This is a genomic window from Arenimonas sp., from assembly GCF_036275555.1.
GTDB lineage: Bacteria > Pseudomonadota > Gammaproteobacteria > Xanthomonadales > Xanthomonadaceae > Arenimonas.
The window spans coordinates 57672-103082 of the sequence record NZ_DASUDO010000047.1 but is presented as its reverse complement, the minus strand read 5'-3'; the positions used below and the strand labels follow the sequence as shown (position 1 = coordinate 103082).

Genomic DNA, 45411 nt, shown 5'->3' with positions numbered 1-45411 from the left:
CGGCGGCGCCGGCCCGGGCGGTGGATCCCCGGGCCTGGGCGCGGGTGGCCGCGGCCTTGGCGGCCAGGCCGGGAGCGGCGAAGACACCTTCCAGCAGATGCGCCACCTGCTCGCCGGGCGGCGCCAGCTGCTCGGCAAGCTGGTGGGCGGCCAGCCTTCGGGCAGCGCCGGCGGCGTGCCGGTCAGCACCGACCAGGTGCAGGACGTGCTGGGCCAGCTGCAGCAGAAGGCCGCGCCCACGATGATGGTCAACGGCAAGCCGATGCCGCGCACCGTCACCCACCTCAAGCAGGACCTGCTGGCGCAGCTGCGCCAGCACACCCCGGGCAACCAGCCGCCGGCGCTGGCCGAGGAGGATGGCGACGCCATCGACCTGGTCGGCATGCTGTTCGACCACATCATGAAGGACGTGCGCCCGAACAGCGCCGCGTCCACCCTGCTGGCCAAGCTGCAGGTGCCGCTGCTGCGCGTGGCGCTGCAGGACAAGGCCTTCTTCACCCGCCAGCAGCACCCGGCGCGGCAGATGCTCAACACCATCGCCGAGACCGGCGCCTACTGGCTGGGCGAGGACGATGCCGACCAGCAGCTGGTGGGCAAGATGCAGTCGGTGGTCGACCGCACCGTGCGCGAGTTCGACGGCGACCTGGGCCTGTTCAACAACCTGCTCGAGGACCTCAGCGGCCACCTGCAGACGGTGACGCGCAAGGCAGAAGTGGCCGAGAAGCGCCACGTCGAGGCGGCCCGCGGCAAGGAGAAGCTGGCGCTCGCGCGCGAGCGCGCCGCCACCGTGGTCGAGGGCATGCTGAAGAAGCAGAACCTCCCGCGCTTCACCCACACCCTGCTCAGCCAGGCCTGGACCGACGTGATGGCGCTGACCTCGCTGCGGCACGGCGAGGACTCCGAGCAATGGAAGCAGCACCTGGACACCGCCGAACGCCTGATCGGCGTCGCCAAGGCGGCGCCGGGCGCCGCGCCCATCAGCAGCGAAGACGCCACCACGCTGCGCGGCGACATCCAGTCCTCGCTGACGCAGGTGGGCTACCACGCCGAGGAAGCGCTGGCGATCGCCCAGCGCCTGGTCGATCCGCAGGCCAATGCCGACGACGATTCCGCCGCCAGCCGCACCGAGCTGACCATGCGCCTGAAGGCCCGCGCGCGCCTGGGCGAGGAGCTGCAGCAGGCCAAGAAGACCAAGAAGGCCACGCTCACGCCCGAGGAGCAGAAGCGCCTCGAGCAGATCCGCCAGCTGCCCTTCGGCACCTGGTTCGAGTTCTCGCTCAACCAGCAGGGCGAGAAGGTCCGCCGGCGCCTGTCCTGGTTCTCCACCGTCACCGGCCACGTGCTGTTCGTGAACCACCGCGGCCAGAAGGTCGGCGAGAACACGCTTGAAGGCCTGGCCAAGGCCATGGTCCAGGGCCAGGTGAAGGTGGTCGAGGAAGAGAAAGGCACCCTGATCGACCGCGCCTGGAGCACGGTGATGAACGCGCTGCGTTCCTTCGCCGGCCAGTCGCCTGCCGAGGCGCCCGCCAAATGAACGAATACCGCCGCGCCAAACGCCGCAAGGTCGGCAACATCGACGTCCTCGACACCATGACCGGGATGCTGATCGGCAAGCTCAGCAATCTGTCCGAGACCGGCATGCTGCTCATCCTGGGCGAGCCGATCGCCAGCGACGCGCTGTTCCAGCTGCGCTTCACCCTGGACGATCCTTCCGGCAAGTCGCGCCAGGTCGAAGTGGGCGCGCACGAGCTGTGGTCCGACGAGGCCGCCGCGCCGGGCCAGGTCTGGACCGGCTTCCGCTTCATCGACGTCGCCCCGGAGGACGTGGCCTTCATCCGGGAGTGGGTGGATGCGCCGGGCAGCCAGTACGTCTGAACCGCCGCGCCGCCTCGCGCTGGCGGCGCTGGCCGCCATCGCACTCGCCGCGGGCTGCACCCGCGAGGAGCCCGTCCGCATGGAGCGGCTCTACGTGTTCGGCACCCTGGCCGACGTCGAGATCCGCGGCGCCGAGCCGGCGCAGTCCAGCGCCGCGCTGGCCGAGGTCTCCACGCTCCTGACCCAGCGCCAGGCGGAGTGGCATGCCTGGGAGCCTTCCGACCTCACCCGCATCAACGCGGCGCTGGCGGCCGGCGAATCCGCCGTCGCGCCCGCCTCGGTGGTCGAACTGATCGCGCGCTCGCGGCCGCTGGCGCAGGCCAGCGAGGGCCTGTTCGATCCGGCCGTCGGTGGCCTCGTGGCCGCCTGGGGCTTCCACACCTCGACCTTCCCCGTGCTGACGGCGCCGCCGGGCGAAGCCTGGCTGCAGCAGTGGCGCGAGGCGCGCCCGCGGCTGGACCAGGTGCGCGTGGACGGCGACGTCGTCTCCAGCAGCAACCCGGCCGTGCAGCTGGATTTCGGGGCGATCGCCGAAGGGCTGGCCTCGGAAACCATCCTCGAGGTGCTGGCGCGCCACGGCGTTCGCCACGCCCTCGTCAGCCTGGGCGGCGACATCGTCGCGCTGGGCGACGGCAACGGCCGCCCCTGGCGCGTGGGGCTGCAGGACCCGTTCGGCGGCGCGCTCGGCAGCGTCCAGCTGGACGACCACGAAGCGCTGTTCAGCACCGGCAACTACAACAAGTTCCGCGAATCGCCGACCGGCGCGCGCTGGGGCCACGTCCTCGATCCGCGCACCGGCCGGCCCGCGCGCGGCGCGGCCGCGGTGATGGTGCTGCACCGCGACCCGGTGCGGGCCGACGCCGGCGCCACCGCGCTGTTCGTGGCCGGGCCGTCGGGATTCGAGCGCACCACGCGGCGGCTCGGGCTGGGCTGCGTGCTGATGGTCACCGAGGAAAACGAAATGCTGGTCACCACGGCCATGGCCGCGCGGGTCGAGCTGCTGCGCAACCCGGTGTCGCTGGGGCCGCCGCTGGACCTCGGGCCGGCCTGCGACGTCGGCGCGCCGGCCGTCGCGGACTAGCCCCTCACTCGCGGAAGCACAGCGCCGCCTCGGGCTTGTGGATCGCGAAGCCCTGGGCGTAGTCCACGCTCAGGCCGCGCAGCAGGTCGCGTGCGCGGTCGTCGGCCACCCACTCCGCCACCACCTGCAGGCCCAGCTGGTGGCCGATGTCGGTCACCGCGCGCACGATCGAGTAGCTCACCGGGTCGGTCTCGATGTTGCGGATGAAGCTGCCGTCGATCTTGATGAAGTCCACCGGCAGGTTCTTCAGGTAGCCGAACGAGGCCATGCCCGAGCCGAAGTCATCGAGCGAGAACCGGCAGCCGGCGGCGCGCAGCTTCTGCATGAACTCCACCGCGCGCGCCATCGAGCTGACCGCCGCGGTCTCGGTGATCTCGAAGCAGATGCGCTGCGGCGGGACGCCGTAGTCCTCCAGCCGCTGCAGCACGAAGTCGGCGAAGCTGTCGTCCTCGAAGGTCGGGCCCGAGAGGTTGATCGCGCACAGCTTCACGGGCTTGCCCGAGGGGTGGATGCGGTGGAAGTTCGCCAGCGTGGTGTCCACCACCCAGCGGTCGAGCTGCGGCATCAGGCCGAAGCGCTCGGCGGCCGGGATGAACGCGCCCGGCGGCACCATCGCGCCGCTCTCGTCGCGCAGGCGCACCAGCATCTCCACGTGCACGCCCTCGGCCTGCTCGCCGTACCACAGCGGCGCCAGCTCCTGGAAATGCAGCAGGAAGCGGCCGTCGGCCAGCGCCTGCCGGATCCGGCCGGCCCACTCCATCTCGCTGCGGCGCTGGGTGGTTTCGAGGTCGTCCTCGGAGAACAGGTGCACGCGGTTGCGGCCGCGCTCCTTGGCCATGTAGCAGGCGGTGTCGGCGTGCGCCAGCAGCGTGCGCTGGCTCAGGCCCGGGCCGCGCATCATCACCACGCCGATGCTGGCGCTGATGGTGTAGTTGCGCTGCTCCCAGCCGAACACGTAGCCGTCGATCTCGAGCCGGATCTTCTCGGCCAGCGCCGCGGCGCGGGCTTCGTCGGTGTGCACGAGCAGGAAGGCGAACTCGTCGCCGCCCAGGCGCGCCACGATCGCATCGCGCGGCAGCAGGCCGGCGAACAGCGCCGCCAGCTGCGCCAGCAGCTGGTCGCCGGCGTAATGGCCGGAGGTGTCGTTGACCAGCTTGAACTGGTCCAGGTCCATGTACAGCAGCGCCGCCGGCGGCGCGCCCGCGTCGAGCGCGGCGATGGCGGCGTCGAGCTGGCGCTCGAACTCGCGGCGATTGTGCAGGCCGGTGAGCGAATCGTGCGTGGCCTGGTAGCTCAGCTCCTCGCTCAGCACCCGCAGCTCGGTGATGTCGTTGGCCACCGCCAGCAGGTGCGGCTGTTCGCCCAGCATGATCCGCGACACCGACAGCGTGGCCCAGAACGGCTCCTGCCCCGGCACGCGCAGCTTCACCGTCTCGTTGAAGATGGCGCCGGGATCGACGCCCATCGCCACCAGCTGCTCGCGCATGGCCGGGTCTTCCACCAGCTCGGCCAGCGCCGGGCTCAGGAACTCGTCGCTGATGCCGAAGCGGTCGCGGCAGGCCTGGTTGGCGTACACCACCTGGCCGTCGCTCACGCGCGCCAGCAGCACCAGCGCGGGCAGCAGTTCATTCAGCGCGCGGAAGCGCTCCTCGCTCTCGCGGTACTGCGACGACATGTCGCGCGCCAGCGCCAGCGCCCTCGCCCGGGTGCCGGCGATCGACCAGGCCAGCGTGGCCATGAGCAGGCTGGCCAGGCAGCCGATGCCGAAGGTGAGCAGCGGCAGCCAGCCGGCTTCGTCGTCGAGCAATTCGGCGTCGGCCACCATCCGCCAGGTGCGGCCGGCGTACGCGAGGTCGCGTACGAAGGTGGCCATCTCGACGCCGTCGCGCGGTTCAAGCTCCAGCGGATTGGTATAGAGCCGCCGCGGCGCCGCCTCGCCATCGCTGATGTCGTATACCTCCAGGTCGAAGCGATCGAGCGCCTCGCGCGGCAGCGCGTCCTCGATCAGCCGGTTCACCCGGAACGAGGCCGCCAGCGAGCCCATCTCGCGCGCGCGCCGCTCGGCCAGGTCGCGTGGCTGCGGGCCGGGGCTGAACACGGGCAGCCGGATGGTCAGCCCGTCGTCGCTGCCGGGCATGTTGGCGCGCTGGATCAGGCGGAAGGCCGCCGACATCACCGGCTGGTCGGCATCGCGGGAGAACTGGGCCGCGGCAAGGTTGGCCGGCTGGGTGGCGATGTCGAGCCCCAGCAGCATGCGGTTGCCCTGCATTGGCGCGACCAGCACGGTGGGGTAGTGCACCTGGCCGTCCGGAGCGGCGTCCGGTGACGACCGGTCGGCCTTCCTCGCGTAGGCGATGGCCTGCAGGCTGGGGAACTGTTCGCGCGGGCGCAGGTTCGAGTACATCGCCTCGAATTCGTCGATCGTCACCTCGTCCGAGGCCAGGAACAGGGCCTGCACCGACCGCACGAGCAGGCCGCAGGTCTGCAGCTGGCTGTCCACGGCGTCGAAGCTGCGCTCGGCGAGGCGCTCCAGGCGGACCTGCTCGGAGCGGGCCAGGGCGTCCCGGTGCAGGCTGGCCGCCAGCAGGCTCAGGGCCAGGCCGAACAGCAGCGCGCCGAGGCTCCACAGCCAGGCGGGCTGGCCCAGGAAGCCGCCGTCTTTGCGCCTATTTTCCAAACCCTTCTCCTGCCCCTGCACTGGATGCGGCAAAATCGGGGCCTCGCCCACGAAGGACCGGCCATGACTTCCCAGGACACCGCCACTCTATATCCCGCGCACCTGTCCGCGATCAAGGCGCGGGTGGACCCGCTGCTGGAGAAGCATGGCTTCGATCACCTCCTGGTGGCGTCGGGCGTGGAGAAGCACGAATTCCTGGACGACCGCCCCTACCCCTTCAAGCCCAACGCCCAGTTCAAGGCCTGGCTGCCGCTGACCCGGCACCCGCACTGCTGGATCGCCTACACGCCGGGCCAGCGCCCGGTGCTCGCCTACTACCAGCCCGACGACTACTGGCACGTGCCGCCCAGCCCGCCGCAGGGCGCCTGGGTCGAACACTTCGACATCCGGGTGATCACCGACCCGGCCGAGGCCGTGAAGCACCTGCCCACGACCGGCAAGGCCGCCATCCTGGGCGAGGCCGACGCCGCCCTGCCCGGCTTCGCGCCCAACAACCCCGAGGGCCTGCTGGCCGCCCTGCACTACCACCGCGCCTACAAGACGCCCTACGAACTGGCGGTGATGCGCCTGGCCCAGCGCCGCGCCGTGCCCGGCCACCTGGCCGCGCGCGCCGCGTTCAAGGCCGGCCTGTCGGAAGCGGGCATCCACGCCGCTTACCTCGCCGCCACGGGCCACACCGACCTGGACCTGCCCTACAGCAACATCGTCTGCCTCAACGAGCACGGCGCGGTGCTGCACTACCAGTACAAGGAGACGCGCGCGCCGTCCCGGCATCGCTCCCTGCTGATCGATGCCGGCGCCGAGGTGGATGGCTACGCCTCCGACATCACCCGCACCTGGGGCAATGGCGACGCCGATTTCGAGGCGCTGATCGCCGCGGTGGAAGACGAGCAGCAGGCCCTGTGCGCCCGCGTCCGCGCCGGTGTCGACTACCGCGACCTGCACCTGGAGTGCCACCTTCGGCTGGGCAACGTGCTGCGCACGCTGGACCTGGTGGACATGGACCCGGCGCAGATGCTCGAGACCGGCCTCACTTCCACCTTCTTCCCGCACGGCCTGGGCCACCCGATCGGCCTGCAGGTACACGACGTCGCCGGCTTCACCGACGAAGCCGGCCAGCTGATCCCGCGCCCCGCCGGCCATCCCTACCTGCGCATGACCCGCACGCTCGAACCGGGCATGGTCGTCACGATCGAACCCGGCATCTATTTCATCCCGACGCTGCTGGCCAGGCTCAAGGCCACGCCGCAGGGCAAAGCAGTCGATTGGCGCAAGGTCGAGCACCTGTCTGCTTTTGGCGGTGTGCGCATCGAGGACGAGGTCCATTGCACAGAAGGCTCCCCTGAGAACCTCAGCCGCGACGCGTTCGCGGCGACGTGATGCCGGCATGCCTACGGGAGAAAGGTTGAGTTGGCTTGGTCAGGCCTAGGGCCTGGCCTGCGTCACCTCGCGGCACCGCTCCAGGTTTGCGTTGGGCAGGCGGGTGTCGACGCAAAGCCTGCCAATATTTCGTTCAATCAGCTGTGCGTCCGCTACTGATTCAGCATCCGCCGCGCTCATCGTCGCCGACTCGTATTTCCAACGAAGTGAGTCGAGTGCCGCAGCGGAAACCACCGCGTCACCATCAACCGCGCGCGCGAACAGGGCCTCAACTGCCTCGCGCCCGGTTGACTCGCGCATTGCTCTTGCCGCGGCTTCCCGCTGGAATGGGAAACGGGAAACAGATAGTTCCATCAAGTAACGGCGAGCCTCTCCCTCCCGCTCAGGGACATGAACCTGGACAAGCTCCGCCAGTCGCACCGATAACGCCAGTCGATTCCGCGACGCCGTAGACGCGTCGAGATTCGCTCCTGGCTCGATGAGGAGCCATTGATCACGCAGAAACCGCCAATCCCCGACCTCACTCGCGACGTTCAGACGATTTGTCGCATCGCCAAACGACATCTCCAGTACAGACGTCTCGCCCAGATCGTGCGGTGCATCGGACTGCGTATGGCCGCGCCCAGATGCGGAGTCCTGACCAGGCGCCTCTTGATCGCCGCAGCCAGAAACTGCCAGTACCGCCGCTGCCAGAACAACGCACCCCCTGCCAGCCAAGCCCATACGCTCTCCCGTCGAACTGAGTCTCCAAGCGCGCTGCCACCTCGGGCTGAATAGCCTGGCGATTCAGACGCAGCATCCGACCTCTTTCAAATGCGATCCAGGGAAGAATCGCGCAAAAGGTGCAACTTCGCCAACAGGCGCGGCACGCGTGTCGGTCGGTCATGCGCCAGTACCTCGCCAACACCCCGCAATCGCGCCCAAAGCCCTGATTTGCTAAGATTTGCGCACCTTCTGGCCCCCCTCGCCCGGCCCCTGCGCCGGGCGCAACTTGTTGAGCGACATGGAAAAGAGCTTCGAGCCCCAGACCTTCGAGACCAAGTGGTATGCCCACTGGGAAGCCAGCGGCTGCTTCAAGCCCTCGGGGAAAGGGCCGGCCTACACCATCATGCTGCCGCCGCCGAACGTCACCGGCACCCTGCACATGGGCCACGCGTTCCAGCACACGCTGATGGATGCGCTGGTGCGCTACCACCGCATGAAGGGCTTCGACACGCTCTGGCAGGTCGGCACCGACCACGCCGGCATCGCCACCGAGATGGTGGTCTCGCGCAACCTCGCGCTAGAGGGCAAGGGCGAGACCCGCGACTCGCTCGGCCGCGACAAGTTCATTGAGAGGGTCTGGGCCTGGAAGCAGGAATCGGGCGACACCATCACCCGGCAGATGCGCCGCATGGGCGCCTCGGGCGACTGGAGCCGCGAGACCTTCACCATGGACGCCGGCCCGAGCCAGGCCGTGGTCGAAACCTTCGTGCGCCTGTTCGAGGAAGGACTGATCTACCGAGGCCAGCGCCTGGTGAACTGGGACCCGGTGCTGAAGACCGCGATCTCCGACCTCGAGGTCGTGAGCGAGGAAGAGGACGGCAAGCTGTGGTCGATCCGCTACCCGCTGGCCGGTGGCGCCACCTACGAGCACGTCGAGCACGACGCCGACGGCAATGAAACGCTGCGCGAGACCCGCGACTACCTCGTCGTCGCCACGACGCGGCCGGAAACCATGCTGGGCGACACCGCCGCGATGGTGCATCCGGACGACGCGCGCTACGCCGCGCTGGTCGGCAAGGCCGTGGCGCTGCCGCTGTCGGACCGCGAGATCCCGATCATCGCCGACGACTACGTCGACCGCGCCTTCGGCACCGGCGTGGTCAAGGTCACGCCCGCGCACGACTTCAACGACTACGCCGTCGGCCAGCGCCATTCGCTGCCGCTGATCAACATCCTCACGCCCGAAGCCGCCATCAACGGCAACGCGCCGGAGAAGTACCGCGGCCTGGACCGCTACGCCGCCCGCAAGGCCGTACTGGCCGACCTCGAGGCGCTCGGCCTGCTGGTCGAGGAAAAGAAGCACAAGCTGCAGGTGCCGCGCGGCGACCGCACCGGCCAGGTGATCGAGCCCTACCTCACCGATCAGTGGTTCGTGCGGATGGAGACGCTCGGCGCCAAGGGCCTGGAGCTGGTCGAAAGCGGCAAGGTGCGCTTCGTGCCCGAGAACTGGATCAACACCTACCGGCACTGGATGGGCAACATCCAGGACTGGTGCATCAGCCGCCAGCTCTGGTGGGGCCACCGCATCCCGGCGTGGTACGACGCCGCCGGCAAGGCCTACGTGGGTCGCGACGAGGCGGAAGTGCGAGCGAAGCACGGCCTCGGCGCCGACGTGGCGCTGACCCGCGACAACGACGTGCTGGAGACCTGGTTCTCCTCGGCGCTGTGGTCGCACAGCACGCTGGGCTGGCCCGACCCGCAGGCCATGGCCGAGCGCGGCTTCGACCAGCGCCTGCCGACTTCGGTGCTGGTCACTGGCTTCGACATCATCTTCTTCTGGGTCGCCCGGATGATAATGATGACCGACCACTTCACCGGCGAAGTGCCGTTCAAGGACGTGTACATCACCGGCCTGGTGCGCGACCGCGACGGCCAGAAGATGTCGAAGTCGAAGGGCAACGTGCTGGACCCGATCGACATCATCGACGGCATCAGCGCCGATGCGCTGGTGGCCAAGCGCACCACCGGGCTGATGAAGCCGACGGACGCGCCCAAGATCGAGAAGGCCACGCGCAAGGAATTCCCGGACGGCATCGCGCCCTTCGGCGCCGACGCGTTGCGCTTCACCTTCGCTTCGCTGGCCACCCACGGCCGCGACATCAAGTTCGACCTGCAGCGCTGCGAGGGCTACAAGAACTTCTGCAACAAGCTCTGGAACGCCGCCCGCTTCGGCCTCCTGAACTGCGAAGGTTTCTCCGTGGGAGGGACTTCAGTCCCGACGCCTTCCACCGACGCTGAACGCTGGATCCTCGACCGCCTCCAGCACACCCTGCGCGAAGTCGAGAAGGGCTACGCCGACTACCGCTTCGACCTCGCCTCGCAGGCGCTGTACGAGTTCGCATGGAACGAGTTCTGCGACTGGTACCTGGAGCTGTCCAAGCCCGCACTGATGGGTGAGGACAAAGCGGCCGCCGACAGCACTCGCCACACGCTGCTCTACGTGCTGGAACAGCTGCTGCGCGCGCTGCACCCGATCATCCCCTTCGTCACCGAGGAGATCTGGCACTCGGTCGCCCCCAAGCTCGGCATCACCGGCGACAGCATCAGCACCCAGCCCTACCCGGTCGCCGACGCTACGCTGGAAAACGCCGCCGCAGCCGCCGACATCGAGTGGCTCAAGGACGCCGTGACCCAGCTGCGCTCGATCCGCAGCCAGATGGGCATCGCGCCGGCGAAGGCGGTGCCGCTGCTGCTGCAGGACGGCGACGCGCGCGACCGCGAGCGCCTCGCGCGTCACGCCGCCGCGCTCAAGTTCCTGGCCAAGCTCGAGTCCATCACCTGGCTCGAAGGCGAGGCCCCGGCCGCGGCCGCCGCGCTGGTCGGTTCGCTGAAGCTCCTGATCCCGCTCGAGGGCCTGATCGACCTCGGCGCCGAAACCGCGCGCCTGGACAAGGAACTCAAGCGCATCGCCGGCGAAATCGCCAAGTGCCAGGGCAAGCTGTCCAGCGACACCTTCGTGCAGAACGCCCCGGCGGCCGTGGTGGAGCAGGAGCGCGCGCGCCTGGCGGACTGGACGGCGCAGCAAGCCGCCTTGCAGCAACAGCGCTCAAAACTGGGCTGACCACAGCAAATGAAGCAGGTTCATTTGCTGCTGTTCCGGTGAGTGGCCGTTACGGCTTGCGTTCGACCGGGGTCCGGGGAACAGAAACTAGTGAAGAGGAAATAGGAGCTGGTGAGAGCCGTCCTCACGAGGTGCTGGCCCACTAGTTCCTATTCACTAGTTCCTGAATGACGAGGCAAATGAACCTGGTTCATTTGCTAGCTCTCTGGCGGTAGCAGCTCCATGGCCATCACGATCGCGTCCTCGCGGCCTTTCTCCGCGGGGTAGTAGTTCGGGCGCTGGCCGATCTCGTTGAAGCCCTCGTCGCGATAGAGCTGGATGGCCCGCGGGTTCGAGGGGCGCACCTCGAGGAAGACCTGGTTGGCCTTGTGCCAGCGCGCCAAGTCGACCAGCCGCCGCAGCAGGCGGCGGCCGTGGCCGCGGCCCTGGTATTCGGGCGCGATGCAGATGTTGAGGATGTGCGCCTCGCCCGCCGCCGCGCTCAGCACGCCGTAGCCCAGCAGGGTCGTGCCGGCCTCGAGCACCCAGCACTGGTGGCCGGCCCGCAGGCAGTCGCGGAAGATGCCCGGGGTCCACGGGAAGACGTAGGCGCGGTTCTCGATCGCCGATACCGCGTCGATGTCGGCCTGGCGCATAGGCCGGACCTGGCTTCCCGGGGCGGGCCGCGCGTTCATGGCTCAGCGGCCGCGGCGCAGGGCCCGGAGCGCCGGCCACAGCGCCCGTTTGGCCCGGGCATCGGCGCGCAGCTGTTCGGCTGGCGGCAGCAGCGCCGAGGGATCGCGCCCGCCCGCCGCCCGCACCAGCGACTCCCAAAGCCGCTCGGGAAACCCCGCGGGCCGCGCCACCACCACCGGCGGCGGCACGGAGGCCGGCGCCTGGCGATAGAGCGTGTAGCCCATCGCCGCCAGCATCGCCTGCTGGTCGGGACGCCAGCTCATGCGGCGGGCTTGCGCCGCAGCTTGGTCCACAGCCACCAGGCCGGACCCGAGAGCACGTACACCAGCGCGATCGCGAACAGGCCCTTGGCCTGGGCGATGAACAGCACCGCGATCGTCACCACCACCAGCGCCATCACGAAGAACGGCACCCGGCCCCCCTTCGGGAAGCCCTTGAAGCTGAAGTACTTGATGCGGCTGACCATCAGCAGGCCGGCCGCCACCGTGACCGCGAACGCCAGCCAGCGCAGGCCCTGCCCGCCGTAGCCGAAGGTGTTCATCGCCCACACGAAGGACACCATCAGGCCCGCCGCCGCCGGGCTGGCCAAACCAATGAACCAGCGCTTGTCGGTCGAGCCGACCTGGGTGTTGAAACGTGCCAGGCGCAGCGCCGCGCAGGCCGCGTAAAGGAAAGCGGCGGCCCAGCCGACCTTGGCCAGCACCGGCCCGTCGGCGCGGAAGCCCACCAGCGCCCAGTGGTACATCACCAGCGAGGGCGCCATGCCGAAGCTCACCAGGTCGGCCAGCGAGTCGTACTGCACGCCGAATTCGCTGGTGGTGCCGGTCATGCGCGCCACCCGGCCGTCGAGGCCATCGAACAGGCCGGCGACGAACACCGCGATGCACGCATTCTCGAAATTGCCGCTGGCCGCGGCCAGGATGGCGTAGAAACCCGCGAACAGGCCGCCCGTGGTGAGCAGGTTGGGCAGCAGGTAGATGCCGCGGCCGCGGGCCGGGGCGGGTTCGTCTTGGGGATCCATGCCGGAAGTGTAGCGGCTCCCGGATTCGCCCCATAGCCCGCGCCTTGCGGGCCGGGGAAGGTGGTGGTATCACGGGGCCACGCCAAACCCCCGGAGCCACGCCATGTCCCGTCCCGTCCTGCTGATCGCCCTGGCCCTTGGCCTGGCGCCGGGCCCGCTGCTCGCCGACAAGACCACGGTCTACAAGTCGACGAACGCCGACGGCACCTCGGTGTACAGCCAGGTGGAAACCCGCGACGCCCAAGTCCAGCGCGTCGATGGCCGCGACCCCAACCTGCCGCCGGCGCAGGCCGAAGCGGCGCCCAAGAGCGAAGCCGAGAAGGCCTGCGAAACCGCCACCAAGAACCTCGAGCTGATCGGCTCGGGCCAGCGCCTGCAGCGCGACAAGGATGGCGACGGCACCCCCGAGGACCTCACCCCGGAAGAGCTGGCCACCGAGAAGGACCTCGCCCAGCGCCAGGCCGACGCGTACTGCGCCCCGGCCAAGTAAGCCCGCGCCCCGGCGCGCGGGCACGCCCCGGCGCCCACACCCCGGCCGCACGGCCGCTACAATGGCGGCCCTTCCAGCGGTTCGGGTCCTGTCGATGCGCCTTTCCCGGTTCCACCTCAATACCAGCAAGGAAACCCCTGCCGACGCCGAGGTCGTCAGCCACCAGCTGATGCTCCGCACCGGCATGATCCGCAAGCTGGCGGCCGGCCTGTACACCTGGAGCCCGCTGGGCCTGCGGGTGCTGCGCCGGGTCGAGGCCGTGGTGCGCGAGGAAATGGACCGCGCCGGCGCCATCGAGATGCTGATGCCGTCCATCCAGCCGCGCGAGCTGTGGGAAGAGACCGGCCGCTGGCAGAAGTTCGGCGGCCAGCTGCTGAAGATCAGGGACCGCAAGGACGGCGAGTTCTGCTACGGCCCCACCCACGAAGAGGTCATCACCGACTTCGCGCGCAACGAGCTGCGCAGCTACAAGCAGCTGCCGCTGAACTTCTACCAGATCCAGACCAAGTTCCGCGACGAGATCCGGCCGCGCTTCGGCGTGATGCGCGCGCGCGAGTTCCTGATGAAGGACGCCTACTCCTTCCACCTCGGCGCGGAGAGCCTGCGCGAAACCTACCAGGCGATGTACGACGCCTACTCGCGCATCTTCACCCGCCTGGGCCTGGTGTTCCGCGCGGTGAACGCCGACACCGGCGCGATCGGCGGCAGCGCCTCGCATGAGTTCCACGTGCTGGCCGATTCGGGCGAGGACGCGATCGCGTTCTCCGACGGCAGCGACTACGCGGCCAACGTCGAGATGGCCGAGGCGATGGCGCCCGGCGCCCGCGCCGCGGCCACCGAAGCGCTGCGCGAGGTTGAAACGCCCTGGCAGCGCACCTGCGAGGAAGTGGCCAAGCTGATGGGCCTCGCGCTGTCGCGCACCGTGAAGTCGGTCGCCGTGGTCGGCGAGCAGGGCTTCGTGCTGGCGCTGGTGCGCGGCGACCACATGGTCAATGAGATCAAGCTGGCGAAGGTGCCCGGCCTGGCCGACTTCCGCCTCGCCACCGAGGCCGAGATCAACGAACACCTGGGCTGCGAGCCCGGCTTCATCGGCCCGGTGAAGCCGGCCAAGGCCATCACGATCATCGCCGACCGCAGCGTCGCCGCGATGGCCGATTTCGTGGTGGGCGCCAACCGCAGGGGCTTCCACCTGGCCGGCGTGAACTGGGGCCGCGACCTGCCGGAACCGGCGCTGGTCGCCGACCTGCGCAACGTCGTGGAAGGCGATCCCTCGCCCGACGGCAAGGGCACGCTGCGCATCGCCCGCGGCATCGAGGTCGGCCACGTGTTCCAGCTCGGCCAGAAGTACGCCGAGGCGCTCAAGGCCACCGTGCTCGACGCCGAGGGCAAGGCCCAGGTGATGCACATGGGCTGCTACGGCATCGGCGTCTCGCGCATCGTCGCCGCCGCGATCGAGCAGAACTTCGACGCCAACGGCATCTGCTGGCCGGCGCCGATGGCGCCCTGGCAGGTGGCCGTCTGCATCATCAACCCCAAGAACGACCCGGCCGTGGTCGAGGCCGCCGACGCGCTCTACGCCGAGCTGCAGCAGGCCGGCCTGGACGTGGTGATCGACGACCGCGGCCTGCGCCCGGGCGTGATGTTCGGCGACATCGAGCTGATCGGCATCCCGCACCGCGTGGTCGTGTCGGGCCGCGGCCTGGAGTCGGGCCAGTTCGAATACCGCGCCCGCCGCGCCGCCGACAGCGAGAACCTCGACAAGGCGAGCCTGATGGCCCGCCTCGGCGTCGCCTGAGAAAACCGCCCGGCAAACCGTGCTCAAACCCCGCGCAATACTTCGCGCGGGTTCCAGCGGCGGCTTTGGCGGGGGTAACATCGGGGTATTCCGGGCGCTCGCCCGGAAACCCCCACCCCGCCAGGCATCCAAGGAAACCCCATGAGCATCAACCTCGAAGGCCTCTCGGCCAAGGAACTCCAGGCCCTGATCGCCAAGGCCAACCAGCGCAAGAAGTCGCTGGCCAAGCGCAAGCCGATCGCCGCGGTGCGCAAGAAGATCGTCTCCCTGGCCAAGGCCGAGGGCTACACCGTCGACGAACTGTTCGGCACCGCCCGCATGGTCCGCGAAAAGGCCGGCGTGCCGGCGAAGAAAGCCCCGGCCAGGAAGTCCAGCCAGAAGGGCAGCAAGGTCGAGCCCAAGTACCGCAACCCCGCCGACGCCACCCAGACCTGGGCCGGCCGCGGCATGCCCCCGAAGTGGCTGGCCGCCGAACTCGCCCGCGGCCGCAAGCTCGAAGACTTCGCCATCGCCAAGTAACCGCGACGTGGGAAAGCGGTTTTGGCCACGGATGAACACAGATAAGAGCAGATAACGCGGTCCAACCAGGGTGGTTCGCCGCCAGTTTTCTCACCTGGCGAAAAACCACCGTTCCTCGCTCTATCCGTGTTCATCTGTGTTCATCAGTGGCAAAAAAATCAGATGTTCCGGCGCGACGGGACGATGAGGTTGCCGAACAGGAGCCCGGCCACCAGGGCGATCAGGGCCGAGAGCAGGACGAAGGCCGTGTCCAGGCCCAACCAGACGTCGCGCTCCATCACGAAGTTGAGGCTGCGGAAGCCCACGCTGCCCGGCACCAGCAGGATGATGCCCGGCACCCGGATCAGCGCGCCGGGGCGGTTGCGCCAGCGGCCGTAGGCGTTGCTGATCGCGGCGATGCCCATGCCCGCGAAGAAGGCGCCGCCCGCGAAGTTGTCCGACGCCAGCCCCAGCAGCTCGCCGCCCACGCGGGTGAGCGCGTAGCCCAGCAGCACCGCCGCCATCACCAGCGGGTAGTCGCGCGCCGAGGCCTGGAACAGCACCGCGAAGGCGTAGGCCGCCACCAGCAGCGCCGCCAGCTCGGCCAGCGGCGACAGCGGCTGCGCCACGGCCTCCTGCGGCACCCAGCCCAGCAGGCCCACGACCTGCATCGCCGCCACCGTGCCGAAGGTGAGCTTCATCAGGATCATCAGCGCGCCGGCGAAACGCGCCGTGCCCGACATCAGCTGCTGGCTCGAGAGTTCGCTGACGGCGTTGGTGAGCATCAGGCCGGGCATCAGCACGATCAGCGAAGAGATGATCACGGTCTTGAACGACAGCGGCGCGATCCAGGTCGCCACCGCCGCGGCCAGCAGCGTCGCCACCAGCGCGGCGATCGCCTCCAGCGCCTCCGACAGCCGCGGCCGCCCCGCGGCCAGCACGTAGAGCACGCCGATCACGATGCCGATCAGGCCGGACGTGGCCACGTCGACCCAGCCCGCGCCCAGCAGCGCCGCCACCGCCGCGGCAGACAGGCCGAAGCTGAAGGCGTTGAGCGCCTGCGAGAACCGGCTGGCGGGGCGGTCGAGCGCCTTGAGCGCCGCCAGGCCGGCGGCCGGATCCATGCGACCGGCCAGCACGTCTTCGGCGATCGCGTCGGTGGCGGCCAGGCGACCCAGGTTCTGGTCGCCGGGCGCCAACCGCAGCACGCGGGTGATGCCGTTCTGCTGCCCGCGCACCGGGTCGGCGAAGCTCAGGATGATGCCGGTGGGGTTCGACCACACCTCGCACTCCAGGCCCAGCCGGTGCGCGACGCCCAGGATGGCCCCCTCGAGGCGCTGGGACGTGGTGCCGTACGCGTGCAGCCGCGTCGCGAGCTCGGCAACGAAACCGGCCTGCGCCTCGTAGGTGGATTGGCTGTTCAGGACGGGGGCGGTCATCGCGCGCAAAGCATGGCACGAGCCCCCGCTGGCGGCTATCCTCGGGCAAAGCTGAGGAAACGCCGACGGCATGAGCCCCCCGCCCAGCATCGAACCCAGCGAGCGCCAGCCCGGCATCCTCGTCGCGCGCGGCGACTGGACCCTCGCGCACGCCGCGACCCTGCTCGCGCTGCTCGAGGCCGCGCCCGAGTCGGCCGAAGACATCGATGGCCGCGACATCGGCCGCCTCGATTCCGCCGGCGCGATGATGCTCTCGCGCTACGCGGTGAAGGTCGGACTGGGCCTGGCCACGGTCGAGGTGCAGCCGGCCTACCAGCCGCTCACCGGCACCGTGCAGGCGATCTGCGAGAACCCGCGCCGGGTGCGCCGCACCGACTACGGCTTCCGCGAGATGCTGGCGCGCATGGGCTTCGCGGTCGAGGACTACACCCGCGAGATCCTCGCCCTGGTCGGCTTCCTCGGCCTCACGCTCAAGACCGCGCTGGGCGTGCTGCTGCGCCCGGCCCGCTTCCGGCTCACGCCCACCGTGCACCACATGGAGCAGGTGGGCCTGGACGCCGTGCCGCTGGTGCTGCTGCTGAGCTTCATGGTCGGCGCGGTCATCGCCTTCCTGGGCGCCACCGTGCTGCGCGATTTCGGCGCCGAGATCTTCGTGGTCGAACTGGTCGGCATCGCCTTCCTGCGCGAGTTCGCGGTGCTGCTGACCGCCATCCTGCTGGCCGGCCGCACCGCCAGCGCCTTCACCGCGCAGATCGGCGCGATGCAGTCGGGCGAGGAAATCGACGCCATCCGCACGCTGGGCCTCGACCCGATCGAGCTGCTGGTGATCCCCCGCCTGGCCGCGCTGCTGGTGATGCTGCCGCTGCTGACCTTCCTGGCCATGATCGCGGGCATCGCCGGCGGCCTGGCGGTCAGCGTGGCCAGCCTCGGCATGACGCCCGAGATGTTCATCACCCGCCTGCACGAAACGATCGAGGTCCGCCATTTCTGGGTCGGCGTGTCGAAGGCGCCGATGTTCGCGATGATCATCGGCCTGATCGGCTGCCTCGAGGGCTTCCAGGTGCAGGGCACGGCGCAGTCGGTGGGCGAACGCACCACCTCGAGCGTGGTGCAGACGATCTCGCTGGTGATCCTGCTCGACGCGTTCGCCGCGCTGTTCTTCATGGAGATGGACTGGTGAGCACGGAAGCCGCCGACGCCGCCGAGCTGGCCATCCGCGTGCGCGGGCTGCGCAACGCCTTCGGCGAGCAGGTGGTGCACGAGGACCTCGACCTGGACGTGCGCCGTGGCGAGATCATCGGCGTGGTCGGCGGCTCGGGCACCGGCAAGTCGGTGCTGATGCGCGCGGTGCTCGGCCTGCGCGAGCCGCAGGGCGGCCGCATCGAGGTGCTGGGCGTGGACGCACTGTCCGACCGCGCCCGGGCCAGCGGCGTGATCGAACTCAACACCGGCGTGCTGTTCCAGAACGGCGCGCTGTTTTCCTCGCTCACCGTGGCGGAGAACGTCTCGGTGCCGCTGAAGGAGCACTACGGCGCGCTGCCGCCCGACATGATCCACGACCTGGCCATGCTCAAGATCCGCATGGCCGGCCTGGGCGAGGACGCCGGCGCCAAGCTCCCCTCGCAGCTCTCGGGCGGCATGCGCAAGCGCGCGGCGCTCGCGCGCGCGCTGGCGCTGGACCCGGCGCTGCTCTTCCTCGACGAACCCACCGCCGGCCTCGACCCCATCGGTGCCGCCGCCTTCGACGCCCTCATCAAGACGCTGCAGAAGGCGCTGGGCCTGACCGTCTTCCTGATCACCCACGACCTCGACACGCTTTACACCATCTGCGACCGCGTCGCCGTCATCGGCGACAGGCGCGTGCTCATCAACGCCCCGCTGGCCGAAGTGGAACGCTTCGACCACCCGTGGGTGCAGGAATACTTCCACGGCCCGCGCGGACGCGCCGCGCAGGCTGCCAAGGCCAAGGAGGCTTGACCATGGAAACGCGTGCCAACCATGTGCTCATCGGTGCGTTCACGCTCGCCGTCTGCCTGCTCGCGGTGCTGTTCGCGCTGTGGGCCGCCAAGTACACCTCCGAGAAATCCTTCGCCGAATACGACGTGGTCTTCGAGGAGGCGGTGACCGGCCTGAGCGTCGGCAGCCAGGTGCTCTACAACGGCATCAGCGTCGGCGCCGTGCGGCGGCTCTCGCTGGACAAGGACGACCCGCGCAAGGTGATCGCCCGCATCCGGCTGGCGGCCGACACGCCCGTCAAGACCGACACCCGCGCCAAGCTCGCGCTCACCGGCCTCACCGGCGTCGCCATCATCCAGCTCACCGGCGGCAGCCCCGGCAGCCCGGCGCTGGAGCGGCGCGAGGGGCAGCGCGTGGCCGTCATCCAGACCGAGCCCTCGGCCCTGCAGAACATCGCCGCCAACGCCAGCGAGATCGTCAACCGCATCAACGAGCTGCTCAGCGACGAGAACGTGGCGCGGGTGACGCGCACGCTCGACCAGCTCGACCAGATCACCGGCTCGATCGCCAGCGAGCGCGACGACATCGCCGCGCTGGTGCGCAATGCGCGCGCCGCCAGCGAGAAGCTCGAGCAGACGCTGACCAGCGCCGACCGCACCATCAACAACCTCGACGCCAACCTGGTGCAGGAGCTGCCGGCCCTGGTCGCGCGCCTGGACCGCACGCTGGCCAAGCTCGAGTCGGCCAGCACCAGCGCCGACGCCATCCTCACCGACAACCGCGACGCCATCTCCGACTTCAGCCAGGACGGCCTGTCCCAGGTTGGCCCGACCATGCGCCAGCTGCGCGGCCTGATCCGCGAGCTCGACGACCTCGTCGAGCGGGTCGAGGGCAATCCCGCCGGCTTCCTGCTGGGCCGCGAACAACCCGAGGAGTTCGAACCATGATCCGTGCCATCGCCCTGCTCGGCGCCACCACCCTGCTGGCCGGCTGCGCCGCGATCGGCGGCCCGAAGACGGAGGTGAAGATCTACGCGCCGGCCTCGTCGGTCACGGTGGATGCCGCCTGGCCCGCCGTGGACTGGCACCTGACGGTGGTCACCAGCGCCGCCAACCAGATGCTCGACTCCTCGCGCATCGCGGTGCGGCCCACGCCCGATCGTTTCCAGGTTTACAAAGGCGCGGCCTGGGCCGACGACGCGCCCGAGCTGCTGCAGACCGCGCTGATCGAAGGCTTCGAGGACGCGGGCAAGCTTGCCGCCGTCGGCCGCTTCGGCGGCGGCTCGCGCGGCGACGCCGGCCTGCTGGTGGAAGTGCGCGCCTTCGAAACCGTTTACGTCGACGGCCGCCCCGAGGCCGTGATCGAAGTGCAGGCCCGCCTCGTCCAGTTCCGCGGCGGCGGCACGGTGGCCGCCCGGCGTTTCCGCCACGCCGTCCCCGGCGCCTCCCCCGAGATCGACGACATGGTCGCCGCCTTCGGCACCGCGATGTCCGCCCTCACCACCGACCTCGTCACCTGGACCCTCACCGAAGCCCACCAGGCAAATGAACCAGGTTCATCAAGCAAATGAACCTGGTTCATTTGGTTTGATGCGGCGGAAGGTGAGGTTGAGGCGGGGGGCGACGGTGCGGGCGGTGCGCGGGAGCGCGTGGCGCCAGTTGGCCTGGGTGTCGCCGGACATGATGAGCAGGCTGCCGTGCGCAAGGTCCAGCGCGAATTTCTTCGTGGGGTCGCGGCGGTGCTTGAAGGCGAAGCGGCGCGTGCCGCCGAGGCTGAGTGAAGCGATCACCGGCCGCGTGCCGAGCTCGGGCTCGTCGTCGCTGTGCCAGCCCATCGCGTCCTGGCCGTTGCGATAGAGGTTCGCCAGCACGCTGTTCATCACCACGCCCGCGGCGGCATCGATGCGCGGCCGCAGCGCCTGCAGCGCCGCCGGCCAGGGCCGCGGCTCGAAGCGCGTGCGCGAATAAACGTAGGACGCCCCGGAGTCGCCGATCCAGCAGCTCAACCGCGGCGAATCCACCTCCCGCCCGAACATCCGGATGCGGTGCGTCTCCCACCGGATCGAATCCATCAACCCCGCCAACACCTCATCCGCCTCCGCGCGCGGCAGCCAGTCGGGCTTGAAGTGGAGCGTTCCGTCGGGGATCGGGTAAAGCATCTTCAGCCACGGATCAACACAGATGAACACGGATAAAAAGCAACTGAGGCAACAGCACCACTCACGATGGAGCCGGCCGCCGACCGTCTGGGACCAGCGGTAACCCATCTGTGTTCATCTGTGTTCATCCGTGGCTGAAAAACTATTCCCCGGTATCAGCGACCGCCGCAATCACGCCGGCGAGTTCCAGCAGGCGCAGGTCGGAGCCCGGGGCGCCGACGAGCTGCAGGCCCAGGCCGCCCGGCAGCGGCAGGCTCAGGGCCGGGCAGCCGGCCAGGGAGGCCAGCGCGGTGAGATCGGCGAGGTTCGCGGGTTCGTCCGCGCCGTAGGCCGGCGGCGGCGCCGCGGTGGTGGGCAGCAGCAGCACGTCGAACTGTTCGAACAGGCGGCGCACGCGCACCACGTGCTGGTCCAGGCGCAGGTCGGCGCGGGCGAAATCGGCCGCGGTCTTGCGCTTGGCGAAATCGAGCAGCCAGCGCAGGCGCGTGGACGCGCCCTCGAGGCGCGGCTCGTGCGCGGCCAGGATCTCGGCCTCCATCAGCAGCAGCGCCGCGCGGCGCGTGGCGGCGACTTCCAGCGGCGCCACTTCCAGCGCCACCGGCAGCGCACTGCCGAACACCGGCGCCACGCGCGCCATCACCGCGCTGAAGCTTTCGGCGACCGCGGCATCCACGCCCAGCACGGAAAGATCGGCGACCACGCCGGCCTTGAGCTCACCCGGCACCCAGTCCGGCGGCGACAGCGGCACGCGGCGCTTGCGCGAGCGCGGGTCGCCGGCGTCGTAACCGGTGAGCACGGGCAGCAGCAGCCCGGCGTCCTGCACCGTGCGCGTGACCAGGCCCACGCAATCGAGCCGGCGCAGCGCCGCCGCCATGCCGCGGCAGCTGATCTCGCCGAAGGTGGGCTTGTGCGCCACCAGCCCGCAGAAGGCGGCCGGGATGCGCACCGCGCCCAGGGTGTCCGAGCCCAGCGCCGCCACCGCGTGGCCCGCGGCCACCGCGACCGCCGCGCCCGCCGAGGCACCGCCGGCCGCGCGATCCGGATGCACCGGGTTGCGCACGTCGCCGTGGTGCGGATTGCGCCCCACCGTGCCGAAGGCGGCCTCGTCGATATTGGTCTTGCCCAGGAACACCGCGCCGGCGCCGCGCAGGCGCCGCACCGCGTGCGCATCCTCCTCGGCCAGGCCCGGGTGACCCGGCAGCCCCAGGCTGGTGGGCATGCCGGCGATGTCGAAGTTGTCGTTCACCGCGATCGGCACGCCGTCCAGGCGGCCCAGCGGCTTGCCCTCGGCGCGGCGCTCGTCGCTGGCGCGGGCGGCGGCCAGCGCACCGGCGGCGTCCACCCAGGTCCAGGCGTTGAGGTTGCCGTCGCGCGCGATCGCGGCCAGGCAGGCGCCGGTCAGCGCCTCGCTGCTGGTTTCGCCCTTGGCGAGGGCGTGCAGCACGCGGTAGAGCGGGGCCTGGCGAAGGGCGTCGGGGCTGGCTGTCATGCGGCGGGCGTCCGGGTCAGGGCTGCGTGAAGTGTCCTTGATTGCCCGGCCCCGGGCAAACCGGGACAATCCGAACCTTGCCGTACGGAGCCTTGGAAAATGAGTGAACGTGACGTGATGGAATATGACGTGGTCGCCGTGGGCGCAGGCCCGGCCGGCCTGTCCTTCGCGATCCGGCTCAAGCAGCTCAAGCCCGAGCTGTCGGTGTGCGTGATCGAGAAATCCTCGGTCATCGGCGCGCACATCCTGTCGGGCGCCGTCATCGAACCCGGTCCGCTCGACGCGCTGCTGCCCGGCTGGCGCGACAACCCGCCGCCGGTCTGCGTGCCGGCCACCGAGGACGAGTTCTGGTTCCTCACCAAGGACGGCGGCACGAAATTCCCGTTCGTCCCGCCGCAGATGTCCAACCACGGCAACTTCATCGTCAGCCTGGGCGCGATGTGCGCCTGGCTGGCGCCGCAGGCCGAGGCGCTGGGCGTGGAGATCTACCCGGGCTTCGCCGCCGCCGAGCCGCTGTACGACGACGCCGGCGCCGTCGCCGGCGTGCGCATCGGCGACATGGGCGTGGCCAAGGACGGTTCGCACAAGTCGGGCTACACGCAGGGCATCGACATCCGGGCCAAGGTCACGGTGCTGGCCGAGGGCGCGCGCGGCCACCTCACCAAGCAGCTGGTCCGCAAGTACGGCCTCGACGCCGAATCCGACCCGCAGAACTACTCGATCGGCATCAAGGAACTCTGGCAGGTGCCGCCGGGCCGCGTCACGCCCGGCAAGATCGTGCACACGCTGGGCTGGCCGGCCGACAGCCACACCTACGGCGGCAGCTTCCTTTACCACCTCGACGGCGACCGCATCGCGCTCGGCTATGTCTCGGGCCTCGATTACCGCGACCCGAACTACCAGCCCTACGAAGCCTTCCAGCAGTGGAAGCACCACCCGCAGGTCAAGGGCCTGCTCGAGGGCGGCAACATCCTCAGCGCCGGCGCCCGCGCCATCGTCACCGGCGGCTGGCAGTCGCTGCCCAAGGTCGAGATGCCCGGCGCGCTGCTGATCGGCGACACCGCCGGCCTGCTCAACGTGCCCAAGATCAAGGGCACGCACCAGGCCATCCGCAGCGGCATGCTCGCGGCAGAGCACCTGGCGGCGCAGGAAACCCCGGCCGCGGCCGGCTTCGACGCCAAGCTGCGCGCCTCGCCGGCGATGGCCGAGCTGAAGAAGGTCCGCAACATCAAGCCCGGCTTCAAGAAGGGCCTGTGGTTCGGCCTGGTCAACTCCGCCTGGGAAACCGCCACGGCGGGCCTCTCGCCCTGGACCTGGCGCTGCAAGCCCGACTGGAGCTCGCTGCAGAAGCTCGACGTGGCCGAAAAGCCCAAGCGCGATTACGTCGAGCGCACCCTGGTGCCGCGCGACCGCCTGGCCGGCGTCTACTTCGCCGCCACCGAGCACGACGAAGACCAGCCGGTGCACCTGAAGGTGGCCGACACCGACGTCTGCATCACGAAATGCGCCGAAGAGTACGGCAACCCCTGCCAGCGCTTCTGCCCGGCCGGCGTGTATGAAATCGTCGAGGACGGCGAGGGCAAGCGCCTGCAGATCAATGCCGCCAACTGCGTGCACTGCAAGACCTGCGACATCAAGGACCCTTACCAGATCATCACCTGGGTGACGCCGGAAGGCGGCGCCGGCCCCAACTACCAGAACCTCTGAATCATGTAGGAGGGCCTTCAGGCCCGAAGCGCTTGGCCGGAAAGCTTCGGGCCTGAAGGCCCTCCTACAGGGAAGCCTCATGAAGCTTGCGCTTGCGACTGCGATTGCCGCCTACGGGCTGGACGAGGACCTGACGCCGCTGCGCGAAGCCTGCGAAGCCGCGGGCATCGACGTCTCCGTCGTCGCCTGGGACGACCCGACCGTGAGCTGGGCCCGCTTCGATGCGGTGCTGCTGCGCTCGACCTGGGACTACATCGACCGGCTGCCGGAGTTCCTGGCCTGGTGCGACCGCACCGCCGCCGTCACCACGCTCTGGAACGGCCCGGACGTGGTGCGCTGGAACACCGACAAGCGCTACCTCGGCGAACTGGCCGCCAAGGGCGTGCCGGTGATCGAAAGCCACTTCATCGCGCCGGGCGAAGACCCCGCCGGTTTCCCCGACTTCGCCGAGTACGTGGTCAAGCCCACCGTCGGCGCCGGCTCGCGCGACGCCCAGCGCTACCTGCGCGAGGACCGCCCCGCGGCGGTGGCGCACGTGCGCCGCCTGCTCGAGGCCGGCCGCCACGCGATGGTGCAGCCCTACCTGCGCGCGGTGGATGACCAGGGCGAGACCGCGCTGCTGTTCTTCGGCGGCCGGTTCAGCCACGCCATCCGCAAGGCGCCGCTGCTGAAACGCGGCGAGGGCCCGACGCGGGCGCTGTTCAACGACGATCACCTCCAGCCGCGCACGCCGTCCGAAGGCGAGCACGCCGTGGCGCGCCAGGTGCTGGCCGCCCTGCCCTTCGGGCCGCTGGTTTATGCGCGCGTGGACCTGCTGCCGTCGGAGTCCGGCCCGCAGCTGCTGGAGCTGGAGCTGACGGAGCCGTCGGTGTTCCTGCCGTATGGGGAAGGCGCAGCGGCGCGGTATGCGTCGGTGCTTTGGGACCAGCTCGGTACCGTGGTGGCGAATCGGGCCTGAAGGCCCTCCCACAGGTAGCCCTCCCCCCCCCCTGTGGGAGGGACTTCAGTCCCGATGCTTTCGCCTCACTCTTCGAGCACCCGCGCGACGACCTTCGCCGCCAGCTGCTCGGGCGTTTCCGCCACCGTATCGAGCACCAGCTCGGCGGCCTCCGGCGCCTCGTAGGGCGAATCAATGCCGGTGAAGTTGCGGATCTGCCCCGCGCGCGCCTTGGCGTAGAGCCCCTTCGCGTCGCGCCGCTCGGCCTCGGCCAGCGGCGTGTCCACGTGCACTTCGAGGAACTCGCCGGGCGCGAACAGCTCGCGCGCCATCCGACGTTCGGCCCGGAAGGGCGAGATGAAGCTCACCAGCACGATCAGGCCGGCGTCGGCCATCAGCTTGGCCACTTCGGCCACGCGGCGGATGTTCTCGACGCGGTCCTCGTCGGTGAAGCCGAGATCGCGGTTCAGGCCGTGGCGCACGTTGTCGCCGTCTAGGATGAAGGTGTGGAAGCCCTGCGCATGCAGCTGCTTGTCCACCAGGTTGGCGATGGTGGACTTGCCCGCGCCCGACAGGCCGGTGAACCACAGCACGCGCGGCTGCTGGCCCTTGATGCGGGCGCGCGCCTGCTTGTCCACGTCCAGGTGCTGCCAGTGGATGTTGGCCGCGCGGCGCAGCGCGAAATCGAGCGTGCCGGCGGCGACGGTGGCGTTGCTCTGCCGGTCGATCAGGATGAAGCCGCCCAGCCGCCGGTTCGCCGCGTAAGGCTCGAAGGCAATGGCCTGGTCGAGGCTGAGGTTGACCACGCCGACCTCGTTGAGCTCGAGGTGCTTGGCGGCCAGCGCCGCCTGCGTGTTCACGTCCACCTTGTGCTTGATCTCGGTGACCTGGGCGGTGACGGTGCGCGCGCCGATCTTGAGCAGGTAGGGCCGGCCCGGCAGCAGCGAGGCGCCACCCATCCACAGCAGGTGCGCCGCGAACTGGTCGGCCACCTGCGGCGGATCGCCGGCGGCGGCGATCACGTCGCCGCGGCTCACGTCCACTTCGTCCTCCAGCACCAGCGTGATGGCCTGGCCGCTGGCCGCGCGCGCGAGGTCGCCCTCGGCGGTGACGATGCGGGCCACGCGCGAACGGCGGCCCGAAGGCAGCACCGCCACCTCGTCCCCCGGAGACACCACGCCCGCCGCCAGGGTGCCGGCGAAGCCGCGGAAATCCTGGTTCGGGCGGTTCACCCACTGCACCGGCAGGCGCATCGGCGCGCGCGGGTCGTCCTGCGCGGGCTCGGCGGCCTCGAGCGCCTCCAGCAAGCTGGGGCCCGTGTACCAGGGCGTGGCCGGCGACGGCGCCAGCAGGTTGTCGCCGCGCAGCGCCGACAGCGGGATCGCCTGCACGCGGGTGATGCCCAAGCTGGCGGCCAGCGCGGCATAGTCGGCGACGATGCGATCGAACGTGGCCTGGTCGTAACCGGCGACGTCCATCTTGTTCACCGCCAGCACCACGTGGCGGATGCCCAGCAGCGAAACGATGTAGCTGTGCCGGCGCGTCTGCGTCAGCAGGCCCTTGCGCGCATCCACCAGCACCACGGCGAGGTCGGCCGTGGACGCGCCCGTGGCCATGTTGCGGGTGTACTGCTCGTGGCCCGGGCAGTCGGCGACGATGAACTTGCGCTTGTCGGTGCTGAAGAAGCGGTAGGCGACGTCGATGGTGATGCCCTGCTCGCGCTCGGCCTCGAGGCCGTCCACCAGCAGCGCGAAATCGATGTCTTCGCCCTGGGTGCCGTGGCGGCGGCTGTCCTTGGCCAGCGCGGCCAGCTGGTCGTCGAGCAGCAGGCGCGTGTCGTGCAGCAGCCGGCCGATCAGCGTGGATTTGCCGTCATCGACGCTGCCGCAGGTGATGAAGCGCAGCAATGGCTTGGCCTCGTGCTGCCGAAGGTAGGCCGATACAGCCTCTGTGGGAGGGACTTCAGTCCCGAAGCTCCTCGCGAAGGGCTTCGGGCCTGAAGGCCCTCCTACAGTCCCTCCTGCAGGCATCGGCTTCTCGATGGCCATCAGAAGTAGCCCTCCTGCTTCTTCTTCTCCATCGACGCGCCGGGATCGTGGTCGATCACGCGGCCCTGGCGCTCGGAGGTGGTGGCGACCAGCATCTCGGCGATCACTTTCTCCAGGGTGTCGGCTTCGGACTCGATGGCGCCGGTGAGCGGGTAGCAGCCCAGGGTACGGAAGCGCACCTTGCGCATCATCGGCACTTCGCCTGGCCGCAGCGGCAGGCGCGCGTCGTCCACCATGATCAGCGCGCCGTCGCGCTCGACCACGGGCCGCTCGGCCGCGAAGTACAGCGCCGGCACCGGGATCTTCTCGCGGTAGATGTAGAGCCACACGTCGAGCTCGGTCCAGTTCGAGATCGGGAACACCCGCACGCTTTCGCCCTTCTCGATGCGGGTGTTGTACAGGTCCCACAGCTCGGGCCGCTGGTTCTTCGGGTCCCAGCGGTGCTGGGCGGTGCGGAAGGAGAAGATGCGCTCCTTGGCCCGCGACTTCTCCTCGTCGCGGCGGGCGCCGCCGATGGCCGCGTCGAACTGGTGCCGGTCCAGCGCCTGCTTCAGCGCCTGGGTCTTCATCACGTCCGTGTGCACGGTGGCGCCGTGGGTCACCGGGCTGACGCCCTGGGCCAGCCCGTCGGGATTGGTGTGGGTGCGCAGTTCGACGCCGGTTTCGGCGGCGCGGCGGTCGCGGAATTCGATCATCTCGCGGAACTTCCAGCCGGTGTCGACGTGCAGCAGCGGGATCGGCGGCCTCGCGGGGTGGAAGGCCTTCACCAGCAGGTGCAGCAGCACCGAGCTGTCCTTGCCTACCGAGTACAGCATCACCGGGTTGCGGAACGAGGCCGCGACCTCGCGCAGGACGTGGATGGCTTCGGCTTCGAGGCGGTCGAGGTGGGACAGGGCGGGTTCGCTCATGGCGGGCAGGATATCAACGCAGCAGGTTGTAGAGGCTGACCGCGCTGACCAGCAGGCCGACGAAAGCCATCAGCGGCCGCGCCGGCACCCGCCGCGTCAGCCAGGCGGCGAAGGGCGCCGCGATCACGCCGCCCACCAGCAGCCCCAGCACCACGTGCACGTGGCTGATGCCCAGCGTGGCCAGGAACACCACCGACACCGCCAGGCTGATGAAGAACTCGGCCGCATTCGCGGTGCCGATGGCGATGCGCGGCTCCAGGTGCCGGGCCATCAGGTGGGTGGTCGTCAGCGGTCCCCAGCCGCCGCCGCCCACCGCATCCAGGAAGCCCGCGCCCAGCCCCAGCGGCAGGTTGCGGCCGTGCCGGGGCGCGCGCCGCTGGCCGCGCCAGGCGCGCCACACCAGCATCAGGCCCAGCACCAGCAGGTAGGCCGCCACCAGCGGCCGCAGCCAGGTCCAGTCCACCGACGCGAGCAGCCAGGCGCCGGTGACCGCGCCCAGCACGCCGGGCAGCACCAGCGACCACATCAGCTTGCGGTCGACGTTGCCGAAGTAGCCGTGGCTCAGGCCGGACACGCCGGTGGTGGCCACTTCGGCCGCATGCACGCTAGCGCTGGCCACCGCCGGCGGCAGCCCGAAGGCCAGCAGCAGGCTGGAGCTGGTGACGCCATAGGCCATGCCCAGCGCCCCGTCGACCAGCTGGGCCGCGAGGCCGATGGCGACGAAGATGAAGAACTCGGGAGGCAGGTCCATGGGGCGGCCACGGGGAAGGTGCGGCGACTATCGTGCGCTATTTCCGCAGCGGCAAATAAGCGCCGGGCATGTCGGCATGCCGGCTTTTCCTTTTCGCGCCGGGAATCCCGCGCGTAGCGTCGGCTCATCGTCTCCGAGAGCCCGACGCCCATGCCTCCCGCCCCCGCCGCCCTGCCCGTGCCGCCCCTGCCCGGTGACAAGGTCGACCTGCTGGCGCGCCTGACCGACGGGCTGGATGCCCCCGGCCTGTGGTGGCTGTCGGGCTATGCCGCCGGCCTGGCCGCCCGCCCGGGCGCCCGGCCGGCGGCCGCGGAACCGCAGGCCGGCGCACGCCTGACCATCGTGTTCGGCAGCCAGACTGGCAATGCCCGCCGCGTGGCCGAACAGCTGGCCCGCCAGGCCGAAACCAGCGGCCTCGCCGTGCGCCTGCTGCGCGCCGACGCCTACCCGCTGCCCGAGCTCAAGGACGAGCGGCTGCTGTACGTCGTGATCAGCACGCAGGGCGAAGGCGAGCCGCCGGACGATGCGCGCGGCTTCGTGGCGCACCTGCTGGGCAAGCGCGCGCCGAAGCTGCCGCAGCTGCAGTACGCGGTGCTGGGGCTGGGCGATTCCAGCTATCCGCTGTTCAACGCCACCGGGCGCGAGATCGACGAGCGGCTGGCCGAACTCGGCGCGCGGCGGTTGTTTGCACGCGGCGAGGCCGACGTCGACGTCGACGCCGTGGCGACACCGTGGCTCGGGCAGGCGCTCGAGCTCGCACGCACGGCGCTGGCCGTGGCGCCCTCCGCCACGGTGACGCCGCTGCGCGCGGTGGCGCCCGCCTCGCCCTGGTCGCGCGAGAAACCCTTCGCCGCCGAGGTGCTGGCCAACCAGCGCCTCACCAGTCGCGGCAGCCGCAAGGACGTGCGCCACCTCGAACTCTCGCTCGAAGGTTCGGGCCTCACCTACCAGCCCGGCGATGCGCTGGGGCTGTGGCCGCGCAATCCGCCGGCACTGGTCTCGGCCGTGCTCGCCGAACTGTCGCTGGACGGCGAGGCGGACGTGGACGGCGCGCCGCTGCACCTGTGGTTGGGCGAGCGGCGCGAACTGACGCGACTCGCGCGGCCCTTCCTGCAAAAGCACGCCGAGCGCGGCGGCCACGCCGCGCTGTCGCGGTTGCTGGACGCGGGCCAGTCCGAGGCGCTCGCGTCCCTGCTGGCCAGCCACCAGCTGATCGACCTGCTGCAGGCCTGGCCGGCGGCCTGGACGGCGGCGGAACTCGTCGCCGCCCTGCGGCCGCTGGCGCCGCGGCTGTACTCGATGGCCTCCAGCCAGGCCGTGGTCGGCGCGGAGGCCCACCTCACCGTCGACCACGTGCACTGGGAGGCCCCGGGCGGGCGTCGCTGGGGCGCCGCCTCGCACCAGCTCGCGACTTCCCGGGAAGGCGACGCGCTGCCGGTCTTCATCGAAGCCAACGAGCGCTTCCGGCTGCCGCACGACGCCGGGCGCGACGTGGTGATGATCGGCCCGGGCACCGGCGTCGCGCCGTTCCGCGGCTTCGTGCAGGAGCGCGCGGCCGCGGGTGCGACCGGCCGCAACTGGCTGCTGTTCGGCGCGCCGCACGCGCGCCATGACTTCCTCTACCAGCTCGAGTGGCAGCAGGCGCTGAAGTCCGGCCAGCTGCACCGGCTCGACCTCGCCTTCTCGCGCGACCAGGCCGGGAAGGTTTACGTGCAGCACCGCCTGCGCGAGCATGGCCGCGCGCTGTTCGACTGGCTCGAAGGCGGCGCCCACCTGTACGTGTGCGGCGCGACGGCGATGGGCCGCGACGTCGAGGCCGCGCTGCTGGAGGTCATCGCCACCCACGGCGGGCGCGATGAAGACGGCGCACGCGACTACCTGGCCACGCTGCAACAGCAGGGCCGCTACGCCCGGGACGTGTACTGATGGGCGCGCACTCGGTCGAAGACATCAAGCAGGCCAGCGGCCGCCTGCGCGGCACCCTGCTCGAGAGCCTGGCCAATCCCGTCACCGGCGCGCTGGCCGAGGCCGACCAGGTGCTGATCAAGTACCACGGCAGCTACCAGCAGGACGACCGCGACCTCCGCGAGGAGCGCCGCGTCGCGAAGCTCGAGCCCGACTACAGCTTCATGATCCGCACCCGCACGCCCGGCGGCGTGGTCACGCCCGCGCAGTGGCTGGGCCTGGACGCCATCGCGACGACCTATGCCGAGCGCGGCCTGCGCATCACCACGCGCCAGGCCTTCCAGTTCCACGGCGTCATCAAGGGCCGGCTGAAGGCGACGATGCAGGCGATCAACGCCCAGCTGATCGACACGCTGGCCGCCTGCGGCGACGTCAACCGCAACGTGGCGGTGGCGGCCAACCCGCTGGAATCACGCGCGCACGCGGCGGTGCATGCGCAGGCCGCGGCGCTGTCGCAGCACCTGCTGCCCAACACCCGCGCCTACTACGAGATCTGGCTCGACGAGCAGCGCGTGGCCGGCAGCGGCGAGGAGGACGAGCCGGTGTACGGCAACGCCTACCTGCCGCGCAAGTTCAAGATCGGCTTCGCCATCCCGCCGGTGAACGACGTGGACGTGTTCGCGCAGGACCTGGGCTTCATCGCCGTGCTCGAAGACGGCGAGGTCGTGGGCTACAACGTCAGCATCGGCGGCGGCATGGGCGCCACGCACGGCGATGCGGAAACCTATCCGCGCCTGGCCGACGTGATCGGCTTCGTGACGCCGGACCAGGTGATCGCCGTCGCGACCGCCGTGGTCACCGCGCAGCGCGACTTCGGCAACCGCACGGTGCGCAAGCGCGCCCGGCTTAAGTACACCATCGACGACCGCGGGCTGGCCTGGTTCACCTCGCAGGTGGAGGGTCGCGCCGGGTTTCCCCTGGCCGCGGCGCGGCCCTTCGCTTTCGAGCACTCGGGCGACCGCTTCGGCTGGGTCGAAGGCCACGACGGGCGCTGGCACCTAACGCTGCGGCTGCTGTCGGGCCGGATCCTCGACGGCGCCGACGGCCGGCACCTCACCGGCCTGCGCGAGATCGCGAAGGTGCATGAGGGCGACTTCCGCATGACGCCGAACCAGAACCTGGTGATCGCCGGCGTGCCGGCCCGCCAGCGCGCGCGCATCGATGCGCTGGTGCAGGCACACGGGCTCGACGGCTACCGCACGGCCAGTCCGCTGCGGCTCAAGTCCGTCGCCTGCGTCGCCCTGCCCACCTGCGGCCTGGCGATGGCCGAGGCGGAGCGCTACCTGCCGCCGCTGACCACGAAGGTCGAGGCCTTGCTGGACAGCCACGGCCTGCTCGACGCGCCGATCCTGCTGCGCATCAGCGGCTGCCCGAACGGCTGCTCGCGTCCCTACCTCGGCGAAATCGCGCTCGTGGGCAAGGCGCCCGGCCGCTACAACCTGATGCTGGGCGCCGACCACCGCGGCCAGCGCCTGAACACCCTCTACCGCGAAAACATCGCGGAGCCCGACATCCTCGCCGCGCTCGACCCCCTGTTCGCCCGCTACGCCGCCGAGCGCGACCAGGGCGAGGCCTTCGGTGATTTCCTCGTCCGCGCCGGCGTGGTGAAGCCGCGCACCGGCATTGCCCTGGAGCTGCAAGCATGAGCCTCGTCCCCGATCCCACCGCCGCCGCCGAGTCGGCCCGATCCCTGGCCGAACTCAACGTTTGGCTCGCCGGCCTGCGCGCCGAACAGCGCATCGCGTGGGCGCTGCAGTCGCTCAGCGGCGAACACGCGCTCTCCTCCAGCTTCGGCGCGCAGTCGGCGGTGGCGCTGCACATGGCCACGCGCGTCCGCCCCGACCTGCCGGTGATCCTGGTGGACACCGGCTACCTGTTCCCGGAGACCTACCGCTTCGTGGACGAACTGACCGACCGCCTGCAGCTCAACCTCAAGACCTACCGCCCGCAGATCGGCATCGGCTGGATGGAGGCCCGCCACGGCAAGCTCTGGGAACAGGGCGTGGAGGGCCTGGACCGCTACAACCGCCTGCGCAAGGTCGAGCCGATGCAGCGCGCGCTGGCCGAGCTGGGCGTGCGCACCTGGATCGCCGGCCTGCGCCGCAGCCAGGCCAGCACCCGCGCCAGCATCGACTTCCTCGAGCTCAAGGACGGCCGCTGGAAGCTGCACCCGCTGGCCGACTGGAGCGACCGCGACGTCGGCCACTACCTCGCGAGCCATGCCCTGCCCTACCACCCGCTGTGGGAGCAGGGCTACGTCTCGATCGGCGACATCCACACCACCCGGCCCTTGGCGCCGGGGATGCGCGAAGAGGACACGCGCTTCTTCGGCCTCAAGCGCGAGTGCGGCCTGCACTTCGACGAGCCGACGGCGCGGCGCGCCTAGGACTCCGGAGGCTGCAGGTCGTAAGCGCCGCCGTCGATGGACCGGCGCGAATGCGCGCAGAGCTTGGCCTGCTCTTCGCGCGACAGTGACCGGAACTGGTCCTCGAACGTCGCGGACATAAGGCTGACCATCCCGTCCTCCGCAGCGGAGGGATCCCAAAGCCACTGCTCGTCCGGGCGCGGCGCCGACGCGGCCTTGGCCGCCTGCTCGCCCACCCAGCGAAGGTAAGGCGCGTTGCGCCGGTCCCAGCGCGCCAGCATCGCGGCATCCATGGCGGTGGACGCGTCCCCGAAGCCATCGCAAAGCCGGATCAGCGCGACCGTCTCGCGGCGGTTCTTGCACAGTGAGGCCAGCAAGCCGCTGCTGGCCGCCTCGGCCTCGCAGGCGGCGATGCCAGCGGCCGTTGCTTCATCCGGCGTCCAGGACCCGGCCTCGGAAGCGGTGGCGCCGACGCAGGCCAGGCCCGTGGCCAGCGCGGCGAGCAGGCCGAACCGGAGCCTGGAACGAAGCGGGCAGCACTGCGGAAGGGTCTGCGGCATGGGAGCGGGCTCCGGAGATGGTGCCTGCATCGTATCCCAGGGGCCGCCGCGCGACGTGGCCGCCATGGGCAGGTCCATGGGACGATAGGCCACCTGCAATTGCCTTCCCGGCCCCATGCTCCGACTCACCGACCTCACCCTGCCGCTGGAACACGCCGAGACGGCCCTGCGCGACGCCGTGCTGGCCCGCCTGAAGCTGCCCGCGGCCGACCTGCGCGGCATGACGGTGGCCAAGCGCAGCTACGACGCCCGCAAGCGCGGCCACATCCAGCTGATCTACTCGGTGGACGTGGACGTGGCCAACGAGTCCGCCGTGCTCAAGCGCATCGCCGCCGAAACCCGGCCGAACCGGGTGAAGGTGATGCCGACGCCGGACACTACCTACCGCTTCATCGCGAAGCCGTCGCCGGAACAGACGCTGCGCCCGATCGTGGTCGGCATGGGCCCCTGCGGCCTGTTCGCCGGGCTGGTGCTGGCGCAAATGGGCCTGCGGCCGATCATCCTCGAGCGCGGCAAGCAGGTGCGCGAGCGCACGGTGGACACCTTCGGCCTCTGGCGCAAGAAGGTGCTCAACCCCGAGTCGAACGTGCAGTACGGCGAGGGCGGCGCCGGCACGTTCTCCGACGGCAAGCTCTACAGCCAGATCAGCGACAAGCGCCACCTGGGCCGCAAGGTGCTGGACGAGTTCGTGAAGGCCGGTGCGCCCGACGAAATCCTGTACGTGAGCAAGCCGCACATCGGCACCTTCCGACTGGTGTCGATGGTCGAGCACATGCGCGCCACCATCGAGTCACTGGGCGGCGAGATCCGCTTCTCGCACCGCGTCGAGGACCTGGCCATCGAAGTGGACGCAGACGGCGACCGCCGCGTCCGCGGCGTGGTGCTGGCCAACGGCGAGACGATCCGCGCCGACCACGTGGTGATGGCCCTGGGCCACAGCGCCCGCGACACCTTCGCGATGCTGCACGCGCGCGGCGTGACCATGGAGGCCAAGCCGTTCTCGATCGGCTTTCGCATCGAGCACCCGCAATCCGTGATCGACGAGGCGCGCTTCGGCCCCCAGGCCGGCCACCCCATCCTCGGCGCGGCCGACTACAAGCTGGTGCACCACTGCCGCAACGGACGCTCGGTCTACAGCTTCTGCATGTGCCCCGGCGGCACAGTCGTGGCCGCGGCCAGCGAGCCGGGCCGCGTGGTCACCAACGGCATGAGCCAGTACTCGCGCAACGAGCGCAACGCCAACGCGGCGATCGTGGTCGGCATCACGCCGGAGGATTACGCCGAGCATGATCCCAGCGGCAGCCCGCTCGCGGGCATCGCGCTGCAGCGCTACTGGGAGGAAGTGGCCTTCAAGCTCGGCGGCGGCACCTACGAAGCGCCGGGCCAGCGTGTTGGCGATTTCCTCGCGGGGAAGCCCTCGACCACGCTGGGCGCCGTACTGCCTTCGTACACGCCGGGCGTCACGCCCACCGACCTGGCGCAGGCGCTGCCGAAGTACGCCGTGGACGCGATCCGCGAAGCGCTGCCGGCCTTCGGCAAGCAGATCAAGGGCTTCGACATGGCCGACGCGGTGCTGACCGGCGTCGAGACCCGCACGTCATCGCCCCTGCGACTGACGCGCGGCGAAGACGGGCAGAGCCTCAACACCCGCGGGCTGTTTCCCGCCGGTGAAGGCGCGGGCTACGCGGGCGGCATTCTTTCCGCGGGCGTGGATGGGATCCGCGCGGCGGAGTGGGTGGCCGAGGCAATGATCCGGGCCGGCGAAGCCCTGCCAGCCTGACGCGAACGAAGTTCAGGCTGAGGCCGGCGCCACCGCAACGTTACCCGGGCCGATCCACAGCGCCAGCACGTTAAGCACCGGCGCGACCAACAGCACCTGCGCGACGGCCAGCACCGGCAGGACCGCGGTGAAGCTCGGCGGCGCGTCCACCTTCACCAGCATGTAGGCGAAGGCCGGCAGCATCACCAGCGCCACCAAGCCGTTCAAGCCCAGTGCGCACCAGCGCAGTACCCTGCGGAACGGCCAGTGGCCAGCGGCAAGGAACAGCATCAGCGGCACCGCCGCCATGCCTGCGAAGAACACCAGCCTGAAATGCCGGCCCAACAGCAACACCGCCACCGGCAGCAGAGCCAGGGCGATCCACGTGCTCACTTTCGCGGTCTTCATCATGCCGCGAGTTTGTCAGCTGCCGATGGTCTGGCTCAAGTCGACCCAAGTCGGCGGCAGCGGCCAAGCGGGCGAATCGTGCCCCGCTACCGCGCGCTTGAGGTCGGCGCGGTCGAGCTGCGGGGCCAGGGCCAGCAGCAGCTCCAGCGCGTAATCGCGCAGCACGCGTTCGCGCGGCAGCACGGCCCAGCTGGTGCAGTCGGGGATGGCCGCGGGCGCGGGCAAGGCGCGCAGGTCGGCGTCGTCGCGCGCGCTCACCGCCATTTCCGCCAGCAGGCCCACGCCGAGGCCGGCTCGCACGTAGGTCTTGATGAGGTCGGCGTCGCGCGCGGTCATGGCGATCTGCGGTTCGAGGCTGGCCTCGGCGAAGGCGCGGCGAAGCGAAGACTCAGGCTTGTTGGTGGATTCGTAGCTGATCAGCGGCAACGCGGCGAGTTCGGCCAGCGTGGGCGCGCGGTCGAGCTTCGCCAGCGGATGCGTCGCGGGTACCAGCACCTGCCGGCGCCAGCGGTACAGCGGCACGGCCAGCCCACCCGGCGGCGTGTCGCCCGCGGTGCTGACCACGGCGAAGTCGGCCTGGCCCTGCGCCAGCGCGTTCAGCGCCTCGCCTTCGGACGCAGGCTGGAGGTGGATGCTGACGTCCGGGAAGCGGCGGGCCAAGGCGGCGATCGCCGGCGGCAGCACGAAGCGCGCCTGCGTGTGCGTGGTGACCAAAGTCAGCCGGCCCTGGGTCTCGCCGCGCTGGTTGGCGGCGAAGGCGCGGATGTTGCCGGCCTCGGCCAGCACGCGGCGGGCGTGGGCCAGCACTTCCTGGCCGGAAGGCGTGATGGCCTCGAGGCTGCGGCCCTTGCGCTGGAACAGCAGGAAGCCGAGTTCGTCCTCGAGCTGCTTGAGCTGCTTGGACAGGCCGGGCTGGGTGGCGTGCACCTTGTCGGCGGCGAGGGTGATGTTCAAACCCGAGTCGGCGATCGCGACCAGGTAGCGGAGCTGGGTGAGGGTCATGGCGGTTCCAGGCAAAGGGTGTCGCAGGCGCGGCTCAGGGCACGGGCGGGCGACAACATTGGCTGGAACGGCTCGGGTTCACGGGGATGTCCGGTGGGGCGCGCGCGGCGCCGATGACGTGGACCGACCGTAACCCGGCGTCGCGGGCCGCGTCCAGACGGGTTTGATAACCGCGGGGCATATGCACTGTTGCAGCCGTCATTTCACCGGCGGCGGATGGCGGCCTAGGGTCGGGGCCATGGATGCCGCCCCGCCGCCGCTGTTTCCCCTGTTCGCCGACCTGCGCGGCCGCCGCGTGCTGGTGGTCGGCGGCGGCGCGGTGGCGCGGCGCAAGCTCGAGCCGCTGTTGGCGGCGGGCGCGCGCGTGGTGGTCGGGGCGCCGCGGCTGGACGCGGACGTTGCCGCGCTGTGGGCGGACGGCCGCATCGAGCACCTGGCGGGGCGCTTCACGCCCGACTGGCTCGACGGTGCGTGGCTGGTGGTCGCCGCCACGGACGACGGCGAAGTGAATCGCGCCGTCGCCGCGGCCGCCGAGGCGCGGCGCGTCTGGGCCAACGTGGTGGACGACCTCGAGCTGTCGAGCTACCAGTCGCCCGCCCGCATCGAGCGCGGGCCGCTGCAGATCGCCATTTCCAGCGGCGGTGGCGCACCGATGCTGGCGCGGCACCTGCGCGAGCGGCTGGAGACCGAGCTGGACGAGTCCGTCGGCGCGCTGGCCACGCTGCTGCTGCACGAGCGCGCGCGCATCCGCCAGCGGCACCCGCGCCTGCCCGAGCGCCGACGCTTCTTCGAGAAGCTGCTGGCCGGGCCGGTGGCCGAACGCTTCCGCGCCGGCGATGCCGAGGGCGCGCGCACGGCGTTCGAAGCCGCCTTGTCCGAGACGCCGGCCTCCCGCGACACCGGTTCCGTGGCGCTCGTCGGCGCCGGCCCGGGCGATCCCGGCCTGCTGACGCTGCGCGCGCTGCGCCTGCTCAACCAGGCCGACGTGATCCTGCACGACCGCCTCGTCAGCCCCGGCGTGCTGGCTCTAGCCCGGCGCGACGCCGAGTTCATCGAAGTGGGCAAGCAGGCCGCGAACCACCACGTCAGCCAGGACGGCATCCATGCGCTGATGCTGGAACACGCGCGCGCCGGCCGCCGCGTGGTGCGGCTCAAGGGCGGCGATCCCTTCGTGTTCGGGCGCGGCGGCGAAGAGCTGGAGTTCCTGCATGCGCACGGCATCGCCTTCGAGGTGGTGCCGGGCGTCACCGCGGCGCTGGCCTGCGCGGCCTACGCCGGCGTGCCGCTGACGCATCGCGACCACGCGCAGTCGGTGCGCTTCGTCACCGCGCACTGCAAGGATTCGCTGGACACGCTCGACTGGCGCGCGCTGGCGCAGGAGAAGCAGACGCTCGCCGTGTACATGGGCGTCGCCGGCCTCGCCGCCTTCCGCGATCGCCTGCTCGCACACGGCCGCGCCGCCACCACGCCGTTCGCGCTGGTCGAGAACGGCTCGCGCGCCGAGCAGCGCGTCATCAGCGGCACGCTGGCCCGTTTGCCCGAGCTCGCGACGCAATACGCCGTGCAATCCCCCGCCCTGCTCATCCTCGGTGAAGTCGCCGCGCTCGCGACCACACTGCACTGGTTCGGCTCCGAACCGCTCCAGGAACGGGGTCAGGTTCACTTTCCCGGGCCCGACCCCGCGATCGCCGCCGCCGCGTGAGAGAGAAAGTGAATCTGACCCCGTTCCTGGCGCATCGGCCTCGTCGTCGGAACTGAACCTGACCCCGTTTCTGGAGAACACCATGGCGATCTACGACAGCATCCTCGACACCATCGGCCGCACGCCCATCGTGCGGCTGCATCGCATCGCGCCGGCGCACGTCTCGCTGTACGTGAAGGTCGAGTCCTTCAACCCCGGCGGCTCGGTGAAGGACCGGCTGGCGCTGGCCATCATCCTCGACGCCGAGCAGCGCGGGCTGCTCAAGCCCGGCCAGACGGTGGTCGAAGCGACCTCGGGCAACACCGGCATCGCGCTGGCGATGGTCTGCGCGGCCCGCGGCTATCCGTTCGTGGCCGTGATGACCGTGACCTTCTCGATCGAGCGCCGCAAGCTGATGCGGGCCTACGGCGCGAAGGTGGTCCTGACGCCGGCCGCCGAACGCGGCAGCGGCATGGTGCGCAAGGCCGCCGAGCTGGCGGAGAGACATGGCTGGTTCCTGGCCCGCCAGTTCGAGAACGAGGCCAACCCGGCCTACCACCGCAGCACCACGGGCCCCGAGATCCTCAGCGACTTCGCGGGGAAGCGTCTCGACTACTTCGTGACAGGCTGGGGCACCGGCGGCACCCTCACCGGCGTCGGCCAGGTGCTGAAGCTGGCCAGGCCGGGCATCCAGGTCGTCACCAGCGAGCCGGCCGGCGCCCAGCTGCTCAACGGCAAGGACTGGGCCCCGCACAAGATCCAGGGCTGGACGCCCGATTTCGTGCCGGCCGTGCTCGACCGCGGCATCGCCGACCAGGTCCGCCCCGTGGACGACCTCACCGCCCGCGACACCGCCCGCCGCCTGGCCGCCGCAGAAGGCGTGTTCGTGGGCCTGAGCGCCGGCGCCACCGTGGCCGCGGCCCTGCAGGTGGCCGAAACCGCGCCCGCAGGCAGCGTGATCCTGGCCATGCTGCCCGACACCGGCGAGCGCTACCTGAGCACGATCCTGTTCGAGGGCGTGAACGAGGGCAGCGACGAGGACTGGCTGGCGGCCCTCGCGGAAACGACCCAGGCCGCGTGAAGACCCCGTAGGAGGGCCTTCAGGCCCGAAGCTCCACAGTGAAGGGCTTCGGGCCTGAAGGCCCTCCTACAGGCACGGGCGGAACGGGTAGAATTGGCGTCCCTTCGAAGCCCGCCGCCCGGCCCCACGCCGTGCGCCGGCCTGCCCCACAGGAACGTCGCGACGATGAAGATTCTGGTCGGTTACAAGCGGGTGGTGGACTACAACGTCCGCATCCAGGTCAAGCCCGATGGTTCGGGCGTGGTCACCGAGGGCGTGAAGCTCTCGCCCAATCCCTTCGACGACATCGCCCTGGAAGAAGCCCTGCGCCTGCGCGACAAGGGCATCGCCACCGAGGTGATCGTCGCCACGATGGGCCCGGCCGACTGCCAGGCCCACCTGCGCAACGGCCTGGCCATGGGCGCCAACCGCGCCATCCACGTGGTCACCGACAGCGCCGTGCAGCCGCTCACCGCCGCCCGCGCCCTGCTCAAGCTGATCGAGAAGGAGCAGCCGCAGCTGGTGCTGCTGGGCAAGCAGGCCATCGACGACGACGCCAACCAGACCGGCCAGATGCTGGCCACGCTCTGGGGCCGCCCGCAGGCCACCTTCGCCGGCAAGCTCGACGTCGCCGACGGCAAGGCCACCGTGGTGCGTGAAGTCGACGCCGGCCTGGAGACCCTCGAGGTCGACCTGCCCGCCGTGGTCACCACCGACCTGCGCCTGAACGAGCCGCGCTTCATCAAGCTGCCCGACATCATGAAGGCCAAGTCCAAGCCGATGGAAACCATCGCCTTCGCCGACCTCGGCGTCGAGAGCGGCGACCACCTCAAGACCAGCCACTACGCCCCGCCCGCCAAGCGCAGCAAGGGCGTGATGGTGAAGGACGTCGCCGAGCTCGTCTCGGCGCTCAAGGCCAAGGGCCTGGTGTAAGGAGACCATGACGATGAGCAAGATCCTGATCGTCGCCGAGCACCTCGGCGGCCAGCTGAACTCCTCCACCGCGCGCTGCGTCAGCTGCGCCGCGGCCATCGGCGGCGAGATCCACGTGGTGGTGCTGGCCGACGCGCCCGACGCCATTGCCGCCGAAGCCGCGAAGATCGCCGGCGTCGCCAAGGTCATCACGGTGGCCAACGCCGCCAATGCGAACCCGATCGCGCAGGTGCTGGCACCGCAGGTCGCCAAGCTCGCGGCCGGCTACAGCCACGTGCTCGGCCCGTCCACCACCTTCGGCAAGGACCTGATGCCCTGCGTCGCGGCCCTGCTGGGCGTGGCCCAGGTCAGCGACATCATGGCGGTGGAATCGAGCCACGTGTTCAAGCGCCCGATCTACGCCGGCAACGCCATCATCACGGTCGAGGCGCCGGCCTCGATGGCCGTGGTCGGCACCGTGCGCACGGCCTCGTGGCCGGCCGCGGCCAACGGCGGCAGCGGCGCGGTGGAAGCCGCGTCGGTGGACGCCGCGCTGCCGACGCACACCCGCTTCGTCTCGCTGCAGCAGGGCAAGTCCGATCGCCCCGACCTGCAGGGCGCAGGCAAGGTGGTGTCCGGCGGCCGCGCGCTCGGCTCGGCGGATGCCTTCAAGATCATCTATGCGCTGGCCGACAAGATGGGCGCCGCCGTGGGTGCCTCGCGCGCCGCGGTCGACGCTGGCTACGTGCCGAACGAACTGCAGGTCGGCCAGACCGGCAAGATCATCGCTCCGGAGCTTTACGTGGCGATCGGTATCTCGGGCGCCATCCAGCACCTGACCGGCATCAAGGACGCGGGCACCATCGTCGCGATCAACAAGGACGCCGAGGCGCCGATCTTCGAGATCGCCGATTTCGGCCTGGTCGGCGACCTGTTCCAGATCGTGCCGGAGCTCGAAGCCGCGCTCTGAGGCAAGGCCGCGTCGCCGGCCAAGGCCGGCGCGCCATGACGACGCCGACGCGGCTTACTCCGCGTCGGCGTTTTCGTTTCCGGTTTCGGCGTCGCTCGCCGCGGCGGCCTCCGGGGAATCGGCGGACCCCGTCGAGCGGGCCGCTTCGCGCGCCGCCGCGATGCGCTCGGCGCTGGGCGGATGCGTGGCCAGGTAGCCCGCCGGGCCCATGTCCTTGTCGCCGCCGTGCGAATCCGTCAGGCGCTTCATGATGTCGGCGAAGTCGGCCGGCGACTGCCCCTTGCGCGCCAGCAGTTCGAACGCGAAGCCGTCGGCCTCGCGCTCGAACTCGCGCGAGAAGCCGCTCTCGAGCAGGATCACCGGGATCGACACCGACAGCGAGCCGGTGCCCGACAGGTCGCCGAACAGGAAGCCCGCCACCACCACCACGGCCGAGCTCTGCAGCGCGCGGCGCATGCCGTGGCGCTGCTCGTGGTGGCCGGCCTCGTGCGCCAGCACCGCCAGCAGCTGCTCATCGGTTTCGGCCAGCGCCACCAGTTCGTCGGTCATCACCACCAGGCCGTCGGGCAGCACGAAGGCGTTGGCGCCGATCTTGGGCGCGCTGCGGAACTCGAGCCGCAGGTCGCGGCCGCGCGGCAGGCCTTCGACCAGGGTTTCGAACTTCTCCTGCAGCGCCTGGCGGCGTGCCGACGGCAGCCGCGAGGGTTCGACGTGCAGGCGATCGATCAGCGCCATCGCCTGCTTGCTCACCGACCGCTCGACCACCGCCGGGACCGCCGGCGCCAGCCGGTCCGCCATCCACGGCAGCCCGAACTGGAAGAAGCCGATCACCGCCAGCACCGTGCCGACGCCCGCGCCGATCGCCGCGCTGCGGCGGCGCTCGAGCCAGTCGGCCCAGCCCTCGACCTTGTCGCGCCCGCCCAGCCAGGCCTCCAGCGCCGGCGTGTCCTCGAGCTCGAGGTGGCCCTCGCCCGGCAGCCGCAGCGTGCGCGGCATCCGGCCTAGGCGCGGGCTGAGCTGCAGCTCGGCGGCCGCGAACTCCAGCACCATGCCTTCGGACTCCAGGCGCACCGTGCCCGGCGCGGGTTCGGTGATGCGGGCCGCGCGCGCGCGGCTGCCGCGACCGTCGTACCAGGTGGCGTCGAGCGCGTTCAAATGCCGATGTCCACGTCCATGTCCAGCGCATCCATCAGCTCGGAGCCCGCCGCGCCCTCGGCCCGCTCGGCCTCGGCGACGAAGTGGTCGAGCTCGCCGTCGGCCAGCAGCGCGAAGTGCTGGGCGCGGTAGCGCGCGATGCGGATCATCGCCCACGGCACCAGCAGGCCGACGCTGGCGACGATGGCCACGCCGTTGCTGAAGTAGATCCAGATCATGTCGCGCGCGCGCAGCGTGCACTCGAAGCGGTGCCCGCCGAGGCTGGCGTAGCGCCACATCAGGTTCATGTGCTTGGTGCGCAGGTAGATCGGCAGCGCCAGCAGGGCCAGGTAGACGAACACGATCGGCAGCAGCATGCCGGCCATCGCGCCCTCGGACAGCTTCTGGTTGCTGTCCGCGTCGCCGCCCATCGCCGAGGCCAGGAAGGCGAAGCCGATCATCGCGATGACCAGCAGCACGTAAGCCGCGAAGCCGAGGCCGATGCTGATCAGGAACGGGATGTAGTAGGTGCCCAGGTCGCCGGCGAAGCGGAAGCGCTTGCCGCCAAAGCGGTGGCCGGTGACGGTGTAGTCGTGCTGGTGCATGCGCACCCACGGCAGCACCATGTAGGCGGTGATGATCTGCAGCGCCGGCCGGAACATGAAGTTCACGTAGGCCTCGTACACGCCCTCGACGAAGCGGAAGCGCAGCCCACGCCAGGCCGAGTAACGCGCGCGGAAGCGCAGCGTGCGGTGGATCAGCCACGGGAACATCACCAGCACGAACAGGATCAGCGGGATGTAGACCGACCACACCTGGAAATGCGCCGACAGGCCGAGGCCGATCGCGACCGCGTACGCGATCAGCCGCCCCTTCAGGATGGCGATCGGGTCGGCCAGGTATTCGAAGGGCGCGCCGGCCAGGCGGGTGTTGCCGTAGAAGTAGCGCTCGGTGCGCACCTTGGCCCAGGCCGAGTAGATGCCCAGCGTCAGCACCGACAGCACCAGGTTCACGAACCAGATGCCGAAGAATTCCTTCGCGTTGCCGTGGAACTGGAGCGGATGCCGCACCGGGCCCGGGACGGGCGGCGGCTCGGGGGCCGGCGGCAGCGGCGGAACAGGCGGCGGCGGCAGCTCGCTGGCGGCGACCGGCGCGGTCGCCTCGAGGTCTTGGTCTTGCATGGAATCCCCGGGGAACGCCGGCTCCCCGCCGACTCCGGGAATTTACCGGCGCCGGCCCCGCGAGGCCAGCGCCGATTTTTCTCAGCGGCGCCGTACGGGGCGACGTCCGGCCCGGTGGCGGCTCAGGCCGCGCGGCGGAAAGGCACGCCGGTCTTGGCCCGCAGCTCGTCCTCGGTCACGCCCGGCGCCATTTCCACCAGGGCCAGGCCATCAGCGGTGACGTCCATCACGGCCAGCTCGGTGATGATGCGGTTGACCACGCCCACGCCGGTCAGCGGCAGCGTGCACTTGGGCAGGATCTTGGGCTCGCCGGCCTTGGTGGTGTGCTCCATCAGCACCACCACGCGCTTCACGCCGGCCACCAGGTCCATCGCGCCGCCCATGCCCTTGACCATCTTGCCCGGCACCATCCAGTTGGCCAGGTCGCCGCGGTCGGTCACTTCCATCGCGCCCAGGATGGCCAGGTCGATGTGGCCGCCGCGGATCATGGCGAAGGAGTCGTGGCTGCCGAAGTAGCTGGCGCCGGCACGCGCGGTGACGGTCTGCTTGCCGGCGTTGATCAGGTCGGCGTCCACTTCGTCTTCGGTCGGGAACGGGCCGATGCCCAGCAGGCCGTTCTCGGACTGCAGCCACACGTCCATGCCGTCCGGGATGTGGTTGGCGACCAGGGTCGGCAGGCCGATGCCCAGGTTCACGTAGGCGCCGTCGGTGAGTTCGCGCGCGGCACGGGCGGCCATTTCATCGCGGTTCCAGGCCATTACTTCGCTCCTCGCACGGTGCGCTGCTCGATGCGCTTCTCGGGGGTGGGGTTGACCACGATGCGGTCGACGTAGATGCCGGGCAGGTGCACGTGGTCGGGGTCGATCGCGCCCACTTCCACCAGCTCCTCGACTTCGGCCACGCAGACCTTGCCGGCCATGGCGCAGGCCGGGTTGAAGTTGCGCGCGGTCTTGCGGAACACCAGGTTGCCGGCGGTATCGGCCTTCCAGGCCTTCACCAGCGACACGTCGGCCTTGAGCGCGGTCTCGAGCACGTACCAGTGGCCGTCGTCGAACTGCCGGGTCTCCTTGCCGTCGGCGACGATGGTGCCGTAGCCGGTGCGGGTGAAGAAGGCCGGGATGCCGGCGCCACCGGCGCGCAGGCGCTCGGCCAGCGTGCCCTGCGGGTTGAACTCCAGCTGCAGCTCGCCGGCCAGGAACTGCCGCTCGAACTCCTTGTTCTCGCCCACGTAGGACGAAATCATCTTCTTGATCTGGCGCGTGGCCAGCAGCTGGCCCAGGCCGAAGCCGTCGACACCGGCGTTGTTCGAGATCGCGGTGAGGTCCTTCGCGCCGGAGTCGCGCAGCGCGGCGATCAGCGCCTCGGGGATGCCGCAGAGGCCGAAGCCGCCGACCGCGAGGGTCTGGCCGTCGGCAACCAGGCCGCGCAGGGCCTCGGCGGCGGAGGGGTAGACCTTGCCGGCGCGGGACGCGGGCAAGGGGGTAGCGGGGGAAGGCATCGGCCGGGCTCCATCGCGATTTCGAGGGCGCAAGTCTAGCCGCCACGCGCCGGGCAAGACACTGTCCCTTCGGCCGGGGGCCCGGCCCGCGCAGGGATCGCAGGGTGATTCCGCTATCATCCGAGGCCGTTCCCGAGACCATCCCGGCCCCTGACCCGATGGCTGACCCCAAAGACGCCTCCCCCCGCCCGCTCTGCATCGACCT

General features: G+C 70.4%; 41 protein-coding genes (1 of these 41 cut by a window edge). 23 read left to right on the top strand and 18 right to left on the bottom strand.

Translation table 11 applies throughout. The features are described from left to right. From VFV21_RS12825 to VFV21_RS12815, 3 genes are all read left to right on the top strand, one after another. A partial coding sequence (locus VFV21_RS12825; protein ID WP_329669810.1) for a DUF1631 family protein occupies positions 1-1534 on the top strand: 1534 nt, incomplete at its 5' end. After that, positions 1531-1875, top strand: coding sequence for a PilZ domain-containing protein (locus tag VFV21_RS12820; RefSeq protein ID WP_329669809.1), 345 nt, complete (start codon positions 1531-1533; stop codon positions 1873-1875). The genes VFV21_RS12825 and VFV21_RS12820, both read left to right, overlap by 4 nt. Then, positions 1850-2956: an FAD:protein FMN transferase gene (locus tag VFV21_RS12815; RefSeq protein ID WP_329669808.1), complete on the top strand. Its 1107-nt coding sequence runs from the start codon at positions 1850-1852 to the stop codon at positions 2954-2956. The genes VFV21_RS12820 and VFV21_RS12815 overlap by 26 nt, the downstream gene beginning before the upstream one ends. Before the next feature lie 4 nt (positions 2957-2960). Here the strand turns inward: VFV21_RS12815 and VFV21_RS12810 are convergent, their stop codons facing one another. Then, entirely contained in the window at positions 2961-5633 is a 2673-nt protein-coding gene (locus VFV21_RS12810; protein ID WP_329669807.1) for a bifunctional diguanylate cyclase/phosphodiesterase, read from the bottom strand. 63 nt (positions 5634-5696) lie between these two features. Between VFV21_RS12810 and pepQ the strand changes: the two genes are divergently transcribed. Beyond that, positions 5697-7013: a Xaa-Pro dipeptidase gene (gene pepQ, locus VFV21_RS12805; protein ID WP_329669806.1), complete on the top strand. Its 1317-nt coding sequence runs from the start codon at positions 5697-5699 to the stop codon at positions 7011-7013. Positions 7014-7058: 45 nt separating this feature from the next. On the opposite strand, the gene VFV21_RS12800 is transcribed toward pepQ, so the two are convergent. Further along, a complete protein-coding gene (locus tag VFV21_RS12800; protein WP_329669805.1) occupies positions 7059-7577 on the bottom strand; it encodes a hypothetical protein in 519 nt (172 codons plus the stop codon). 439 nt (positions 7578-8016) lie between these two features. On the opposite strand from VFV21_RS12800, the gene VFV21_RS12795 reads away from it, so the two are divergent. After that, positions 8017-10839: a valine--tRNA ligase gene (locus VFV21_RS12795; protein ID WP_414638585.1), complete on the top strand. Its 2823-nt coding sequence runs from the start codon at positions 8017-8019 to the stop codon at positions 10837-10839. Positions 10840-11036: 197 nt separating this feature from the next. Here VFV21_RS12795 and rimI read toward each other — a convergent pair whose 3' ends face one another. Genes rimI through pssA form a run of 3 tightly spaced genes read right to left on the bottom strand, consistent with a single transcriptional unit; the run spans position 11037 to position 12535 of the window. Next, positions 11037-11513: a ribosomal protein S18-alanine N-acetyltransferase gene (gene rimI, locus VFV21_RS12790; protein ID WP_329669803.1), complete on the bottom strand. Its 477-nt coding sequence runs from the start codon at positions 11511-11513 to the stop codon at positions 11037-11039. Between the two features lie 3 nt (positions 11514-11516). Then, positions 11517-11777: a hypothetical protein gene (locus VFV21_RS12785; protein ID WP_329669802.1), complete on the bottom strand. Its 261-nt coding sequence runs from the start codon at positions 11775-11777 to the stop codon at positions 11517-11519. Further along, on the bottom strand, positions 11774-12535 hold the full coding sequence (pssA, locus tag VFV21_RS12780; RefSeq protein WP_329669801.1) for a CDP-diacylglycerol--serine O-phosphatidyltransferase: 762 nt from the start codon (positions 12533-12535) through the stop codon (positions 11774-11776). The genes VFV21_RS12785 and pssA overlap by 4 nt, the downstream gene beginning before the upstream one ends. A 103-nt stretch (positions 12536-12638) precedes the next feature. Here pssA and VFV21_RS12775 point away from each other — a divergent pair, with 103 nt between their 5' ends. The 3 genes from VFV21_RS12775 to VFV21_RS12765 all read left to right on the top strand — a co-directional run bounded on the left by VFV21_RS12775 (position 12639) and on the right by VFV21_RS12765 (position 15339). After that, entirely contained in the window at positions 12639-13025 is a 387-nt protein-coding gene (locus tag VFV21_RS12775) for a DUF4124 domain-containing protein (RefSeq protein ID WP_329669800.1), read from the top strand. A 94-nt stretch (positions 13026-13119) separates the two neighbouring features. Next, a complete protein-coding gene (locus tag VFV21_RS12770) occupies positions 13120-14820 on the top strand; it encodes a proline--tRNA ligase (protein WP_329669799.1) in 1701 nt (566 codons plus the stop codon). Positions 14821-14961: 141 nt separating this feature from the next. Next, positions 14962-15339, top strand: a complete 378-nt coding sequence (locus VFV21_RS12765; RefSeq protein WP_329669798.1) for an H-NS histone family protein — start codon at positions 14962-14964, stop codon at positions 15337-15339. Between the two features lie 158 nt (positions 15340-15497). Here the strand turns inward: VFV21_RS12765 and VFV21_RS12760 are convergent, their stop codons facing one another. After that, positions 15498-16757, bottom strand: coding sequence for a threonine/serine ThrE exporter family protein (locus VFV21_RS12760; protein WP_329669797.1), 1260 nt, complete (start codon positions 16755-16757; stop codon positions 15498-15500). Between the two features lie 70 nt (positions 16758-16827). Here VFV21_RS12760 and VFV21_RS12755 point away from each other — a divergent pair, with 70 nt between their 5' ends. The 4 genes from VFV21_RS12755 to VFV21_RS12740 are packed head-to-tail and all read left to right on the top strand — an operon-like array spanning position 16828 to position 20283. After that, on the top strand, positions 16828-17937 hold the full coding sequence (locus VFV21_RS12755; RefSeq protein WP_329669796.1) for an ABC transporter permease: 1110 nt from the start codon (positions 16828-16830) through the stop codon (positions 17935-17937). Next, positions 17934-18734, top strand: coding sequence for an ABC transporter ATP-binding protein (locus VFV21_RS12750; protein WP_329669795.1), 801 nt, complete (start codon positions 17934-17936; stop codon positions 18732-18734). The genes VFV21_RS12755 and VFV21_RS12750 overlap by 4 nt, the downstream gene beginning before the upstream one ends. 2 nt (positions 18735-18736) lie before the next feature. Next, positions 18737-19660, top strand: a complete 924-nt coding sequence (locus VFV21_RS12745) for an MlaD family protein (protein ID WP_329669794.1) — start codon at positions 18737-18739, stop codon at positions 19658-19660. After that, positions 19657-20283, top strand: coding sequence for an ABC-type transport auxiliary lipoprotein family protein (locus tag VFV21_RS12740; RefSeq protein WP_329669793.1), 627 nt, complete (start codon positions 19657-19659; stop codon positions 20281-20283). Before VFV21_RS12745 ends, VFV21_RS12740 begins: the two co-directional genes overlap by 4 nt. Here VFV21_RS12740 and VFV21_RS12735 read toward each other — a convergent pair. Continuing rightward, positions 20272-20877: an alpha-ketoglutarate-dependent dioxygenase AlkB family protein gene (locus VFV21_RS12735; protein WP_414638584.1), complete on the bottom strand. Its 606-nt coding sequence runs from the start codon at positions 20875-20877 to the stop codon at positions 20272-20274. The genes VFV21_RS12740 and VFV21_RS12735 overlap by 12 nt on opposite strands. 136 nt (positions 20878-21013) lie before the next feature. Further along, positions 21014-22360, bottom strand: a complete 1347-nt coding sequence (locus VFV21_RS12730) for an amidase (protein ID WP_329669792.1) — start codon at positions 22358-22360, stop codon at positions 21014-21016. A 99-nt stretch (positions 22361-22459) separates the two neighbouring features. Here VFV21_RS12730 and VFV21_RS12725 point away from each other — a divergent pair, with 99 nt between their 5' ends. Further along, a complete protein-coding gene (locus VFV21_RS12725) occupies positions 22460-24067 on the top strand; it encodes an electron transfer flavoprotein-ubiquinone oxidoreductase (protein ID WP_329669791.1) in 1608 nt (535 codons plus the stop codon). A 79-nt stretch (positions 24068-24146) separates the two neighbouring features. Next, positions 24147-25025 (top strand): hypothetical protein, encoded by an 879-nt coding sequence (locus VFV21_RS12720; RefSeq protein WP_329669790.1) that lies wholly within the window; start codon positions 24147-24149, stop codon positions 25023-25025. Positions 25026-25090: 65 nt separating this feature from the next. On the opposite strand, the gene cysN is transcribed toward VFV21_RS12720, so the two are convergent. The 3 genes from cysN to VFV21_RS12705 are packed head-to-tail and all read right to left on the bottom strand — an operon-like array spanning position 25091 to position 28711. Further along, on the bottom strand, positions 25091-27052 hold the full coding sequence (gene cysN / locus VFV21_RS12715) for a sulfate adenylyltransferase subunit CysN (protein WP_329669789.1): 1962 nt from the start codon (positions 27050-27052) through the stop codon (positions 25091-25093). Beyond that, positions 27052-27960, bottom strand: coding sequence for a sulfate adenylyltransferase subunit CysD (cysD, locus tag VFV21_RS12710; protein WP_329669788.1), 909 nt, complete (start codon positions 27958-27960; stop codon positions 27052-27054). Before cysD ends, cysN begins: the two co-directional genes overlap by 1 nt. A 13-nt stretch (positions 27961-27973) precedes the next feature. Continuing rightward, positions 27974-28711, bottom strand: coding sequence for a sulfite exporter TauE/SafE family protein (locus VFV21_RS12705; RefSeq protein WP_329669787.1), 738 nt, complete (start codon positions 28709-28711; stop codon positions 27974-27976). A 150-nt stretch (positions 28712-28861) separates the two neighbouring features. Here VFV21_RS12705 and VFV21_RS12700 point away from each other — a divergent pair, with 150 nt between their 5' ends. From VFV21_RS12700 to VFV21_RS12690, 3 genes are read left to right on the top strand one after another with little or no spacing between them, the layout of a single operon-like run. Beyond that, the gene (locus tag VFV21_RS12700) at positions 28862-30637 is read left to right on the top strand and encodes an assimilatory sulfite reductase (NADPH) flavoprotein subunit (RefSeq protein ID WP_329669786.1); all 1776 of its coding nucleotides are present in this window, start codon (positions 28862-28864) and stop codon (positions 30635-30637) included. After that, positions 30637-32322, top strand: coding sequence for an assimilatory sulfite reductase (NADPH) hemoprotein subunit (gene cysI, locus VFV21_RS12695; protein ID WP_329669785.1), 1686 nt, complete (start codon positions 30637-30639; stop codon positions 32320-32322). The genes VFV21_RS12700 and cysI overlap by 1 nt, the downstream gene beginning before the upstream one ends. Continuing rightward, positions 32319-33062 carry a phosphoadenylyl-sulfate reductase gene (locus VFV21_RS12690; RefSeq protein WP_329669784.1) on the top strand — a complete coding sequence of 248 codons (744 nt, stop codon included), beginning with the start codon at positions 32319-32321 and terminating at the stop codon, positions 33060-33062. Before cysI ends, VFV21_RS12690 begins: the two co-directional genes overlap by 4 nt. Here the strand turns inward: VFV21_RS12690 and VFV21_RS12685 are convergent. Next, positions 33059-33601: a hypothetical protein gene (locus VFV21_RS12685; protein WP_329669783.1), complete on the bottom strand. Its 543-nt coding sequence runs from the start codon at positions 33599-33601 to the stop codon at positions 33059-33061. The genes VFV21_RS12690 and VFV21_RS12685 overlap by 4 nt on opposite strands. 115 nt (positions 33602-33716) lie before the next feature. Between VFV21_RS12685 and VFV21_RS12680 the strand changes: the two genes are divergently transcribed. Continuing rightward, complete coding sequence (locus VFV21_RS12680) at positions 33717-35381, top strand: NAD(P)/FAD-dependent oxidoreductase (RefSeq protein ID WP_329669782.1); 1665 nt, start codon at positions 33717-33719, stop codon at positions 35379-35381. 12 nt (positions 35382-35393) lie between these two features. Here VFV21_RS12680 and VFV21_RS12675 read toward each other — a convergent pair whose 3' ends face one another. Continuing rightward, a complete protein-coding gene (locus VFV21_RS12675; protein WP_329669781.1) occupies positions 35394-35768 on the bottom strand; it encodes a hypothetical protein in 375 nt (124 codons plus the stop codon). Between the two features lie 15 nt (positions 35769-35783). Continuing rightward, on the bottom strand, positions 35784-36770 hold the full coding sequence (locus VFV21_RS12670; RefSeq protein WP_329669780.1) for a LysR family transcriptional regulator: 987 nt from the start codon (positions 36768-36770) through the stop codon (positions 35784-35786). Positions 36771-37008: 238 nt separating this feature from the next. Between VFV21_RS12670 and cysG the strand changes: the two genes are divergently transcribed. From cysG to VFV21_RS12650, 4 genes are all read left to right on the top strand, one after another. Then, positions 37009-38472 carry a siroheme synthase CysG gene (gene cysG, locus VFV21_RS12665; RefSeq protein ID WP_329669779.1) on the top strand — a complete coding sequence of 488 codons (1464 nt, stop codon included), beginning with the start codon at positions 37009-37011 and terminating at the stop codon, positions 38470-38472. A gap of 82 nt (positions 38473-38554) precedes the next feature. After that, positions 38555-39532, top strand: coding sequence for a cysteine synthase A (gene cysK, locus VFV21_RS12660; RefSeq protein ID WP_329669778.1), 978 nt, complete (start codon positions 38555-38557; stop codon positions 39530-39532). 165 nt (positions 39533-39697) lie between these two features. Beyond that, on the top strand, positions 39698-40444 hold the full coding sequence (locus tag VFV21_RS12655; protein WP_329669777.1) for an electron transfer flavoprotein subunit beta/FixA family protein: 747 nt from the start codon (positions 39698-39700) through the stop codon (positions 40442-40444). Positions 40445-40457: 13 nt separating this feature from the next. Further along, entirely contained in the window at positions 40458-41393 is a 936-nt protein-coding gene (locus VFV21_RS12650; protein WP_329669776.1) for an electron transfer flavoprotein subunit alpha/FixB family protein, read from the top strand. Between the two features lie 54 nt (positions 41394-41447). Here the strand turns inward: VFV21_RS12650 and VFV21_RS12645 are convergent, their stop codons facing one another. From VFV21_RS12645 to VFV21_RS12630, 4 genes are all read right to left on the bottom strand, one after another. Next, positions 41448-42548 (bottom strand): M48 family metallopeptidase, encoded by a 1101-nt coding sequence (locus tag VFV21_RS12645; RefSeq protein WP_329669775.1) that lies wholly within the window; start codon positions 42546-42548, stop codon positions 41448-41450. Next, entirely contained in the window at positions 42545-43708 is a 1164-nt protein-coding gene (locus VFV21_RS12640; protein ID WP_329669774.1) for a YjgN family protein, read from the bottom strand. The genes VFV21_RS12645 and VFV21_RS12640 overlap by 4 nt, the downstream gene beginning before the upstream one ends. A gap of 122 nt (positions 43709-43830) precedes the next feature. Next, a complete protein-coding gene (locus VFV21_RS12635) occupies positions 43831-44466 on the bottom strand; it encodes a CoA transferase subunit B (RefSeq protein ID WP_329669773.1) in 636 nt (211 codons plus the stop codon). Beyond that, the gene (locus VFV21_RS12630; RefSeq protein WP_329669772.1) at positions 44466-45206 is read right to left on the bottom strand and encodes a CoA transferase subunit A; all 741 of its coding nucleotides are present in this window, start codon (positions 45204-45206) and stop codon (positions 44466-44468) included. Before VFV21_RS12630 ends, VFV21_RS12635 begins: the two co-directional genes overlap by 1 nt. A gap of 158 nt (positions 45207-45364) precedes the next feature. Between VFV21_RS12630 and VFV21_RS12625 the strand changes: the two genes are divergently transcribed. Further along, on the top strand, positions 45365-45411 hold the start of the coding sequence (locus tag VFV21_RS12625; protein ID WP_329669771.1) for a UbiA family prenyltransferase. Its footprint extends 1384 nt past the window's final position; the window shows 47 of its 1431 coding nt (coding positions 1-47); its start codon is at positions 45365-45367; its stop codon lies off the right edge, out of view.

Coding starts and splice junctions, on each gene's coding strand:
- VFV21_RS12820 (WP_329669809.1), top strand. CDS start 1,531: ATGAACGAATACCGCCGCGCCAAACGCCGCAAGGTCGGCAACATCGAC.
- VFV21_RS12815 (WP_329669808.1), top strand. CDS start 1,850: ATGCGCCGGGCAGCCAGTACGTCTGAACCGCCGCGCCGCCTCGCGCTG.
- pepQ (WP_329669806.1), top strand. CDS start 5,697: ATGACTTCCCAGGACACCGCCACTCTATATCCCGCGCACCTGTCCGCG.
- VFV21_RS12800 (WP_329669805.1), bottom strand. CDS start 7,577: ATGTCGTTTGGCGATGCGACAAATCGTCTGAACGTCGCGAGTGAGGTC.
- VFV21_RS12795 (WP_414638585.1), top strand. CDS start 8,017: ATGGAAAAGAGCTTCGAGCCCCAGACCTTCGAGACCAAGTGGTATGCC.
- rimI (WP_329669803.1), bottom strand. CDS start 11,513: ATGAACGCGCGGCCCGCCCCGGGAAGCCAGGTCCGGCCTATGCGCCAG.
- VFV21_RS12785 (WP_329669802.1), bottom strand. CDS start 11,777: ATGAGCTGGCGTCCCGACCAGCAGGCGATGCTGGCGGCGATGGGCTAC.
- pssA (WP_329669801.1), bottom strand. CDS start 12,535: ATGGATCCCCAAGACGAACCCGCCCCGGCCCGCGGCCGCGGCATCTAC.
- VFV21_RS12775 (WP_329669800.1), top strand. CDS start 12,639: ATGTCCCGTCCCGTCCTGCTGATCGCCCTGGCCCTTGGCCTGGCGCCG.
- VFV21_RS12770 (WP_329669799.1), top strand. CDS start 13,120: ATGCGCCTTTCCCGGTTCCACCTCAATACCAGCAAGGAAACCCCTGCC.
- VFV21_RS12765 (WP_329669798.1), top strand. CDS start 14,962: ATGAGCATCAACCTCGAAGGCCTCTCGGCCAAGGAACTCCAGGCCCTG.
- VFV21_RS12760 (WP_329669797.1), bottom strand. CDS start 16,757: ATGACCGCCCCCGTCCTGAACAGCCAATCCACCTACGAGGCGCAGGCC.
- VFV21_RS12755 (WP_329669796.1), top strand. CDS start 16,828: ATGAGCCCCCCGCCCAGCATCGAACCCAGCGAGCGCCAGCCCGGCATC.
- VFV21_RS12745 (WP_329669794.1), top strand. CDS start 18,737: ATGGAAACGCGTGCCAACCATGTGCTCATCGGTGCGTTCACGCTCGCC.
- VFV21_RS12740 (WP_329669793.1), top strand. CDS start 19,657: ATGATCCGTGCCATCGCCCTGCTCGGCGCCACCACCCTGCTGGCCGGC.
- VFV21_RS12730 (WP_329669792.1), bottom strand. CDS start 22,360: ATGACAGCCAGCCCCGACGCCCTTCGCCAGGCCCCGCTCTACCGCGTG.
- VFV21_RS12725 (WP_329669791.1), top strand. CDS start 22,460: ATGAGTGAACGTGACGTGATGGAATATGACGTGGTCGCCGTGGGCGCA.
- VFV21_RS12720 (WP_329669790.1), top strand. CDS start 24,147: ATGAAGCTTGCGCTTGCGACTGCGATTGCCGCCTACGGGCTGGACGAG.
- cysN (WP_329669789.1), bottom strand. CDS start 27,052: ATGGCCATCGAGAAGCCGATGCCTGCAGGAGGGACTGTAGGAGGGCCT.
- cysD (WP_329669788.1), bottom strand. CDS start 27,960: ATGAGCGAACCCGCCCTGTCCCACCTCGACCGCCTCGAAGCCGAAGCC.
- VFV21_RS12705 (WP_329669787.1), bottom strand. CDS start 28,711: ATGGACCTGCCTCCCGAGTTCTTCATCTTCGTCGCCATCGGCCTCGCG.
- VFV21_RS12700 (WP_329669786.1), top strand. CDS start 28,862: ATGCCTCCCGCCCCCGCCGCCCTGCCCGTGCCGCCCCTGCCCGGTGAC.
- cysI (WP_329669785.1), top strand. CDS start 30,637: ATGGGCGCGCACTCGGTCGAAGACATCAAGCAGGCCAGCGGCCGCCTG.
- VFV21_RS12690 (WP_329669784.1), top strand. CDS start 32,319: ATGAGCCTCGTCCCCGATCCCACCGCCGCCGCCGAGTCGGCCCGATCC.
- VFV21_RS12685 (WP_329669783.1), bottom strand. CDS start 33,601: ATGCCGCAGACCCTTCCGCAGTGCTGCCCGCTTCGTTCCAGGCTCCGG.
- VFV21_RS12680 (WP_329669782.1), top strand. CDS start 33,717: ATGCTCCGACTCACCGACCTCACCCTGCCGCTGGAACACGCCGAGACG.
- VFV21_RS12675 (WP_329669781.1), bottom strand. CDS start 35,768: ATGAAGACCGCGAAAGTGAGCACGTGGATCGCCCTGGCTCTGCTGCCG.
- VFV21_RS12670 (WP_329669780.1), bottom strand. CDS start 36,770: ATGACCCTCACCCAGCTCCGCTACCTGGTCGCGATCGCCGACTCGGGT.
- cysG (WP_329669779.1), top strand. CDS start 37,009: ATGGATGCCGCCCCGCCGCCGCTGTTTCCCCTGTTCGCCGACCTGCGC.
- cysK (WP_329669778.1), top strand. CDS start 38,555: ATGGCGATCTACGACAGCATCCTCGACACCATCGGCCGCACGCCCATC.
- VFV21_RS12655 (WP_329669777.1), top strand. CDS start 39,698: ATGAAGATTCTGGTCGGTTACAAGCGGGTGGTGGACTACAACGTCCGC.
- VFV21_RS12650 (WP_329669776.1), top strand. CDS start 40,458: ATGAGCAAGATCCTGATCGTCGCCGAGCACCTCGGCGGCCAGCTGAAC.
- VFV21_RS12640 (WP_329669774.1), bottom strand. CDS start 43,708: ATGCAAGACCAAGACCTCGAGGCGACCGCGCCGGTCGCCGCCAGCGAG.
- VFV21_RS12635 (WP_329669773.1), bottom strand. CDS start 44,466: ATGGCCTGGAACCGCGATGAAATGGCCGCCCGTGCCGCGCGCGAACTC.
- VFV21_RS12630 (WP_329669772.1), bottom strand. CDS start 45,206: ATGCCTTCCCCCGCTACCCCCTTGCCCGCGTCCCGCGCCGGCAAGGTC.